The sequence below is a fragment of the Streptomyces sp. OR43 genome (assembly GCF_008042275.1).
GTDB lineage: Bacteria > Actinomycetota > Actinomycetes > Streptomycetales > Streptomycetaceae > Streptomyces.
On record NZ_RDBK01000040.1, the window covers coordinates 14,401 to 54,938 of the forward strand.

At 70.1% G+C, this 40,538-nt stretch carries 32 protein-coding genes and 4 pseudogenes; 23 read left to right on the plus strand and 13 right to left on the minus strand.

What is annotated here, in order from left to right; translation table 11 throughout:
• The coding region (locus EAO72_RS17765; RefSeq protein WP_222724103.1) for an alpha-L-rhamnosidase at positions 1-1,695 on the plus strand (1,695 nt) is incomplete at its 5' end.
• Positions 1,696-1,751: 56 nt separating this feature from the next.
• Positions 1,752-4,763 carry a glycoside hydrolase family 2 TIM barrel-domain containing protein gene (locus tag EAO72_RS17770; protein ID WP_187285111.1) on the plus strand — a complete coding sequence of 1,004 codons (3,012 nt, stop codon included), beginning with the start codon at positions 1,752-1,754 and terminating at the stop codon, positions 4,761-4,763.
• On the opposite strand, the gene EAO72_RS17775 is transcribed toward EAO72_RS17770, so the two are convergent.
• On the minus strand, positions 4,706-6,958 hold the full coding sequence (locus EAO72_RS17775) for a beta-galactosidase (protein WP_148018320.1): 2,253 nt from the start codon (positions 6,956-6,958) through the stop codon (positions 4,706-4,708). The genes EAO72_RS17770 and EAO72_RS17775 overlap by 58 nt on opposite strands.
• Positions 6,959-7,008: 50 nt before the next feature.
• Between EAO72_RS17775 and EAO72_RS17780 the strand changes: the two genes are divergently transcribed.
• Positions 7,009-8,535 carry an alpha-L-fucosidase gene (locus tag EAO72_RS17780; protein WP_187285112.1) on the plus strand — a complete coding sequence of 509 codons (1,527 nt, stop codon included), beginning with the start codon at positions 7,009-7,011 and terminating at the stop codon, positions 8,533-8,535.
• An 11-nt stretch (positions 8,536-8,546) separates the two neighbouring features.
• Positions 8,547-11,285, plus strand: coding sequence for an alpha-L-rhamnosidase (locus EAO72_RS17785; protein ID WP_261991538.1), 2,739 nt, complete (start codon positions 8,547-8,549; stop codon positions 11,283-11,285).
• Between the two features lie 332 nt (positions 11,286-11,617).
• Here EAO72_RS17785 and EAO72_RS17790 read toward each other — a convergent pair whose 3' ends face one another.
• Positions 11,618-12,700 carry an aldo/keto reductase gene (locus EAO72_RS17790; protein ID WP_261991539.1) on the minus strand — a complete coding sequence of 361 codons (1,083 nt, stop codon included), beginning with the start codon at positions 12,698-12,700 and terminating at the stop codon, positions 11,618-11,620.
• A gap of 174 nt (positions 12,701-12,874) precedes the next feature.
• Here EAO72_RS17790 and EAO72_RS17795 point away from each other — a divergent pair, with 174 nt between their 5' ends.
• The 5 genes and pseudogenes from EAO72_RS17795 to EAO72_RS17815 form a co-directional block, all read left to right on the plus strand.
• Complete coding sequence (locus EAO72_RS17795; RefSeq protein ID WP_261991540.1) at positions 12,875-14,275, plus strand: four-carbon acid sugar kinase family protein; 1,401 nt, start codon at positions 12,875-12,877, stop codon at positions 14,273-14,275.
• Positions 14,272-15,324 (plus strand): 4-hydroxythreonine-4-phosphate dehydrogenase PdxA, encoded by a 1,053-nt coding sequence (pdxA, locus tag EAO72_RS17800; protein ID WP_148018322.1) that lies wholly within the window; start codon positions 14,272-14,274, stop codon positions 15,322-15,324. Before EAO72_RS17795 ends, pdxA begins: the two co-directional genes overlap by 4 nt.
• The gene (locus EAO72_RS17805; protein WP_148018323.1) at positions 15,321-16,106 is read left to right on the plus strand and encodes a DeoR/GlpR family DNA-binding transcription regulator; all 786 of its coding nucleotides are present in this window, start codon (positions 15,321-15,323) and stop codon (positions 16,104-16,106) included. Before pdxA ends, EAO72_RS17805 begins: the two co-directional genes overlap by 4 nt.
• 50 nt (positions 16,107-16,156) lie before the next feature.
• Entirely contained in the window at positions 16,157-16,483 is a 327-nt protein-coding gene (locus tag EAO72_RS17810) for a hypothetical protein (protein ID WP_148018324.1), read from the plus strand.
• A pseudogene (locus EAO72_RS17815) lies at positions 16,482-17,258 on the plus strand (MFS transporter); the annotation flags it as partial. The gene EAO72_RS17810 and the pseudogene EAO72_RS17815, both read left to right, overlap by 2 nt.
• A 3-nt stretch (positions 17,259-17,261) precedes the next feature.
• Here EAO72_RS17815 and EAO72_RS17820 read toward each other — a convergent pair.
• The gene (locus EAO72_RS17820; RefSeq protein WP_148018326.1) at positions 17,262-17,477 is read right to left on the minus strand and encodes a hypothetical protein; all 216 of its coding nucleotides are present in this window, start codon (positions 17,475-17,477) and stop codon (positions 17,262-17,264) included.
• A 125-nt stretch (positions 17,478-17,602) separates the two neighbouring features.
• Positions 17,603-18,013 carry a MerR family transcriptional regulator gene (locus EAO72_RS17825; protein WP_148018327.1) on the minus strand — a complete coding sequence of 137 codons (411 nt, stop codon included), beginning with the start codon at positions 18,011-18,013 and terminating at the stop codon, positions 17,603-17,605.
• 87 nt (positions 18,014-18,100) lie between these two features.
• On the opposite strand from EAO72_RS17825, the gene EAO72_RS17830 reads away from it, so the two are divergent.
• The 4 genes and pseudogenes from EAO72_RS17830 to EAO72_RS17850 all read left to right on the plus strand — a co-directional run.
• Complete coding sequence (locus EAO72_RS17830) at positions 18,101-18,820, plus strand: SDR family NAD(P)-dependent oxidoreductase (protein WP_148018328.1); 720 nt, start codon at positions 18,101-18,103, stop codon at positions 18,818-18,820.
• 537 nt (positions 18,821-19,357) lie between these two features.
• Positions 19,358-19,864: a transposase gene (locus EAO72_RS17840; protein WP_261991541.1), complete on the plus strand. Its 507-nt coding sequence runs from the start codon at positions 19,358-19,360 to the stop codon at positions 19,862-19,864.
• 202 nt (positions 19,865-20,066) lie between these two features.
• Entirely contained in the window at positions 20,067-20,903 is an 837-nt protein-coding gene (locus EAO72_RS17845) for an alpha/beta fold hydrolase (RefSeq protein ID WP_148018329.1), read from the plus strand.
• Position 20,904: 1 nt separating this feature from the next.
• Positions 20,905-22,002, plus strand: a pseudogene (locus tag EAO72_RS17850) (transposase); the annotation flags it as partial.
• 212 nt (positions 22,003-22,214) lie between these two features.
• Here the strand turns inward: EAO72_RS17850 and EAO72_RS17855 are convergent.
• Positions 22,215-23,600 (minus strand): aminotransferase class III-fold pyridoxal phosphate-dependent enzyme, encoded by a 1,386-nt coding sequence (locus EAO72_RS17855; RefSeq protein ID WP_148018331.1) that lies wholly within the window; start codon positions 23,598-23,600, stop codon positions 22,215-22,217.
• 98 nt (positions 23,601-23,698) lie between these two features.
• On the opposite strand from EAO72_RS17855, the gene EAO72_RS17860 reads away from it, so the two are divergent.
• Complete coding sequence (locus EAO72_RS17860) at positions 23,699-24,664, plus strand: LysR substrate-binding domain-containing protein (protein WP_148018332.1); 966 nt, start codon at positions 23,699-23,701, stop codon at positions 24,662-24,664.
• 716 nt (positions 24,665-25,380) lie between these two features.
• Here EAO72_RS17860 and EAO72_RS17865 read toward each other — a convergent pair.
• Positions 25,381-25,743, minus strand: a complete 363-nt coding sequence (locus EAO72_RS17865; RefSeq protein ID WP_187285114.1) for a hypothetical protein — start codon at positions 25,741-25,743, stop codon at positions 25,381-25,383.
• 722 nt (positions 25,744-26,465) lie between these two features.
• Here EAO72_RS17865 and EAO72_RS17870 point away from each other — a divergent pair.
• Positions 26,466-27,365, plus strand: coding sequence for a hypothetical protein (locus tag EAO72_RS17870; RefSeq protein ID WP_148018333.1), 900 nt, complete (start codon positions 26,466-26,468; stop codon positions 27,363-27,365).
• A gap of 425 nt (positions 27,366-27,790) precedes the next feature.
• Here the strand turns inward: EAO72_RS17870 and EAO72_RS17875 are convergent, their stop codons facing one another.
• Entirely contained in the window at positions 27,791-29,374 is a 1,584-nt protein-coding gene (locus tag EAO72_RS17875) for a serine/threonine-protein kinase (protein ID WP_261991542.1), read from the minus strand.
• An 817-nt stretch (positions 29,375-30,191) separates the two neighbouring features.
• Positions 30,192-31,229: an FAD-dependent oxidoreductase gene (locus tag EAO72_RS17880; RefSeq protein WP_261991543.1), complete on the minus strand. Its 1,038-nt coding sequence runs from the start codon at positions 31,227-31,229 to the stop codon at positions 30,192-30,194.
• On the opposite strand from EAO72_RS17880, the pseudogene EAO72_RS43140 reads away from it, so the two are divergent.
• Positions 31,185-31,443, plus strand: a pseudogene (locus EAO72_RS43140) (TetR/AcrR family transcriptional regulator C-terminal domain-containing protein); the annotation flags it as partial. The gene EAO72_RS17880 and the pseudogene EAO72_RS43140 sit on opposite strands and share 45 nt — an antisense overlap.
• A 42-nt stretch (positions 31,444-31,485) precedes the next feature.
• Positions 31,486-31,605: pseudogene (locus EAO72_RS43145) on the plus strand (IS5/IS1182 family transposase); the annotation flags it as partial.
• A gap of 30 nt (positions 31,606-31,635) precedes the next feature.
• Here EAO72_RS43145 and EAO72_RS43150 read toward each other — a convergent pair.
• Positions 31,636-31,815 (minus strand): LysE family transporter, encoded by a 180-nt coding sequence (locus EAO72_RS43150; RefSeq protein ID WP_261991544.1) that lies wholly within the window; start codon positions 31,813-31,815, stop codon positions 31,636-31,638.
• A 69-nt stretch (positions 31,816-31,884) separates the two neighbouring features.
• Entirely contained in the window at positions 31,885-32,271 is a 387-nt protein-coding gene (locus EAO72_RS43155) for a LysE family translocator (RefSeq protein WP_261991545.1), read from the minus strand.
• 201 nt (positions 32,272-32,472) lie between these two features.
• On the opposite strand from EAO72_RS43155, the gene EAO72_RS17890 reads away from it, so the two are divergent.
• From EAO72_RS17890 to EAO72_RS17910, 5 genes are all read left to right on the plus strand, one after another.
• Complete coding sequence (locus EAO72_RS17890) at positions 32,473-32,922, plus strand: universal stress protein (RefSeq protein WP_148018335.1); 450 nt, start codon at positions 32,473-32,475, stop codon at positions 32,920-32,922.
• A gap of 26 nt (positions 32,923-32,948) precedes the next feature.
• Entirely contained in the window at positions 32,949-34,040 is a 1,092-nt protein-coding gene (locus EAO72_RS17895) for an adenylate/guanylate cyclase domain-containing protein (protein ID WP_148018336.1), read from the plus strand.
• A 497-nt stretch (positions 34,041-34,537) separates the two neighbouring features.
• Entirely contained in the window at positions 34,538-35,146 is a 609-nt protein-coding gene (locus EAO72_RS17900; RefSeq protein WP_148018337.1) for a dihydrofolate reductase family protein, read from the plus strand.
• Between the two features lie 566 nt (positions 35,147-35,712).
• Positions 35,713-35,925 (plus strand): DUF6233 domain-containing protein, encoded by a 213-nt coding sequence (locus EAO72_RS17905; protein WP_148018338.1) that lies wholly within the window; start codon positions 35,713-35,715, stop codon positions 35,923-35,925.
• Positions 35,926-36,226: 301 nt separating this feature from the next.
• Positions 36,227-36,739, plus strand: coding sequence for a GFA family protein (locus EAO72_RS17910; protein ID WP_148018339.1), 513 nt, complete (start codon positions 36,227-36,229; stop codon positions 36,737-36,739).
• Between the two features lie 123 nt (positions 36,740-36,862).
• On the opposite strand, the gene EAO72_RS17915 is transcribed toward EAO72_RS17910, so the two are convergent.
• The 3 genes from EAO72_RS17915 to EAO72_RS17925 all read right to left on the minus strand — a co-directional run bounded on the left by EAO72_RS17915 (position 36,863) and on the right by EAO72_RS17925 (position 40,211).
• Positions 36,863-37,222 (minus strand): hypothetical protein, encoded by a 360-nt coding sequence (locus tag EAO72_RS17915; RefSeq protein WP_261991546.1) that lies wholly within the window; start codon positions 37,220-37,222, stop codon positions 36,863-36,865.
• A gap of 379 nt (positions 37,223-37,601) precedes the next feature.
• Complete coding sequence (locus EAO72_RS17920; protein WP_187285116.1) at positions 37,602-38,417, minus strand: class I SAM-dependent methyltransferase; 816 nt, start codon at positions 38,415-38,417, stop codon at positions 37,602-37,604.
• A 363-nt stretch (positions 38,418-38,780) separates the two neighbouring features.
• Entirely contained in the window at positions 38,781-40,211 is a 1,431-nt protein-coding gene (locus EAO72_RS17925; RefSeq protein ID WP_222724105.1) for an MFS transporter, read from the minus strand.
• A 100-nt stretch (positions 40,212-40,311) separates the two neighbouring features.
• Between EAO72_RS17925 and EAO72_RS17930 the strand changes: the two genes are divergently transcribed.
• Positions 40,312-40,538: transposase (locus EAO72_RS17930; RefSeq protein ID WP_148018343.1), on the plus strand; the 227-nt coding region annotated here is incomplete at its 3' end.

Sequence of the window (40,538 nt, forward strand, 5' to 3'; positions counted from 1 at the left end):
GTCGTTGCGGCCGCGGCGCAGCGCGGGTCCGGCGTCGAACTCCGAGGGCAGCCGGCTGCCCTTCGAAGTGCCGAGTTCGACACCGTCGCGCCGGTGTCGGTCGCCGAACCGAGGCCCGGCATCCAGGTCTTCGACCTCGGCGTCAACATCGCGGGCCGCCCGCGCCTCACGGTCACCGGACCCGCAGGGGCCTCCGTCGTGATCCGCCCCGCCGAACTGCTCGCCGATGACGGCACGGTGAACCAGCGCTTCACCGGCGCCCCCTGCTACGACCGCTACACCCTGCGCGGGGACCCGGGAGGCGAGGTATGGGCCCCGGCGACGGTGTACCACGGATTCCGCTACCTCCAGGTGGAGGGACTGCCCGGCGACCCCGCGCCGGACACCGTACGCGGCGAGGTCATGCGGACCGCCAATGCGCGTGCCGGCGGCTTCAGCTGCTCGTCGGATCTGTTGAACGGCATCCACCGCATCATCGACCGGGCCGTTCAGGGCAACATGTTCAGCGTTCTCACCGACTGCCCGCACCGCGAGAAGCTCGGCTGGCTGGAGCAGGCCCACCTCGTCTTCCCCGTCGTGGCCGGCGGCTACGACGTCGCCGCGTACTACCGCAAGCTGGTGCGCGACATGGCCGACGCGCAGACCGGCGAAGGCCTCGTGCCGGGCATCGCCCCCGAGTACACCGTGTTCGAGGACAAGTTCCGCGACGACGCCAACTGGGGCGGCGCCCTCGTCCTCGCCCCTTGGCACCTGTACCGCACCTACGGCGACACCACGACACTGCGCACCCACTACCCGGACATGCTGCGCTACCTCGGCCACCTGCACTCCCGCTCGGACGACGGCCTGCTGCTGCACCACGGACTGGCCGACTGGATCGCGTTCGACAACTCCACCCCCAGGGCGGTCACCGCGACCTACGCCCACCAGCGGATCGCCGCCGCGCTGGGCGACATCGCCGAGGCGATCGGCCGGTCCGACGCCGCCGCCGCCCACCGCCGGCTCGCGGACCGTGTCGCCCGGGCCTTCCACACGGAGTTCTTCGACCCGGTCCGCCACACCTACGGCAGCGGCAGCCAGGCCTGCGACGCGCTCGCCCTGGAGATGGGCGCCGTCCCCGCCGAAGAGGTCACGGCCGTGCTGGACCACCTGGTCGACACGGTTCGGGCAGCCGACAGCCACATCACCGTCGGCGAGGTCGCCCTGCCCGCGCTGCTGCGGGTCCTGTCCGCGCACGAACGCGACGACGTCGTCGCGGACCTGCTGAGCCGCACCGACGGCCCCAGTTACGGCTACCAACTCGCCCACGGCGCGACCGCGCTGACCGAACGCTGGGACGGCCCCACCCGCGGCTCCTCCCAGAACCACTTCATGCTCGGCGCTGCCTCCGAATGGCTCACCGGCTCCCTGGCGGGACTCAGGCAGGCGGCAGACTCCGTCGCCTACGAGCGCATCGTCGTCCGGCCCGCCCCGGTGGGCGGCCTCACCTGGGCGAGCGCCTGGTACGAGACACCGCGGGGACGCGCGTCCGTGGCCTGGCACCGAAAGCCGGACGCATTCCGGCTGACCGTCACGCTGCCACCCGGCGCGCCCTCCCGGGTGGAAATGCCACTGCCCGGCGGCGGCCGGGACGTACGGGAAGTGGAGCCCGGCACCTGGGAGTTCACGGCCCCCGGCGACTGGACGGTGCGATGAGCGAGCGGCCGATTCCAGACGGGCGACAGCGTCCGCCGGCCGAAGGGCAGGGACCGATGACGGAGACGGACCGCCGGGCGGCGACCGCACCGCACCACGGCGACCCGACGGCCACCACCGCCCCCATGGCCTACTGGGCCGATCTGAACCCGGGGAGCGGCCGTCTCGCGCCGCGCGCCCATTTCCCCCTCGGGGGCCGACGGCTCGACCTCGGCGGCACCTGGTCCTTCCGCCTGTCGCCGGTCGCCGACGCACCCCTCGACTTCCTCGCGCCCGGCGGCCCTGCCGAGGACGCCTCCTCCTGGTCACCGCTTACCGTCCCCGGCCACTGGGTGCTCCAGGGCCACGACGTGCCGCGCTACACGAACACCGCCTACCCGTTCCCCATCGACCCGCCGCACGTCCCCGACGCCAACCCGACCGGCGACCACCACCGCACCTTCGAGCTGCCCGGCGACTGGCCGGTCACGGGCAAGGGCTCCACCGTGCTGCGCTTCGAGGGTGTCGACTCCTGCTTCAAGGTGTGGCTCAACGGTGTCGAACTCGGCACTTCGAAGGGCAGCCGGCTGCCCTCGGAGTTCGACGCCGGACCCGCGCTGCGCCGCGGCCGCAACGACCTCGCCGTACGCGTCCACCGCTGGTCCTCCGGCAGCTACCTGGAGGACCAGGACATGTGGTGGCTGCCCGGCATCTTCCGCGACGTGACGCTGCTGGAGGTCCCGCCGGGATCGATCGGCGACTACTTCGTGTACGCCTCCTACGACCACGAACGGGGCAGCGGGACCCTGCGCATCGAGTCAGACGTCCCCGCTCTCGTGTCGCTGCCCGGCCTCGGCGTCCACGACCACCCCGCCGACCGGCCGATCCAATTGCCCGGCATCGAACCGTGGAGCGCCGAGTTGCCGCGCCTGTACGACGCCGACCTCGCCCCCCTCTCCGGCGCAGCACCCGTCCCCCTGCGCATCGGCTTCCGCACCGTGGCGATCCGCGACGGCCGCTTCACCGTCAACGGCGTCCCCGTGCTGCTGCGCGGCGTCAACCGGCACGAGCACGACCCCGACCGGGGCCGCGCCATCGGGCGCGGCGCCATGCGCGAGGACCTGCTTCTGATGAAGCGGCACAACATCAACGCGGTGCGTACGGCGCACTACCCCCCGCACCCCGCCTTCCTCGACCTCTGCGACGAACTCGGCATGTGGGTCATGGACGAGTGCGACCTGGAGACCCACGGCTTCATCCACGCGGACTGGGTGGGCAACCCCGCCGACGACCTCCGGTGGCGCCCGATGATCCTGGACCGGATGCGACGCACCGTCGAGCGCGACAAGAACCACCCCAGCGTCGTCATCTGGTCCCTGGGCAACGAGAGCCACCACGGAACCAACCTGGGAGCCCTCGCCGACTGGACCCGGGAGCGCGACCCGTCGCGGCCGCTGCACTACGAGCGGGACCGCACCTACCGCCACTCCGACTTCTACAGTCTGATGTACGCCCCCGTGGACGAGGTGGACCGCATCGGCCGCCATGAGGAGGAGACGCCCCCCGAGACGGCCGACGCCCCCGAGGCGGAGGCCCGTCGACGACAACTGCCCTTCCTTCTGTGTGAGTTCGCGCACGCCATGGGCAACGGTCCCGGCTCGCTCGCCGAGTACCAGCGCACCCTGGAATCCCACCCCCGCTGTGCCGGGGCCTTCGTCTGGGAGTGGATCGATCACGGCCTGCGCCGCACCGGCGAGGACGGGAGGACGTACTTCGCCTACGGCGGCGACTTCGGGGACAGCCCCCACGGCGGTACCTTCTGCATCGACGGGCTGCTCTTCCCCGACCGCACCCCCTCGCCCGGCCTCGCGGCGTACAAGAAGGCCATCGAGCCGGTCGGGATCGGCCTCGACCCCGCGGCCGGCCGGATCGCACTGCGCAACCGGTACGACACACGGGACCTGGCGCACCTGCTGTTCCGCTGGACCCTGGAAACGGACGGGATCCCGGTCGCGGACGGCGAGCTGAAGACGCCACCGGTGCCCGCGCGCCACGACGCGGACATGCCCTTCCCGGCACTGCCCTGCCTGCCGGAACCGCCCGGCTGTGCTGCCGGGCCCACGGGGGAGACCTGGCTGACGGTTCGGGCCGTGCTGGCGGCCGGCGAACCGTGGGCGCCGGCCGGTCACGAGGTCGCCTGGGCGCAGGCCCGAGTCGGCGGACCCGTCCCCCACCCGGCGGCCACCGGACCCGGGCGGACCCCGGCGCCCCGCACCTTCGACGAGGGCACCGGGCTGCCGACAGACCTGGCCGGCCTGCAACTGGAGGGCCCGTACCTCGACGTGTGGCGGGCGCCAACCGACAACGACCGGGGCATGGGCGCGAACTCGGCCCTGCGCCTCTGGCGCAGGGCCGGACTGGACCGCCTGGTGCTGCGCACCGAGAGCGTCGAGCGGCGCCCGCACGAGTTGCAGGTGCGCTCCAGGTCGGCGCCGGACGGACTGCCGCACGGTCTGCGTGTCCGCCATATCTGGGCCCCGGACGGCGAGGCGCTGCGGCTGACCGTCGAGGTCACCCCGGACGGCCCCTGGGACGGTCTGACCTTGCCGCGCGTGGGTGTGCGCTTCACTCTGCCCGCTCGCCACGACCGGGTCCGCTGGTACGGAAAGGGCCCGGGTGAGGCGTACCCGGACAGTGCACAGGCCGCCCGCGTCGGTGTGTTCGCCGCGGACGTCGCCGCCCTCCAGACCCCTTATGTCGTCCCGCAGGAGAACGGAAGGCGAGCCGACGTCCGCTGGGCTGAACTGACCGATCCCGCCACCGGCCGCGGACTCCGCGTGGAGGCGGCCGGCGGGATGGGAGTGTTCGGCCTCACCGTCCGCCCCTGGTCCGTCGAGCAGCTCGAAGCGTCCGCTCATCCGCACGATCTGGTGCCGGGCGAGCGCCTCCACCTCCATCTGGACGTCGCCCAGCACGGACTCGGCAGCGCCTCCTGCGGGCCGGCCCCCCTGGACCGCCACCAACTGCGGCCTCAGCCCTGGCGGATGGAGTTCCTGCTGCGTCCGCTCGCGCCCGGCGGTCCGGCGTGACGCGCGTCGCGGCCGCCCTCCGCGCGGAGTACCCGGACGTCCCACGCGCCCAGCCGCAGCTCCTCATGCGGGGCGAGGCGCTCCTCGCCGAGCAGGTCCCGCACCGCCTCGGGTACAGCGACCCGCACCGGCTCCCACGCCCAGTTGTGGACGAACCACAGACGCTCGCCGAACCCGTTGCGGGCCGAGGTCACGTGCACCGTCGCGGGCAGCGGCCCCCAGCACGCCGCCGCGGTCGTGCAGCCCGCCACCTGCCGGGCCAGCCCCTCGGCGAAGGCGCTGTCCGGCAGCGTCCCGACGTAGGTCACCCGGCCACGCCCGTGGTCCCGGACGGTCGCGGCCGGCCACCTTCCGAAGTGCGGGTGGACGTAGTGGGCGAGCGGCAGGGCACCGTCCGGCTCCAGGCCGTCGGCCCACTCCAGGGCCCGCGCGCCGGATGCGAGCCGCAGCCCGGACCCCTCGGCCGCCGTGACGGTCAGCGGGCCGGTCAGATTCGAGTACTCCGCGCAACGCACCCCCGCTGCCGCCCGCAGCACCGCACCGGGGGCGGTCTCGGCGCGGGCTCGCGCCTCCTCGTCGGCGTAACCGGTCCGGAACGTCAGCACGAGATGGCCGCCGGAGCGCGCGTACCCGTCGAGAAGATCCGGCAGTTCGTCGTCGCACAGGTACAGACCGGGCACCACCAGGATGCCCGGGAGCGTGCCGGGGGAGCGGCGCAGGGAGGCGGCGAGCTGCCGGGGCGACATGATCCGGGCCTGCGCGCCCGCGTCGAAGAACCCCTTGAAGAACGCGCCGAATATGCGCTCGTACGACCGGGGATCGGGGGTGTAGGTCCCCGGGAGCGACAGCGGCGGCTGGCACCGCATCGCCCAGTCGCTCTCCACGGACCGGACGAAGACGGCGTCCGAGTCCGGGATCAGCCCGGTCAGGGAATCCCCGGCCGCCTCGAACTCCCGGGCCACCCGGGCGACCTCGCGCTGAGTACGACCGGGTTCGAGGTCGTGCCCGAGGATGCCGCCCCAGTAGGTCTCCGCCCCGTACGGCAGCGTGTGCCAGTGCCAGTACTGCAGCAGGCGCGCGCCCCGCGCGGCCAGCGTCCAGGCGGCCTGCCGCAACTGCCCTTCGTAGCCGGGATGGCTGGCGTGCGACGCGTTGATGGAGGAGGCGTTCGTCTCGGTGACCAGGAAGGGCTCCTGGCGGGCGCCCCACAGCCGGTCCGCCGACAGGTGGATCTGCCACACTCCCTGGCCGAACCAGCCGCCCTCGTACCGTCGGCCCTCGTCGGGCAGCGCCACTTCGTCCTGCGCCACGTAGTAGACATTGCCGGCCGTCACATCCAGTGCCTCCGTGACCGCCTCCTCGTCCACCGCCGGGCGGGTCACCGCCAGGCAGGTCGTGACGTACTGCCCCGGCCGGGCGTACTCGCGCACGATGTCCGCCTGCCAGGCGATGAACTCGGACGTCAGATCCGCCTGAAAGCGGCGCCAGGCCAGGTCGTAGGACGGGGTGGTGTTGCCGCCGGGCCTCCACAGCTCGGCCCAGGAGGACAGCCGGTGGGACCAGTAGGTCAGCCCCCACGCGGAGTTGAGCCTCTCGACGCTCCCGTACCGCGCGCGCAGCCGGGACACGAACTCCTCGAACACCCCGTCGTTGTGCAGCAGGAGCAGACCCGGCTCGTTGTCCACCTGGAACCCGGCCACCGCGGGGTGGTCCGCGTGCGCCGCGACGACACGGCGCACCACCCGCTCCGCATACCTGCGGAACACCGGGTGGGTGAAGTCGACTTCCTGCCGGGCTCCCCACGGCACCCGGCCGCCGTCCGCCCGGACCGCCGCGATCTCCGGGTGGGCGCGCTGCAGCCACGGCGGCACCGCGTAGGTCGGGGTGCCGAGCAGTACGCGGATGCCGCGGGCGTGCGCCCCGTCCAGGACCGGTACCGCCCAGTCCATGTCGAAGACCCCGTCCTCGGGCTCCCAAGTGGACCACACCGACTCGCCGACCCGGATCAGCGAGAGCCCCGTCGAGGCCATCAGATCGAGGTCCGTCTCCAGGCGGTCGGTGGGCTGGTACTCGTGGTAGAAGGCGGCCCCCACCCGGACCCGGTCGGTGTTCGCAGCTGCTCGCCCGCGTTGTTCCGTGCGTTCCAGTCGTTCCAGTCGTTCCAGTCGTTCCAGTCGTTCCAGGAAGTCAGACATGGCCAGAAGGTGGCATGCCACTTGAATGCCGTCAAGGGAAAGGGAGTTGGATGTCCGCCGACCATGACCCGAGGAACACGTACCGGCCCGACTGGGAATCGCTGCGCGGCCACCGGGTGCCGGACTGGTTCCGTGACGCGAAGCTCGGTATCTGGGCGCACTGGGGCCCGCAGTCCGTGGCCCGCAGGGGTGACTGGTACGCCCGCCACCTCTACGGCCCCTACGAAGGCACCGAAGGGTTCGAGAGGGAGCGGGCAGCACGTCAGACGGGCCACCACCGCGCACACTTCGGCCACCCCTCCGTCTTCGGCCACAAGGATCTGTGCCACTCCTGGAAGGCCGAACGGTTCGACCCTGAGGAACTGATGGACCGCTTCCGCAGGACCGGTGCCCGCTACTTCGTCTCCCTTGCGACGCACTGCGACAACTTCGACCTGTGGGACTCCTCCCATCAGCCGTGGAACTCCGTCAACGTCGGGCCGCGCACCGACATCGTCGCCCGCTGGGCCGATGCTGCCCGCGCCGCCGGACTGCGCTTCGGCGTCAGCATGCACGCCGGCTCCTGGACGTGGCGCTGGCTCGATTCGGCGTTCGGCCGGGACGCCGACGGTCCCCACGCGGGCGTTCCGTACGACGGACACCTCACCGCGGCGGACGGGACCGGCACGTGGTGGGAAGGGCTCGACCCGCGGGCCCTGTACGGCCGTCCCCGACGCCCCGGCGACAAGCCGGACGCGGCTTTCGTCGACGACTTCTATGCGCGGCTGCGGGAGGTCACCTTCCGCCACGACGCCGACCTCGTCTACCTGGACGACTCCAGGATGCCGTTCGACGAGGGGAGTGTCTGCCAGGCTGCCCCGCCCAGCCGCCGCGGTCTGGAGTTCCTCGCCGACTACTACGCCCGCAGGCCGGAGGGGACCGTCTCCATCAAGACCATTCCCGAGGAGGACCGCGGTGCCGTACTCCTCGACGTCGAACGCGGGCAGCTCGGGGGTCTCGACCCGCGCCCCTGGCAGTACGACACCAGCATCGGCGACTGGTTCTACGCCGACGGCGAGCGCTACAAGACCGCCCCAGAGATCGTTCACCTGCTGGTCGACACCGTTTCCAAGAACGGCTGCCTGCTCCTCAACGTCCCCCAGCTCCCGGACGGCACCATCGACGAGGCGACCGGCGCCGTCCTCGACTCGCTCGGTGCCTGGACCGACAGATGCGGCGAAGCCGTCTTCGGCAGCCGCCCCTGGAAGGTCTACGGAGAAGGCCCCACCAACGTCACCGGCGACCGCGCGAGGGAGAAGGCGCTCGTCTACACCCCGCACGATCTCCGCTTCACCGTCGGAGCCGACCGCCGCACCCTCTACGTCTTCCTGATGGTCTGGCCCGACGACCGCACCGTTCGCATCGAGAGCCTCGCTCCTTCCCGGGGCCTGGTCAGTACCCCGCCCCGCCGCATCACCCTGCTCGGCGCCGACACCCCGGTGAGCTGGACCGAGGGCCCGGACAGCCTCGATGTCCACCTGCCCGCCGGGCGGCCCCCCACCCCGTACGCGCAGGTCCTGCGCGTCGAACTGGACTGAGAGGACCCACCGTGCAGTACCCGACGACGGTGACGGCCCCCACCTTCGAACACCACCGCCACGCACTCGGCATCGGCGAACCGGCCCCGCGCCTGAGCTGGCGGACCCTGACCGACGAACCCGACTGGACGCAGCGCGCCTACCGCGTACGGATCGAAGGAGCCGACGGCGCGATACTCGCCGATACCGGGCGCACCCCCGGCGCCGAGTCCGTGCTGGTTCCCTGGCCCGGCCCCCTGCTCGCCTCGCGCGAACGCGCCACCGTACGGATCCGGGTGTGGGGCGGCGCCGACGACACTCCCAGCCCCTGGTCCGAGCCCGCCGACGTCGAGACGGGGCTGCTGGACCCCGCCGACTGGAGCGCCTCGTTCGTCACCCCCGATACCGGCGACGACGAGGGCGCACTGCCGGCGGCCCTGCTCCGCCGGGACTTCCGCATCCACGGAGACGTCGCCTCAGCCCGCCTCTACACCACCGGCCTGGGCGTCTACGAGACCGAGATCAACGGAGTCCCCGTCGGTGACGAGGTGCTCGAACCCGGCTGGTCCTCCTACCACCACCGGTTGCGCCACCGTACCCACGACGTCACCGCCCTGCTGCGGCCCGGCCCCAACACGATCGGCGCCCTCCTTGGCGAGGGCTGGTACACGGGACGCCTCGGCTGGGACGGCGGCAGCCGCCACCACTACGGGCGGCAGCGGGCCTTCCTCGCCCAGCTGGAGCTGCACCACACCGACGGCACCGTCCGGACCGTCGCCACCGATTCCGCTTGGCACGGGGCCACCGGCCCCGTGCTGCGCTCCGAACTGTACGACGGCGAGCACTACGACGCCCGCCTGGAGCGGGACGGCTGGTCCCGGCCGGGCCACGACACCCGTGGCTGGTCCCGGGTGCGCGAACTCCCGCCGCCCACCGCCCGGATCACCGCACCCACCGGCCCACCGGTCCGCCGTACTCGCACGGTCCCCGTTCGCGAGGTACTCACCACGCCCTCCGGTCGCACCGTGGCCGACTTCGGTCAGAACCTCGTGGGACGGCTCCGGATACGCGTCACAGGTTCCGCCGGACACACCGTCACCCTGCGCCACGCCGAAGTCCTTGAGCACGGCGAAATCGCCGTACGACCTCTGCGCCGGGCCGCTGCCACCGATACCTACGTGCTGCGTGGCGCGGGGGGGCCCGAGACATGGGAGCCCCGCTTCACCTTTCACGGGTTCCGGTACGCGGAGTTCGACGGCTGGCCCGGCCCCTTCGACGAGGCCGCGGTCGAAGCCGTCGTCCTCCACACCGACCTGGAGCGCACCGGATGGTTCGACAGTTCGGACGCGACGCTGAACCGGTTCCACGAGAACGTCGTCCACTCGCTGCTCGGCAACTTCGTCGACCTGCCCACCGACTGCCCGCAGCGCGACGAACGAATGGGCTGGACCGGCGACATCGCCGTGTTCGCACCCACCGCCGCCTTTCTGTACGGCTGCACCGGCATGCTGTCCGGCTGGCTGCGCGACCTCGCCGCCGAACAACTGGCCCGCCCCGACAGCTCGGTGCCCCTGGTGGTCCCCGACATACTCGACCCGTCGATGGGCGGACAGCCGCACGCACTGTGGGGTGACGCCGCCGTCCTGGTCCCGTGGGCGCTGTACGGGGAGACCGGTGATCTGGAGCTCTTGCGCACCCAGTACCCCTCCATGACCGCATGGATCGCGTGCGCGTCCGGCCACGGAGCCGAGGGCGGCGGGCTGTGGCGGGACCCGGACCAGCTCGGCGACTGGCTCGACCCGGGGGCGCCGCCCGATGACCCCGCCGCCGCCCGCACCGATGCCGGGCTCGTCGCCCTGGCCCACCTCGTCCACTCCACCGACCTGCTGGCCGACATCGGGGAACTGCTCGACGAGAAGGACGACGCCGCCCGCCATCGTGCCCTCGCCGCCCGCCTTCGCGGCGCGTTCGCCGACGAGTTCGTCACCCCGGCCGGACGTCTCTCGTCCGACTCCCAGACCGCCTACGCGCTGGCGCTGTGCTTCGGTCTGTTCCCCGAGGAGGCACAGCGGCGGCACGCCGGGGAACGTCTCGCGCACCTCGTGCGCCGAGCCGGGTTCCGTATCGCCACCGGATTCGCCGGAACCCCGCTGATTTGCGAGGCGCTCTGCCTGGCCGGCCACGCCCCGCTCGCCCACCGCATGATCGCCGAACGGCACTGCCCGTCCTGGCTCTATCCCGTCACCATGGGGGCGACCACGATCTGGGAGCGCTGGGACTCGATGCTGCCCGACGGCAGCGTCAACCCGGGGCAGATGACGTCCTTCAATCACTACGCGCTCGGCTCGGTGGCCGACTGGCTCCACCGCACCGTGGCAGGTCTCGCCGCCGCCGCACCCGGCTGGCGCCGCATCCGGGTGGCACCGAGGCCCGGGGGCACGCTGACCCGTGCGTGGGCTGCCCACCTCACGCCCTACGGGAGGGCCGAGGCCGGCTGGCGCATCGAGGGGGCGACCCTGGTCGTGGAGGTCCTGGTGCCGCCCGGGGCGCGGGCCGACATCCATCTCCCGGGCGGCGGAGCGCCACTGACCCGAGGCGCGGGACGCCATGTGTTCGAAGTCCCGCACGTCGCCGAGGGCCGGACGGCGAAGGGGACGGGCCACCCGTTCGTCGCGGGCAGCGACGAGGACTGCGGCTGCGGTTCGCTGGGGCCGGGGCCGGCGGCACCGCCCTGTGATTCCCGCGCCGGGGTCGCCGGCACCGCCCTGTGATTCCTGTGCCGGGGTCGGCGACACCCGACCGCGTCCTGGCAATGCCCGGCCGGGCGGACGGGGAGGGTCCGCCCGGCCGGGCGGATCGCGGAGAAGAGACGGGAGGAGCACGGCCGCCGCAATCGGTTTCGACAGGTGATCTCCAGGATCCCGACCGGGAACCTGAAGGCCCGTTCGATACGACCGCAACGAACAGGAAAGGGTCCAGGATTCACTCCCGCTCACTGATGAGGAATGGTTCCAGCAGTGGCGCGGCAGGCGATGCCTGCTCCGTCGAGGGGCGGTGCCAGGTGCGGCGAGAGTGTCTGCGGCGCGTTGTGACGGGACAGCCCTCAGCGGTGGTAGGGCGGCATGGGGCCGCGCAGCCCGTTGCTCGCCTGTTCGCAGGCTTCGAGCACGTCCTCGGGCAACGGGCCCGCCGCTGCTGCCTCCAGGTTGCTGCGCAGCTGGGCGGTGTCGGACGAGCCGATCAGGACCGCGTGGGTGGACTCCCGGTGCAGCAGCCAGCGCAGCGCCAGGGCGGCGAGCGGTATCCCGGCCAGCTCGGCCACCTCCGTCAGCCGGGCCACGGCCGCGAGCAACTCGTCGTTCCAGTAGCGGTCGTGGTAGGCATCGGCGAGACGGGAGGTGGTGAACCGGCCCGCGCCAGGCTTCTCCCGCCCGGAGTATCGCCCCGTCAGCAAGCCGCCTGCCAGGGCGTTGAAGGCCATCAGCCGTATCCCGCGTGCCGTCGGGTGCGCGGCGTACTCGATGAACTCCTCCTCGATGCGGCGGGCCAGCAGATTGTGCAGTTGCTGGGCTACCACGGGCCGCGGCGCGTTCATCTCGTCGGCGAGCCGCATGAGTTCGGCCACCCGCCAGGAGGGGAAGTTGGAGACACCCAGTGCGCGTATGCGGCCCTCGGATGCCAGCTCCGCCACCGCCTCCATCGTCTCGGCCGCCGGTGTCGCGTGGTCGGGCTGGTGCAGATAGAAGAGGTCGACGTACTCCGTGCCGAGCCGTTTCAGGCTGCCTTCCAGCGCTGCCCGCAGCCCCGCACGCGACAGCGGGGCGTGGCCCTCCTGGTCCGGGTGCGGGATGCCGGCCTTGGTGGCCAGCACCATCCGGTCGCGTCGTGACGGCAGCAGCCCGGCGAGAATGCGCTCCGTCTCACCGCCGGCGTAGACGTTCGCCGTGTCCACCCCCGTGATGCCCGCGTCGAGTGCCGTGTCGAGCAGGTCGGCGGCGCCCGCCCGGTCGACGGTGTCGCCGAACGTCATGGTGCCGAGCACCAGGGGGGACAACGGGACGACCACGCCCGGGAGATGGACGTCGCGGGCGGTGGCCATGGGGATTCCTTCCACGAAGGCGGCGATGGTGCCGAGCCGCGCCCGGCACTCCGGGCCGCGGGGCGTGCAGTCGACGGTGACAGTCATGCGCACTTCACGCAAGAGGTCTCGCGCGAAGTGCGCATGACTGTCATGCTGGGCCGCGAAGGCCCGGACCGCCGTGGGGCTGCGGCAGGCCGCCCCGTGCGTGGCCCCGGCGGTCGTTCGCCTCGCCCGCGGGCGAGGAAGCCGCGGACGACGGGGGAGGGAAGGAGGCCGCTCGTGCCACTCGTGCCGTTCGAAGGGATCGACGACGAAGTGGGTTCGTCGCTCGTGGTGCTCGCGGACGACCTGTCCGGTGCGGCGGAGTGCGCGGCCCTGCTGCCCTGCTGCCGCGCGATCGATCTCGACCCGGCCGCCTCGGGTCCGCCCGGGCGGACCCGGGTCATCGACCTCGACTCGCGGCGGAGCAGTGCTGCTGGGGCGGCGCTGCTCGTGGCATACGCGGTGCGCCGCCACGAACCGGAGGGCGGACGGCTGGTGAAGAAGGCCGACTCGCTGCTCCGGGGCCATTTCGCCCCGGAGGCCCGGGCGTTCGGGGAGGGGGCGGAAGGTCTCCTGGTGATCACCGCTGTCCCCGCCGCCGGCCGGACCGTCCGCGACGGGGTCGTCCGGCTGCACGGAGTCCCGCTGCACCGCACCGACGCCTGGCAGGCGGAACCCGGACCGCCGCCCCGGTCGGTGGCCGAGGCACTCGGCGCTGCCCGCACCGTCGCCGTACGCCTGGACGACGTACGGGCCGGAGCACGGAGCCTGGAACACCGGCTGCGCTCCGGTCTTGCTGCCGGCACGTCCCTGGTGTGCGACGCGGAGACGGACGCCGATCTGGACGCCCTCGCAGAAGCCCTGCTCAGGCTGCCGCGGACTGTACGGACAATAGGCGCCGGCGGGATCGTCGCCGCCCTGGGGCGCCGGTGCGCCGGCGGGGTGCAGAGCACCGGCCCCGGGGGACGGCGCATCGGCCCCGGCCGGCCGGCACCGGAGACCCTCCGTCCGGTCGTGGTGGTCGTCGGTACCGCACACCGCGGCGCGGCTGCGCAGATCGCGCAGCTTTCTGCGCGTGGTGCCCAGCACACGGCCCTTCCTGCCGCTTCCCTCCTTGCCGCTTCCCTGGCCGCCGACCCCCGGAGCGGCCGGCCGGGCGCACCGGACACCGAGCGCTGCGCCCCCGGCACCGCCGTCGGCCACGGCCGCGCCCCGTACACGAGTCCCGGGCCCGTCCAACTGCCCGCCCCGGTCACGGTGTTCAGCATCGCCCGCACCGGCACGGTCGATCCCTCGGCGGCGCCCCGCCTCGTGCACGGCCTGTGCCGGGCCGTCGCCGGACGGCTGCCGCCGAACGCCGATCTCGTCCTCACCGGCGGCGAGACCGCCCGGACCCTCCTGGACGCGCTCGCGGTCACCTCGCTGCTGCCTGTCGGGCAGGTACACCACGGCGCGGTGCTCTGCCGCACCCCGCAAGGACGCGGTGTCGTCATCCGTCCGGGAAGCCACGGCGGCCAGGATTCGCTGGTGCGCATGGTCGAGGCACTGCTCCCGGATCACAAGCGCCCGGCCCGCCCCGGAACAACGCCCCGAACTCCCGCAGGCACGAACACCCCATTCGATGGAGGACCGCGATGAACGCCCCCTTGCACAGCCCCGACCGGCCCCGGACGGCCACGCCTGCCGACGACCACCGCCCCGTGGTCGCGGTCACCATGGGGGACGGCGCGGGTGTCGGCCCTGAGGTCGTCATGGCGGCGCTCGMCCACCCCGACATCGTCAACGGCTGCCGGCCCCTGGTCATCGGTGACGCCCGCAGGCTTCGGGAGGCCGCCGCCCTCGTCGGCAGCGGCGACACCGTGGTCACGGTGTCCGGACCCGGGGACGCCGACTGGACTCCCGGCCGCGTCAACGTCGTCGACCTGGACCTGCTCCCCGCCGGCCTGCCGTGGGGACAGCTCGCCCCGGAGGCGGGCGAGGCCGCCTTCCGCTACGTGGAGGAGGCCGCGCGGCTGGCGCTGGGCGGCGACGTCGACGCCATCTGCACGGCTCCCCTCAACAAGGAGGCCCTGCGGCTCGCCGGTCACGAGTACGCCGGACACACCGAACTGCTCGCGCGGCTGACGGGGGTGGACGAGGTGTCGATGATGCTGACCACCCCTGCGCTGAACGTCATCCATGTCACCACCCACCTCGGCCTCATCGACGCGGTGAACCGCATCGATCCGCCCCTGGTCGAGCGCACCGTGCGCCGCGGTCACCAGGCCCTGGTGCGGGCGGGGACCGCCGAGCCCGTCATCGGCGTCTGCGGCATCAACCCGCACGCGGGCGAGAACGGCCTCTTCGGCAACGGCGAGGAGGAGGCGAAGATCGCTCCCGCCCTCGCGGCGCTGCGCGCCGACGGCATCGACGCCCAAGGCCCGCTTCCCGCGGACACGGCGTTCTTCCTGGCCGCCCGGGGGGACTACGATCTGATCGTGGCGATGTACCACGACCAGGGCCATGCCCCGGTCAAGGTCCTCGGCATCGAGAACGGCGTCAACGTCACCGTCGGACTCCCCGTCATCCGCACTTCCGTCGACCACGGCACCGCCTTCGACATCGCCGGGACCGGCACCGCCCGGGGCGGCAGCATGGTCGAGGCGCTTCGCCAAGCGGTCGCCCTTGCCACCGAAAGGCTCCGATGACCAGTGCGGAAGCCCGCGCCAGGCGCGAAAGCATCGTGGAGCTGGCCCAGGACGCCGGTCCGACGGGGGTGGACGATCTCAGTGTGCGCTTCGCGGTGAGCCCGTCCACGATCCGCCGTGACCTCGCCCGCCTCACCGCCGACGGACGCCTCGCACGCACGTACGGCGGAGCCATGGCGTTGACCGCTTCCGCCGAGACGTCCCTGCAGCGGCGCACGGACGAGGCGGCCGAGGCCAAGCGGGCCATCGCGGCGCTCGCGTTGACCCGTATCGCAGCAGGCGCCACGGTGCTCTTCGACGCCGGTTCCACGGTGGCCGCACTGGCCCGGGCCCTGCGCGGGGTGGCGGACGGGGTCTCCGTCGCGACTCCCAGTCTGTCCGCGGTGTTCGAACTCGGCGGGGCCGAAGGCGTGCACCTCACCTGCCTGGGTGGCCACTACCGGCCGCTCAGTCACGCGTTCGTCGGCCCGCTCGCCGAAGCGGCGCTGGAACGCATGACTTTCGACGCGGTGTTCCTTGGCACGGACGGCGTCTCTCCCGCACTCGGGATCTGCGAGGCCGACGCGGAGCAGATCAGGCTCAAGGAACTGATGGCGCGCCGGTCGCACCGGGTGTATGTCCTCGCCCACGCGGCGAAGCTGGGAGCCTCCCCCTTCCACGCCTGGGCCCCCTGGCAGCCCGGCTGGACCCTCGTCACCGACACCTCGGCTGACCCGGCCCTCCTCGACGCGCTGCGCGCCCGCGACGTCGAGGTGCTGCTCGCGCCACCGACGTCCGACTGACCGGGCGACAGCGGAGTCCAACTCCTGCCCGGATCGACTGGGACGTGTCGGTGGACTTCACCGTGGTGCGGGCTCGCCAGCGCGCTGCCGATGCGAGGCGAGGGACGAACCAGGTCGATCCGGTGCTGCGGAATCTGCTCGTCCGGCTGGAGGAGGCGGTCAAATCGGCGAATGCCTGGGACGGGCCCGAGACGGCTTCACCACCAAGACCCACCTCGCGGCCGAAGGGCGATGCGCCCCTCGCCATCGTCCTGACGCCCGGGCGTTACGGGGGCGGTCCGCAGTCCGAGTGTCTGCTGGAGCTGATTTCCGTCCCCACCAGGCTGCCGCCCCAGTCCGGCGAGAAGGCGATCTCCACCTCGGCGTCCTCCGCGTAGAGCGCCCGTACTGCTGCCCGCCCTTGTATTCGCCCTCATCGCATGCCTGATCTTCGCGACCGCCACCAGTGTGGCCGCGTTGATCGTGGCCCGGCTGCTCACCGGAATGGCGGTCGGTGCTGTGGTCTCGGCGGGCATGGCTGCGGTGACCGACGTGGGCGGCCCCGAACGCAGGAGAACCGCCGCCCTGCTCGCTTCGTGCGCGATGGTCTTCGGCGCCGGTCTCGGCCCCTTCCTGGCCGGGGTCCTCTCGGAAACCATGCCCGCACCTACCGTCACCGTCTTCGTCGTCGAGGCCACGCTGCTCGTCACCGCGGTGTTTGCCGTACTGCGCATGCCGATCCGGAGCCCCTTGTCGCCACCCAAGGGCGCCTGGGTGCGTGTACCCGCCGTCCCGCAAGGGGGAGGTCGTGAACTCACCCTGGAGATAGCCGTGTTCGCACCCGGCATTGCCGCCACATCGTTTGTGCTCTCGCTCGGTCCCTCGCTCCTCTCGGGTCTGCTGGGCAGTACCAGCCGGATCATCGCCGGCGCCATGGCCTTCGCCATGTTTCTCTCCAGCGTTCCTCCGCAGCGCCTCGCGGAGGCCAACGCCGCTCTCAACGTGGGCGGGTATGTCTTCGCCGGCGCTCTTCCTGTCTCTGCCGGATACCTGAGTGATGCGGTGGGACTGACCAACGGTGCCACGGTGTTCGGCGTAGCCCTCATGGTCCTCGCGGCCATCGGAGGCCTGGTGGTTCTTGCCGGTTGGCGCCAAGTGGCGGAGCGGGCCTGACGGTCACGACGGGCGGTGCGTGCTCTCGCAAGGGACGCGCCGCTCCCGGGCCCCGTGGCCGGTGTGCATGACCGATCCGGTGAGGCTGCGGCGAGTTCGGCTCGCCGCGGCCAGGGCGCCGGTCACGAGGTCCACGCACATGTGGCCGGCGATCGTCCGGCCGGCCGGACGGTGCGAGGCGAGACCGATGACATCCACTGCGACTGCGGCGACGGCCACGTTGAGAACCCGCCGTCCGGCCAACGGGAATGTTGCCCGGCCTCGCCCCTGCCATTACGGCCCCACCCGGAGCTTGGCCCAGCCCCGTGCGTGGACGGTCACTGGAGTCGGGGCGCTTCCTGACGTCAGGCCGACTCCGCTGGACCGTCCTGTTCACGCCGGCCGGGGCCGCCGCCGGGTTGTCGTAGGGCGGCGGTGAGCATGGTGCCGAGCACCTGCTGAGAGGATTGGAGCTCTGTGATCGTCTCGGTGATGCGGCGGTGCTCTCGCTGCAGGTCAGCGACCATTCCGGGACAGGTCGACGGAATGAGGCGTTCACCGTCGTCATGGACGCAGTGCAGCAGGCGGGCGATGACCGCGGTGGGCAGGCCTGCGGCCAGCAGGGCTCGGACATGGCGCACAGCGGTGACGTCAGCCTCGGAGTACTCACGATAGCCGTTTGTCAGCCGTAGCGGCCGGAGCAGCCCCTGCTCCTCGTAGTAGCGCAGCAACCGCCGACTGACGCCTGCCGTCCGGGCCAAGGCACCGATCCGCATGGACACCCCGCTCCAAGGTTGACCTTCACACCGATGTGACACCTTAACGTCCCGGTTGTCAGCCATCATCCAGCGAAGGAGCCAGAAATGCCGGGAGCAGTGGTCATAGGAGCCGGTCCAGGGATCGGCCGGTCGGTCGCCCGCCGATTCGCACGGCAGGGACTGCCGATTGCGCTCATCGCACGGACCGCTCGAACACTTGCCGACGTGACCGAAGCGGTTTCCCCCTTCGGTGTGCCAGTCATCGCCCTGACAGCGAACAGCACCGACGAGACGGCGCTGCGCGCCGCCCTCGACACTGCGACCGCGGAGTTCGGCCTCCCCGACGTCGTTGTCTACAACGCGGCGATCATCCAGCCGGACAGACCCGGACAACTGTCCGCGCACGCCCAGTTGGATGCCTGGGCGGTCAACGTGGTCGGAGCGATCACCGCCGCCTCCCACCTCGCCCCCGAAATGGCGCGGCGGGGGAGTGGTTCATTCATCATCACAGGCGGAATGCCCGAGCCGAAGCCCCAGTACGTGAGCCTTTCGCTCGGCAAGGCCGGAGTGCGCACCCTGGTCACTCTGCTCGACCAGGAATATGGACCCTCCGGCGTCCACGTGGCCGGCGTCACCGTGGACGGTCCCGTCGTTGCGGGTACGGCGTTCGACCCCGACGACATCGCCGAACACTACTGGCGCCTGCATACCCAGCCGCGACGCCAATGGCAACGGGAGGTCCTCCACAGCGGCCTCGCTGGAGAAGCCGTCACAGGCGGCACGACGCCGGACGCTGAAGGCGACTCTGGCGCTGGGTGGGGGTGACGGCCTGCCCAGGGCTGCGAGCAGGCCGTTGTTGCGGGCCGCCACGTCCACGATGCCGTCGAGGAACGCGAGGAGGCGCGACCGGGGATCGGCGTTGGGGGCCCAGCGGAGGCGGGCCGCAGATGCTGAGTCTCACGCCGATGTCCTGGCCGAATCTCATCCGAGCGTCTTTGCTCAGACTTGCAAACCGATGGGCGTCTCTGGGGGTCGGGGTCCCCGTGACCGGCCATTGGCTGGAACCATTGACGCGCGCCAATGGGAATTCCCTGTTCACTCAAATGAGAATCGCAATACGGAGTGGCTGTGACCACGAGCCATCTGACAAGCCGTTTCTCGACCGGTGTTGGAACGTGGTGGTCGGATCCGCTACCTGGTCCTGGGCGGGATCTCCTGGCGTGCGATGCCCGCGGACTACCCTGCCTGGGCCGGGTTCATGCCTTCTTCCGGCGGTGGCGGGAGCACGGACTGGTCGCGCAGTTCCATGACCGGCTGCGTGGGAAGGTTCGTGAGCGCGAGGGCCGGGAGGCGGAGCTTTTGGTGGGGATCATCGACGCGCGGTCGGTGCGGGCCTCGGCCTCGGTGACGCTTTCCTCGAGCGGGTACGACGGCGGGAGGAAGGTGCCGGGCCGCAAACGGCATACTGTGACCGACAGGCTCGGCCTGCTGCTGGTCGTCGTGGTGACCGCCGCGACCGTCGGCGACCGGGATGCGGCCGTGCCCCTGCTTCAGCGGCTGCACACCCTGCGCCGTGAGATCACCCTGGTCTGGGCCGATGGCGGTTGCACCGGCGGCCTGATCGGATGGGCGAGAGAGAAACGCGCGCTCGCCCTCCAGGCCGTCGAGCGCACCGACACCATGGAAGGGTTTGTGGTGTTGCCCCGCAGGTGGGTGGTGGAGCGCACGTCCGCATGGCTGATGCATTCTCGCTGTCTGGCCCGCGACTACGAAACCCTGACCGTCACCAGCGAGGCGATCATCCAGTGGTCGATGATCACGAGGATGGGCCGCCGCCTGGCCCGGCCACGGACCCGCGGCGAGCGTTGAACATCTCCGACGCCTCCAGGACCAGCCACCCGCGCTCAGCCAGTCGCCTGGGTGCGGACGGACCACCACGATGACGGAGGCCACGGCCGCTAGCGCACGAGGTTCAAAAATCGATGCTGCGGGACCGATGATTTTTTCGCCGAGCCGCTGTCCCATCTGCATCAGAAGTAACGGCACCTCCACGTGGAGCGGACGGAAGAGCATGCCAGCAACTCCCCAGCCGGCGGGCACCGTGAAGTCGACGGTTGTCTCGAGTGACGGCACCCCCATCGCGTTTGAGCAGTCCGGCAGCGGGCCTACGGCAATCCTGGTGGCCTCGGCGCTGGCCGACCGCTCCGACACCAAGAAGCTCGCCGGCCTCCTCGCCCCGCACTTCACCGTCGTCAACTATGACCGCCGCGGCCGGGGCGCCAGCGGCAACAACGCCGACTACACGGTGCGGCGCGAGATCGACGACGTCGCGGCGCTGATAGAGCACGCAGGCGGTGTTGCCTCGGTGTTCGGCAGTTCGTCCGGTGCGGTACTCGCTCTGCGCGCCGCCGCGGCTGGCCTGAACATCAAGCGGCTCGCGCTCTACGAGCCGCCCTTCGCCGTCACACCCAGCGACTTCGGACCACCGAAAGACTTCGCACGGCACATCGACAGCCTGATCGCCCAGGACCGGCGCAGCGAGGCGGTCAAGACCTTCATGACCAAGGCCCAGGGCATGCCCGCGTTCATGGTCGGATCGATGCGGCTGATGCCCAAAGTGTGGTCGAACCTCAAGGCGATGGCCCATACCCTGCCCTACGACATCGCGGTCATGGGCGATACCCAGCAGGGCAAACCCCTCACCGCCGAGATGTGGTCGCCCGCGACTGCTCCGACCCTCGTCATGACCGGCTCCAAGAGCCCAGACGGCTTCCAGAGCGCCGCGCGAGCGGTCACGGAGGTGCTGCCCGACGCCGACCATCACATGCTCCAGGGCCTCAATCACGGAGCGGTGGTCATGGCGCCCAAGAAGCTCGCGCCGAAGCTCATCGAGTTCCTTCAAGGCTGAGTCCCCGGTGGACTTGACCCTGTTGCCCGAGCATCGGCGTGGGCACGGCGCGATGAACGGCGGCCTGAACCACGGCCGGATGGATATGGGCCGGCTGCGGAAAGTGCTGGCCGGGCTGCCGCTGCCGCGTTTCGATGGTGGGCGCCTGGTGCTGGCGGTTGATGGGTCGCCGTGGCTTCGCTCGGACGCTCCGTGCTCGGCGGATCGGCTGTTCTGGGCAGACTGGGGTGACCCGCATATCGCGATCGTGAGCGATGCCGGCTACGACGTCACCCGCCTGGCCTGGGTCCTGCGCGACCTGCCGGCCGAGATGGTCGGCCGGGTCCGCGCCGACCGAGTGATGCATCTGCCGAAGCCACCGCGAACGCACGGTGTCAGCGGTCGGCCGCCCAAGCATGGCCCGGAGTTCCGCTTCACCAAACCGGAGACCTGGCCCGAGCCCGTGATCACCACGGTCACCGACACCACCAACTACGGCAAGGCAGAAACTCAGGCATGGGACCGGGTCCACCCCCGGCTCACCCACCGCTGCTCCTGGCCCGCCCATGATGGTGAACTGCCCTTGGTGGAGTGTACGTTGATCCGGTTGAAGGTCGAGCATCTGTCGAAGGACCGGGATGCCCCGCCGGTGTGGTTATGGTCCTCGAAGACCGGTGCTACCCCGGACGACGTGGACCGCTTCTGGCAGGCGTTTCTCCGCCGCTTCGACCTGGAGCACACCTTCCGCTTCGCGAAGCAGACCCTCGGATGGACCACCCCGAAACTCCGCACTCCCGAGGCAGCGGACCGTTGGACCTGGATCCTGATCGTCGCTCACACCCAGCTCCGGCTCGCCCGTCCCCTCGCCAAAGACCTTCGCCGGCCCTGGGAACAACCGTCCACCTCCGACCGCCTCACCCCCGCCCGGGTCCGCCGAGGGTTCAGGAACATCCGCGCCCACCTCGCCTGCCCGGCCCGTGTTCCCAAGCCCCGCGGCGCTGGCCCCGGACGGCCACCAGGCACTAAGAACAAACACCGGGCACTCCGCTACGACGTCGGCAAAACGGTCAAGCGCCCCGAGACCCTCAAAGCCATCGGCAAGCCCGGAAGCGCTTGGTAGATAAAGAACAAGCTGACCTTGCGGTATGGAGAAGGGAACCGACCGCTGGGAGGATAACCCGGGCGCGTACCCGCTATCGGTGCTCGGCCACTTGACGGTGGGCAGCCATCTTCGATGACCCGTCGACCGGTTGAACAGGTCGGTCGATTCGCACGACGTCTTTCCCCTCCGCGCACTGGGAAGTTCGACCGTCCCCTGATCATTGCCCGGGTTCATGTACCGACGGCCGGCTTGGGACCATGTACGAGCACTTTGCCGTCCTCGAGAGCTGCCTCCAGTTCGGTGAGCGCGCTGTCGAGGGCGTCGAACGCGTGCTGCAGTTCGCGGTCGGAGATCGTGAGCGGAGGTGTGACGGCGACGATGTTGTAGCGCCCGTACGTGTGAACGCCGCGTCGGCGAAGGGCGCCGAAGAAGGCGTCCATCGGTGTGGAGCTCGACGGGTCGTGCCACTCCACGAGGGGCTGGCGGGTGTCCCGATCGCGTACGAGTTCGAGGGCGAAGTGCGCCCCGAGTCCCCTGACGTCTCCGATGACCGGATGCCGCTCCTGAAGCCCTTCCAGACCGTCGCGGAGCTGCTTCTCGAGCTCTCGGGCCCTCTCGAAGAGATTCTCTTCCGTGTAGACCTCGAGTGCGGCGATGCCCGCTGCGACGGCGAGGACGTGGCCGGAGTAGGTGTGCCCGACGTCGAAGAACTCGGCGTCGAAGTACCGGGCCAGCGACTCCCGGACCAGTACACCACCGAGCGGGACGTAGGCCGAGCTCGCGCCCTTCGCGAACGTGATGATGTCGGGCTCCACCCCGAGACGGTTCGCGGCGAACGGCGCCCCGACGCGTCCGAATCCCGTCATCACCTCGTCGAAGATCAGCACGATTCCGTGCCGGGTGCACAGGTCACGCACCCCGTCGAGATATCCGGGCGGGTACTGCACGAATCCGCTGCTTCCCGTCACGGGCTCGATCAGCAGGGCGGCGACATTGTGCGCTCCCTCGTGCGAGAGGATCCGCTCCAGATGATGCAGCGCTTGCACGGTCTCGTCCGCGGCAGAGACGTCTCCGAACGGGCTTCGGTACGGGTATGGGGCGAAGAACTTCACAATCCCGGGAAGCGACGGGTACGGATCGCGCCAGCGGTCGACGCCGGACAACGCGTTTCCCCCGAGGGTGCTCCCGTGGTACGACCGATATGCCGTGAGGATCTTCGAGCGTCCCGTGACCATCCGCGTGGTCTTGACGGCGTCGTCGTTGGCCTCCGCTCCTCCGGACGTGAAGTGGACGCGCAGGCCCTCGTCCCACGGTGAGATCTCGTTCAGCATCTGCGCGTAGCGGTGGCGTTTGTCGTTCCGGAAGCTCGACGGAACCCAGCACAACGTGGCGGCCTGCTGCTGGATGGCTTCCACCACCGCCGGATGCCCGTGCCCCAGGTTCAGCGCCACCTGCCCACTGCTGAGGTCCAGGAGCGCGTTGCCGTCCTCGTCGTAGAGGTGGCTCCCTTGCGCTCGCACGATCGCAGGGGACCCGTGCCCCTCCTGCCTCGACCAGGGGATGAGGACTCGCCCCCTTGCAGACTGCGTCGTGTGTGGCCCATGCCCGAATGTCATTGGCTCTCCAACCGTTGGCGGTTCAGATTAAGGTGGCAAATCTGGTGCTACAAGCGAGAGAAAGGCACATCATGACCCAAGGAAATTGGGGCTAGGCGGTGGCCCGCGAACTTCCGCCGATGCTGGCGATACGCGCCTTCGAGGCAGCGGCGCGGTACGAGGGCTTCTCCGCCGCAGCACCCGAGTTGCACGTCACCGCCGGCGCCGTCGCCCATCAGGTGCGCCAACTGGAGAAGTGGCTCGGCGTCGAGCTGTTTCATCGCCGCCCCAAGGGCGTTGAGCTCACGAACGCCGGTCAGCTCTACCTCAGTCGGCTCCAGCCCCTCCTCGAGGACCTGGAACAGATCTCCCGGGAGGTCCGACGCGACCAGCTCCGGACGGAAGTCACCATCGTCGCCATGCCGTCGGTCGTAAGTCGGTGGCTCATGCCTTGCCTGGGCCCGTTCCTGCAGGCGCACGAGCAGACGGACGTCCGGGTGGTGGCATCCGTGCCGCCCGTCCACTTCGTCCGCGACCGGGTGGACGTGGCGATTCGCCCTGGTAACGAGAACTACCCCGGCCTGCGGAAACGGCATCTGTTGCAGGACCGTTTCGTGGCCGTGGCAAGTCCCCGGTACCTCGCTGAATCGGCCCCGCTCCAACGACCCGGCGATCTTCTGCGGCACACTCTGCTCCACGACGAGTTCGAGTCCCTCATCCCCGACCAGGTCGACTGGAAGCGATGGGTGAGGCGACACGGCACCATCGAACTGTCGCAGGCCGCGGGCGCGGGCCCCACCTACTCGCACTCCTACCTCACCATCGAGGCGGCACTGCGGGGACACGGTGTCGCTCTTCAGTCCCGTGTCCTCGTCCAGAACCAAATCGACACCGGAGAACTGGCGATCGTGCTGCCGGACACCGAGACGCCCGGCCCCTATGGTCTGAGTCTCTTCACAGGTGTCTCCCCGCAACCCACCCCGAGCGTGCTCGACTTGGTGGCCTGGCTGGTCGCGGAAGCCCAGTCCTTCGAGGAGAACTGGAACGCGAGCCCGCCACCCGGTGTATCGGGACAAACCGGGTGAGGCCCTCGATCGCCGGCGTGGACAGACCGCGACCTGGGAGAGTTCTCGAACCCACCGGCCGTTGCCGTCTACTGGCGCTGGACTCCGACCGTATGGTTGCGCTTCTTCACATTGCCGGTCTCGTCGATTGAATGGGACATCGGCTACCACTGCTCCGGCTGCGGTGACACTTTGTACGAGTGTGGGCCAGGAGCAAGCTCCGTACCGCACGACCTGCGCAGGCGACTTCTGGCCAAGCACGGCGAAGCACGGCCTGTGGTTGAACGCGAGGTGCGGACGGGCCGTCGTACGTGATCGCTCGGACTGGTAACTGACTTACAAGCAGGCGGCCTTCGGCTGAGCGTGTGGTCCGGCCAGAGCACACACCGATCAGCACGACGGGTGCGGGGGTGTGAGCCCGGGGTGGTAGCGGTCTGGCCGCCGCGTATTGTCCCGGATGCGCTCCGAGTCCCGTGGGACGGGTGCAAGGCCGCGGTGGTCTGAGCTGCTCACCGCACATGAGACAAGCGTGTGAACATGGGACGTGATTCACGTCGTAGCTATGCGTCTCCGGCCTCGTGGGCCGGGCGCGCAGGCGGTCGCTCGATGGTGAATGCGAGGGGTGGCCGGATTGACCCGGGCGGGCAGCACCGTCCCCTGTGTGGCGCTGCCGAACCGGTACTTCGGGACTTCGCTGCCGCTCTCGAAGGGCTCGAAACCATGGCCGCTGACACGTATCAGGAGCCGGACCTGGTCGTAGTTGTCGTTGGTCGGTGGGGAGGAGCGACCGCCAGAACCAGGGCGGTCGCGTCGACGCCGAAGGCGGCGAGCTGGAGCGTGGCTCGCCGCTCCGCACGGGCGGAGGAGATCGTGGACAACCCGACCACGGCGATGAATGCCGCGGCCAGGGCGAGGCCGACGCCAGCCCACACCCACCCGCTGCCGGTGTCGTGGAAGTCGGCAACGGTGTGGACGGCGACATAGACAAAGGCCCCTCCCGCGCCGAGGAACAGGACCGCGCCGACGGTGCACGCGATCGCTGTCATCACCGGGCCTTTGGGGTCCAGCAGGGCGGGGTCGTGGGCGCGGACGGTAGCCATGGTCGCACCCTAGCCAAGTACGAACGCCGTGCTCTGTCGAGGTGCGGAGGCGGCGACCACGAGCACAGCCGGCGATGCGCACCAGGAGACGGTCCGAGGCTGGGTGTCACTCACTGTGGCCACGCCTGCACCCAGACCCCCCGTGGGCGCCCCTCCGGTGTCTCTCCTGTGGTAAGCACTTGCCTGGCCAGACGGACCAACTGTACTTATTTGTCCCAGGTGTTGTGCATGAGTACTGGCTCTGCCCAATGAGCTCGAGCGTTGTCGTGCTGAGTTTGCCGCATAGCCCTGCGGGGTGGCGCCTGCGTGGGCCGAGCTGGCGTGTTCGCCCTTCGTCCCTCTTGCGAGAAGGGAGCGTAGTCAGAGGGGGCTGGCAGGGTGCGCGCATGACCGATGGCGAGGGTGCGCGCATGACGCGGATCCTGAGCGGGCTGCCGGGCCACGATGCACGTCACCGCGATCCTCCCGATCGCCTTGGTCCCGGCCGGAGCACTCGCCTGCCTGCTGGTACGCAACCACACCAGGGCCGAGCCCGCAGACCTCGTACCGGCTGCGGCCACCCGGGAGACAGCGCCCGGTCGCTGACCGCACGGCCCGCTGCTGGGCCGCCGGCCCCACTGGGGAGCCTGGGAAGGATTATCGCGTTCGGATCATTTGACGCATCGACAAATGACACGATCGAGGACCTGTCCGGCGCAGGAGACGAATGGAGCCCACAATCAATGCCGAAGAAGCGCAAGAAGAACCGCACGGCGTCCCGGCAGCGCAGCACCGTGCAGACCGCCCCCGGACGGCAGGCCGTCTCGCAGCCCGCCGGTTGGGAAGCACCTGACTGGGACGAGCTTCCAGATGAAGACGATGATCCGCGCATCGCCCTGGCCAACCGATATCCGACTCCGGCTGATGGGGCGAAGGCCGTCCGGGCCGGCGAGTCCGTGGAGTGGACCGGCGACATCGAGGGCGCCAGGATGCGCCACCGCGTTGTCCTCGCGGACAACGGTGAAGCCGTAGTCGAGCAGGCCGTCTTCCTCGACGGCGCCCTGGAGCAGATGGTGCTGTGCGCGGCGCATCAGGCAGGCGAGCGCGGCCGGAACCAACTCGAAACCGGTGTGCTTTCCGCCCTCGACGCCCTGCATACCGTGATCCGGCCGATCCTGGAAACCGACATCCGTACGGTTCGTCCTGGCTACACCGCTCCGGTGCTCGAGTCCTTCTGCGAGTCTCCCGAAAAGAATGGCCCAGGTACACCCGTATTCGGATGGCGGACCTTTCACGGCGTCGGCCCGGACACCACCTGGGCCGACACGTTCGACGCGGCCACCTGGAACAGCTCCACCATGATGTCCGGCCACACCGGGGACTCAGACGGCGTCCCCGAGCTCCAGCCGAGCCAACTGACCCGGCTGCTGGGCGATCACGGCGTCCCAGTCGTCCGCTGCGGCAGTTGCGGCTATCCCATCACAGACCGGCACCCACGATGGCGCGGCGTATGGGTCTCGCCCGGCAGCGACGGCGGCCCATTGTGCGAAGCCCCCACACGCCAGCATGCCGATCCCCAATACGGGTGGCTTACGGATGCGGACTTCGGCCACCCGCACCACCCTGCACCCACGAGCGGCTGACCATGGCTATCGGCGGGGTCCGGTCCCGGGGTGGTGTGGTGTGGCGGCGGAGGCGGCGAAGAAGTAGGGGTGTGGATCGCGGTGACGCCGAACGAATCGGGGTGGTACAGCTCGCTCGGCGTGAAGGGAAAGTCCACCGCCTGGATCGGCGGCACCACTTCACCGCCCGTTAGCGGCGCGGTGGCCGTCCTCCAGCCCGGGGCGGCCGACGACCAGCCCTCGGAGCTGCGGGACGCGATCAGCGGGGCTGACACGACCTCCGAGGCGATGACCGTAGGCACCCGGCCCGCTGCCCACGAGATCCTTGGCGAGAACGTGAGGTTTCGTCCTTGCGCCGAGACGAACGGCACCTACGACGAGGTGCTGCGGCGTGCTCGGTGGCCATTGAGCGGGTGGCTGGGGCCCTTGTGGCCGCCTGCGGGGATTCAGGACGGGGCCCCCAACACGTTGGCGAGGAAGAGCGCCTCGTTGCGTCCGAGTCTGGTCGCGATCACGGCCTCGCCGCCCGTGATGCGGCCGATCACCGTGACCTTGGCGAGCAGCCGGCCCTCGCCCTGGACGATCGCCAGGGAATCCGTGGGGGCGATCCGGCCCGTCACCCTGCCGGTCAGGGCAGTGAACGCCTTGGCGTCCTTACTCTCGAACGCCACCCGCACCGACCATCCGCCCGGCCCTCCGTCCTCCGTGTCCTCGAACGCTGAGACCTGCCTGAACCTGGTAACAGTCATGCCGGGAGCGGTGGAGACGGTCACGCACTGTTGCCGGTCGTCCGAGGTGAAGCCGCGACCCGAGGGCACCCCGGGCTGCGATGTCGCCAAGGGGGCGGCTTCGGACGTCCCGCTGCCGGGACAGGCTCCAGGCTGTTCGCGCTCCACTTCGAGGAAGCGCACAGGCCGGTCCGGGGCTCCCGCGGCGCTTGTGCCACCCCCGTCGCCGGACCCGTCCCAGGGACTCAGCACCAGCAGTGTGCCGGCCAACACGCCCGCCGCGGCCAGCCCGCTGACGGTCAGCCGCACACGCCGGCTCCGTGCGGACGCGGCGGTGGCCGGCGGGCCGGGCAGGTGTGCCGTCCCGGCCGGCTCTGCCACGGCCTGCGTCGGCTCGTCCGCTTCGGTGCGCCTGGGCCGGGCGGTCCGGCCGGTGGTGCCAACGTGCCGCAGCGCGTCACGCAGGGCATCGGTCCGCTCGGCACGGTGTCGCTCGATGGCTGCGGTCCACCGGGCGTCCAGCACGCTCCCGTCGCTGCGGGCCGCCGGACCGTCACCGAGACGGTCGGCGCAGTGAGCGATCAGCTCGGCCGGCGTGGGCCGCGCCCGCGGATTCAGATCGAGACAGGGCAGAACGAGGGCGTTCAATACGGACGGGAGGCCGGAGACATCGGTCTCGCCGGTGGCCGCGCGCATCAGCAGCTCCAGAGCCGAGATCTCCTCGATGTCCAGGTAGGGCGGCCTCCCCACCGCCAGGTAGTACAGGGTCGCCCCCAGGGAGAAGACGTCGGACGCCTCAGTGGTCGGCTCCCCCCGGGCCTGTTCCGGCGAGGCGTATGCCACGGTGCCGAGCGCCGACTGGGTCCGGGTCAGGTCGTGCGCCTGCGAGATACCGAAGTCGATCACGCGCGGCCCCTCCACCGGCAGCAGCACATTCGACGGCTTGATGTCCCGGTGCACCAGCCCTGCTGAGTGCAGGGAGGCCAGGGCCTCCGCCATGCCGGCAGCCACCCAGTGCAGCGCGTCCGGTCCCAGCGTGCCGCAATCCTCCACCAGCTCCTTCAGTGAAGGCGCCGGAATGTACTCCTGCGCCATCCACGGCACCTGCGCCGTGGGGTCGGCGTCAACGACACTAGCCGTGTAGACACCGCGTACCCGCTGCGCGCACGCGACCTCGCGGGCGAACCGGCGCCGGTCGTCCGCGTTGTTCGTGATCAGCGTCTTCAGTGCGACCGTACGTCCCGCCGGTGACCGCGCCAGGTACACCCGCCCCATTCCGCCGCTCGCAAGTTCGGCCAGCACTGTGAACCGTCCGACCCGCTGCCCCGGACGTACCGTTTCCGTCCCACCCCACCGCATGCCCCCGTGCCCACCTGTCTCCCCGTTGCGGGGAAGTCGTAGCCCTGGCGGTCGCGCCGCACTCGACTCGACCGCTCTGCATCGTCACGTACGGGACTGGAACTGTGCATGCTTTTGGCCGAGTTCACCGGCGGAGCAGCGGACATCGGGCCACCGTGTGCGGGAGTCGGCCCATCTGGGGGTGCTCGTACTCGACCGGCGGCTTGATGTTCTCGGCAGGAGGCGGCGCGTGGCCCGATTGCGGTGATGCCGGGGCGCGGGCCACTTCCCGACCCGATCGGTCACCTGGTGCCCCGCCCGGTCCGGAGGCCTTCACGCACCGGGGCAGCTGGGCTCCGCGGCGGGCTTGCCCGGTCACGAGGGCTTGCCCACCCCAACCGGAGGCTTGTCCAATAGGTCACCTGGGGCCTGCCCAACGCACGGGGAAGCCTGAAGTTGTCAGATTCTCACAGCTTCTCGTTCGTGCTGGCGGACTGTCACTGCGTCGCGCGCTGGGCGATAGTCCATTCCCTGTCCATCTGCGGTTTCCTGCCGAGTCTGCGGTGTGAGTGAACGGGTCCCGGACGACCTGCGCGGCGAGTTGCATCACCGGCCCGCAAGGAGGATCGGACCAGTGGCGGTAGCGGGTTGAGGGTTGCGTTCGGTGCAGGCGTCCGTGCGTTCGTCCGACGGTGGATTTGCCGGAAGGGACTGCGGCGGTGCCGTGCTGTCTCGTGAAGCCGTGGCGAGCTGCTGGTGCTGGTGCTCTCACGCTTGGCAGTCAGGATGGCTGGACTTGGTCGAAGAGGGCGAGGGCGTCGGCGGGGTCCGGGCTCACGAGGCGTTCCAGACCGGCCGTCGTGATCTTTGCCCACCTGCCGGCCCGTGCCCACATCTGTTCCTCGAAGGCGCGGACGGTCTCGTCCAGATCCGCAGGGCCGGCGGCGATGGACTCGGCGAGTTCGGCGCCTTCCAGCATCGCGAGGTTCGCGCCCGCCCCCAAGAGGGGCATCAGGTGGGCGGCGTCGCCCAGGAGCGTCACCCCGGAAACGCGGGTCCAGGTGTGGGACACGGGCAGGACGTGGAGGGGGCGGTGGACGAAGGCAGTGCCGTGGCGAAGGAGGTCGAGGACAGGAGCGGCCCAGCCGTCGAACAGAGCCAGCAGCCTCGATCGCACGGCTTCGACGTCGGCCAGATCCAGGTTCTCGTGCCAGTCCAGAGGGGCACGGAGCTGGGCGTACACCTTGACGTGGCCGCCGCTGTTGCGCTGGGCGACGAGAGCCCGGTTCACGCCGTACACCGCCACGGAACCGTCGCCGACCAGCCGGGCGAGGTGGGAAAGGCGGGTGTCGACGTCGTCGAGGGAGGTCTCGACAGAGGTGACGCCGGTGTAGTGCGGCGTCGCCGACGAGACCGCCGGGCGGACCCGGGACCAGGCACCGTCCGCGCCGATCACCAGGTCGAACGTCTCCTGCCGCCCGTCCGCGCAATGGACCAGCACGCCGTTCCGGGTCCCTGGCACCACCTGCTTCACGCCACGGCCCCACCGGACGTCGAGAGGGCCGAGCAGCAGATCGCGGAGTTGACCCCGGTCGATCTCGGGATGGGCCCGGTCGTCCGGACGGGGGCGCCAGTCACGCAGGACGGCCCCGTCCGTGCCCAGGATGCGCATGGCCTGCCCCTCGGGACGGGACAGCGCCTGGAACTCCGCCAGTAGCCCCGCCTTTTCCAGAGCGAGTTGGCCGAGCCCTTCGCGCAGGTCCAGGGTGCCGCGGTCAGTGCCTACTTCATCGGCGCGATCAAGCGCGACACCGCGCATCTGCGGGCCGAGCACGCCACGGGCCTGTCCAAGCACGACTGGCAGCGCGCCCACGGCCCCCCACATGACGAGCATGCTGGCCACCGGCCGCTTCCCGGCGTTGGCCAAGGCCGTGTACGACGGCACGGACGTGGACGCCGAGACGTCCTTCGCCACCGGCCTGGACTGGGTCCTCGACGCCGTGGCCACCAGACTCGCCCGGCCGCCGGCGTGACGCTCAGCTGTTGCCGATGCGAGCGAGGCCGGGGCCCAAGCTCGGCGCATCGCCCGGCTCAAGCAGTGGCGCGGCCTGGCCCTGCGGACGGACGAACCGGCCATCACCTCCCAGGCGGCCGCGCTCCACGTCGAGTCCATCTTGATCTGGGTCCGGTGCTGAGCAGGTCGCTGAACCCTGACATTCGGGTCGTCAGTTGCTGAGGGCAAGCCTGATACCGAAGACGCCGATGACGGTGCCGGTGATGCGGCCGAGCGCACGGCGAGCGTGGGGCTTGCGGAGCCACCCCTGCAGAACGCGGGCGAAGCCGATGAGGACGGCAGACCAGAGCAGGCCGATCAAGATGTGCACCGTGGTGAGCAGGAGGCCCATGGTGAAGTGGTCGGTACCTGGGGGATGAACTGAGGCAGGACGCGACGTAGAAGGCGCCCATCTTCGGGTTCAGGAGGTTGGTGAGCGTCCCCTGCCGCCAACCTCCGCTGACCGAGTCCGGGCCGGCAGCCAGAACACAGTCCTCCTGGTCTGCCGAGGCAGCCCCCGGAAGGTGCCCCGGAGCATGCGGAACCCCATCCAGACCAGGTATGCAGCGCCGATCCAGCGCAACGCGGCGTGAGCGAGATGGGAGGCCGTGAGCACTGCAGCCACTCCGAGGGAGGTGAACGCACCCCGCATCAGGGTGCCGGTCTGGATTCCGAGGACGACACCCATGGCGCTCCCGCGCCGGCCGAGAGCCGACGTGCGCAAGATCAGCGCCGTGTCGAGTCCGGGAGTCAGAGTGAGAAGCCCTACAACCAGGGCGAAGGACCACAGGGTGGAGCCTATTCCCATGGAAGGCCGGCTTACCCCGCCAGATCGCCTGCTTTGTTAGCGGGTCTGGTGGATCTTGAGCCACCGCGTGCGCAGTGGCGCCTCGAGAACGGGTGACCGCGTGACAGCGCGCTCGTGTCGTGCGCCCACCCCCTTGTCCGGCGCCGGGGCTGCACCCTATTTTACTCTTGAGTAAGTTGACTTTGGAGTAAGGAGTGAATCTTGACTGCCTATCGGACGGTCATGGTCGGCACCGACGGTTCGGACTCGTCGTTAGCAGCGGTCGAGGCGGCTGCCCGCCTGGCCGCCGCCTGCGGGGCGGAGTTGGTGATCGCCTGCGCTTATCTGCCGATGCGAGGGCCCGAGTTGGACCTGGCACGGGACCAACTGGGAGCGGAGGCGTATCAGGTGGTGGGCTCGGCGCCCGCTGAGAGCACTCTGCGTACCGCCGGTGACCGGGCACGTGCGCAGGGCGCGGTGAACATGCGGGCAGTCGCAGTGCAGGGCGAACCGGTGCCCGCGCTGGTACAGGTCGCCCGGGAGTCCGCCGTCGATCTCGTGGTTGTCGGCAACCGGGGGCTGCGCTCACTCGCCGGGCGCATCCTCGGCTCCGTACCCGCGGATATCGCCAGGAAGGCAGACCTCGACGTGCTGATCGTCCACACCACGTGAACGCGGCCGAGCCTGAACGGGAACCGGTGGCCCCGCCCAGCGGTGACCGACTGCGCCGAACCGTCGAGGAGGTGCTGCTCGGTACCGGGCGCCTCTGGACACGACGGGAGACGGCCGAGCGCTCCGGGGTGCGGCCCGAGCGCACGGAGCGGATCTGGCGTGCGCTCGGCTTCCCGACAGTCGACGGCGACGCGCGGGTGTTCACGGATGCCGACGTCGACGCGTTGCGCGCAGGGGAGCGGCTCATCGAGGCCGGACTGATCACCGAAGAGAGCGAGACGATGATGGTACGGGCCCTGGGGCACCATCTGTCCCGGCTCGCCGAATGGCAGGTGCACACGCTCTGGACCTGGATGAACCACGGCTCGGCCAATCCCGGCGCGGGGGAGCTGATGGGGCACGCTGCGACGCTCCTGCCGGAGATCGAGCTTTTGCAGGGGCATGTGTGGCGTCGGCATCTCGCTGCGTATGCAGACCGGTTGATCGCCGAAGCGGAGGAGCAGCCCGTCTCGCCGCTGGAGGGGGCGGCGGCGCGGAAGGCCGAGCCGGTGGGTTCGACGGCGGGTGGAGGGCTCCGGACCGCGGGCGGTGGCGATGTCCGCAACCGGGCAGTGGGGTTCACCGACATGGTGGGCTACACGCGGATGACCCGAGGGCTGGACAGCATCGAACTAGCCGGGGTGCTCGACCGGTTCGAGAGCCTGACCGGCGATGTGGTCGCGGAAGGGCGGGGGCGGGTGGTCAAGACCATCGGTGACGAGGTGCTCTTCGTCTGCGAGTCGGCGTCCGCGGCCGCCGACATAGGCCTGGAGCTCACCGCGCGTACCGAAGCGGAATCAAGGCTCCCGCAGGTACGAACCGGGCTGGCACACGGCCCTGTACTCAGCCGCTACGGCGACGTCTACGGCGCAGCGGTCAACATCGCTGCCCGGCTCACCGCGGTGGCCCGCCCAGACAGCGTACTGGTCGACACTGAATGCGCCACCGAGCTGGCTGGCATGCCTGCCTACGAACTCACGACTCTCCGCCCGGTGTCGGTACGCGGGTATAGCAGGCTGCGTCCCGTACTGCTGCGACGCCCGACTACCCGTCAGCGCGGGAACTCGGAGCCCTACTGACGAGTTCGGGCACAGTTTGGCCCTGTCCGGTGGATCGTGGATGGTCGCTACCTACAGAGGCAGCCGGTCAGACCCCCGCATCTGGGCGCATGACCCTCTCATGGCGTTTCGTCCTGCCGGGCCAGGTCCGGGCCGTGGCCACGGTGGACCCCATCCGGACCATTGACCGTGACCGGCTACGGTGCGAATCACATAGTGATCGTGATCATGAGGGTCGACCTTTGAGGCAGGGCGGCGTGGCAGCGGCCTACCCGCGGACGGGCAGGCCGCAATCCCGTTCGTCCACGCAGGGCACGCTGTGGGTCGCCTACCCGGATGGCGACGGCCGGCTGCAGAAAGGTGTGCTGCCGGGCCGGCCGACTGGGCCCACGGCCCGTCCGGAGTGACGACCCGATTGGCGGTTGGCCGGTCCGTTTCTCGTTGCTCCGCAGCGCGGCCGATGAGTTTGTGGCTCCCGGCCGGTCCAAGCTTGTGAGAACGCAGGAAAGGACACTGCCATGTCGGAGCTTCTCGTTGGCTTCATCACCTCCCTCGACGGCTACGCATCGGGTGAGGGGTGGCCCGGGTTCTGGGGCCTTGAGGGCCCGGAGTACCTTGCATGGCTCGGTGAGCAGCCCGAGGTCACCTACCTGATGGGAGCGAACACCTACCGTCTGATGTCGGGCTTCGCCGCAGGCGAGGTCCCGACTGGTCAGGACGAGTTCCGCCCCGAGGAGGAGGCGTCCGTCGACGAGCTCACGCAAGCGTCCAAGGTGGTGTTCTCCTCCTCGCTGAAGGAGCAGCCCCTGACGTGGGCCAACTCCACGCTCGTCCGCGACGACGCCGTCGAGGCGGTCCGCGCCATGAAGTCGAGTGGCTCGGGGTTCCTCAGCACGATCGGCAGCCTCAGCCTGTGCCGGTCCCTGCTGCGTGCCGGACTCGTCGACCGGTTCCGGGTCGTGATGTTCCCGGTGATCACCGGGGCCACGGGTGAAGAACGCATCTACGACGGCTATCCGGACGTCGCCCTGGAGATGATCGAGCACCGCACGTTCGACGGCCGCATCCAGATGGTCGAGTACAAGCCCCGCGTGCTCGAGCACCCGCCGCTCTGCGTCTCTGCGTAGTGTCGCCCCGTCCCCGTCCCCGGCCTGGATGGGGCGCCAGGCCGACGTCGGCGGGCGGCCAACGGTAGGGCGCCCGATCCACCTGGCCCCGAGCCGCCGCCGATCCTCCGGGGCGCGCCCGTCGGTCCGAGCCGCAGGGCCCAGCGATTTGTCGAGATAGCGATCTAGTGCTGTGGCCGGGAGGTTCGCCGGAGTGTTGGTTGGAAGGGTCGGATGAGGCCGATGCCCTCCACGGCACCCCTGGCCTGACGGCCGGCACCGGCGCCGGCTGCTCGGCGGGCGCCCGAACGCCGGCCGGACGCCTGTCTGTCGGGCCCGCCCGCTCAGCTCCGCCAGGTGGGCACGTCCGGTAGCGGGCCGGGCGGCGGCAGATCCAGCTCCTCGACGACTACCTGGGAGCGCTGACCGCACAGGATCACTCCAACGAAGCGAGCTATGAGTGATCCTGACGGCCGAGGAGGATCGGTATCACAGCTCCGGATTCATGACCGGAGGCGTGATCTTGACCTCCTGGCGAATGTGCATGGTCTGGTAGACGGTGGCAGCCCGGCAGGGGGGCGGGGGAGATGTCCAGGCGGGACGCTGGCGCGCAAGGGCTCCGTGGTAGCCGGGAACTGATCGGCCGCTCCTCGGCGGCGGCCCTGCTGCACCGTGGAGGGTGCGCCATCTCCCCGGGCCGGATCGGAGAGATCTCCCGGGAGGACGCCATGGTGGCCCTGGCCGAGCCGGACATCGATCCGTGCGAGGTCTGCCGGCCGGAGACCGGGCTGCAAGACTGAACTGCCTGCACCCGCGACACCCCCCTGCGCACTGCTGGCCCGCCCACCGCCGACCATCCCCGCAGCCGGCCAGGTCATCATGCTCGCTGCCGTACACCCTCGGAGCCTGTGACATCTGGCCAGTCTGATGGGACGCTGCGCGACCAGGACGAAATTGGCGCGACTTCACAGGAAACCGGGCCCGGGGCCATGCTGCCGTCCAAAACGGGCGGCGGCGACGCGGCCTGTTGCTGCCCGCCGTGATGGGAAGGCTGTCAGACTGATGGGCTCAACTTGCCTACTTTGTCGCGGAGGCCACTGGATGAATGCCACCCCCGAGGGAGCCGAAGTGCGCACTGGTGGATGTCTGTGTGGTCGGATCCGCTTCACCGTCACGGGCCCTGCGGTATACCCGCACACATGCCACTGCGGGCACTGTGTGAAGCTCGGTGGGGCCCCGGTGATGTGGTGGGTCGGCTTCGAGCGGGTCACGTGGACGGGCGAGGGAGGTGAGCCGACCTGGTTCGAGACGTTCCCGGGCAAGGCCAAGCGCGGCTTCTGTGCCAACTGCGGCAGTCGAGTCGCGGCGGTCGATTGCGACATTCCGGAGATCGGCATCAACGTCCCGGCTCTCGACGACACCAGCGGTGTGGACCTCGCGCCGGTCAACGCATCCTTCCGCGAGAGCGCCGTTCACTGGATGCCCCCGGTGCCCGATACCAGCACAGCCCCATCGGCTAGCACCCAGTCCACTCGGGCGACCAATACGGTCCCGGCCTCGCAGAGCTTCGCCCAGCCTGGCGTCGCCGACTGCAACACCAGTCCGTGGTGCTGAAACACGACCGGTGAAACGCCAAGGCCGCGTAGTTGTGCCTTGGCGGTATCCGTCAAGCGATTCGGCTGACGAGATGGGCTCAGCTTCGATGTCTTACATCCACTGGTCCGAAGCTCGGGCCGGTCACCAGAGGGAGATGGACCATACGTCCCCTACCTGGTGTCCGTCCGGATCGGTGGGGCCTGCACCGTATGGATCAGGATCGAGGATGACGTCGATGCGGGCGGCAGACTTGGATACGCAGTAGCGGTGCATGTCGCGCGAGGTTTCTTCGAGCTCCACCGAGTGTCCCAGGGACAGGATGGCGGCCCGAAGTTCCTCCAACGGCAGTCGGGGCGCGAACTTCCCGTACTTCCGCGAAAGCGGAAGCGGCACGGTGCTCGGGGACAGGTCGTACAGCAGCCGTTGGGGCTTGACGCCGAAGCCGAAGCAGGACATCTGTCCCCGGAGCCCATGCTGGTCCGGTGAGAAGTTGATCTCCACGAGTCCGTAGTCCCTCCGTAGGAGGCTGCCACCGGGAACATCGAGGAAATCCGGCCCCACAGCAGCTTCCCAGCCCCCGGGACCGGTGCCGATTCCAGCTCCAAGTACGTCGCCACTGGTGGCGGCGTGGGCGTATAAGTCTAGAGCTGACACCTGCTGACCTGCCTTGTTCGTTCGAGGGAACCGTCTCGAACGGTAACAACCCACTGCCAATTCCGTGGTTCGGCCTCCCGTCGGTGTATGCACTCAAGATTCGGTCCGACGGGACGATGGCCGTTTTGTGTGTCGGCGAGGCGGCACGGCCCACCTGGTGGACACGGTTCTTCGGCCTCTGGTGACCGATGCTGTGGGCTGGCTGCCCGCCGCTAGCCAGGAGTTCTTACGGTCGGGCCGCCGAGATCAGTCCGCCGGGCCACTCCTCGCGCTGCGGCGGGGTGCTGATCGGGCGGCCGTAGGCGGCAGCGCGCTCGCGCAGGGTGTGGCTGTCGGCCTCCCAGCCGTGCCCGGCCAGCCAGCCCACCGGGTCGTCGGGCATCTCCGAGACCCACATGGACGCCGCCGATCCCGGCACGGCCTCCGCGCCGAAGCGCTCGATCACGCCGCGCGATCCCAATGTCAGCCCCATCCGACTGCCTGCCGCCGACTGCGTGCTGATCCGGGCCAGCAGGAGCTCCACCGCGTCCTCGGGCAGATAGATCAGCAGTCCTTCGGCGATCCACGCGGTCGGCGCGGCCGGATCGTGCCCTGCGGCGGCCAGAGCGCTTGGCCAGTCCTCACGCAGATCCACCGCGACGGTGATCCGCTCGCAGCGTGCGACGGCCCGCTCCTGGCGCAGTACCGAAGTCTTGAAGTCCAGTGGTGCAGCGGTGTCGACCTCGAACAGCCGGGTGCCCTCGGGCCAGTCCATCCGGAAGGCCCGGCTGTCCATGCCGGCGCCGAGCAGCACGACCTGCCGGACCCCGGACGCGGAGGCCTGCTGCAGCAGGTCGTCGAGGAACTTCGTCCTGATGACGATGGAGAGCGACACGGCCAGCCGACGGCGTCGCGCGGCCTCGTCATCGGGCAGCGGCGGCGAGGAGGGCCACAGGCCGCCGGCGGTGGCGAAGGCCTGTGCCAGTGGGTCGCAGAACAGCGCGTTGTCCCGCTCGGTCTCCAGCGCCCGCACCCTGGCCACTCCCACCGCCGTGGCCCACACTCCCGAAGGTTGCACCTGCTCCTGCTCATTAGCCACTGCGCCAGCCTAGACGACGGATTCCAAGGGGCCTGATGAGGGAAGCCAGGCTCATTCGCGGCCAGTGTCAGTCTTGCGCGCGCTGACCGCCTACGACCAGCACAACCACCATGAGGCGAGGATCAACGGTCACCCAGTGGACGCGACCACACGAAGTGGACCAGAGCCGGTTGTCGTGTACAGAGCCAGGGGAGGGAAGTCGCCACGGAGCGCCGCGTGGTCGATGCCGTGGTTGATGTCGGGCCCGAACCCGCGGTACGGCAGGTGCACAATCACGGGTAGGACCTTGGCGCGTTCTTGTGGAGCACGTTCCCCCTTGGATGGTGGTCAAGTGCGTTCGGGCAGGTTGGCGGCGGCGTCATGGGCCGAGGTTGCGTATGGTCCTTGGATACTCGGCCTGCCTGGGGGTGCGGCAACGGCGGCCCGTCGTGTAAGCGCGGTGAGGAGCAGGGCGACCGCGGTGGCGCCTGCGCCGACGACCACGCAGGTGATGAACCCCTCTCTGAGGTTGTGCGTGGGCCCGAGGAGTGGGCCGAAGGCGGCGATGCCGATGGCTGCGCCGATCTGGCGGGAGGTGTTGAAGACTGCGGACGCGGCCCCGTGCAGGGCAGGTTCGACGGCGGCGATGGACCGCGAGGTCATGGTGGGCACGAGTAGTCCCGAGCTGAACCCGGCGGGAACAAGGGCAAGCACCAGTAGCCAGAGCGCCGATGACGTGCTGGCCCACGCCACCGCGAGGAACGTGGTGGTCAGCCCGGCCTGGCCTATGCCCAGGACTGCGGTAGTTCCGATCCGTCGCGCGAGTGGGGCGGCGCAGATGCTGCCGATCGAGATGAGGCCGGTCAGAGGCAGGAACAGCAAACCGCTGACGAGCGCGCTGAGCCCGCGGCCTTGCTGGAGCATCAGGCTCATCGCGAACAGCAGCCCGTAGAAGGCGAAGTTGAACAATGCGCCTTGTGCGGCTGTGGCGACGAACCTGCGGTCAGAGTAGACGACTGTCGGCAGGAGAGGTGCCGGGGTGGACCGTTCGACCCAGACGAAGCCGACGAGCCCGGTGACCGTCAGCGCGGCGGCGATGATGACTGCGGGGCTCAGCCAGCCCTGCGCGGGGGCTTGGACGAGCGCGAAGACCAGACCGCCGATCAGTGCGGTCGCACAGCCCATGCCGACGATGTCGGGGCGCCGACCGCCCCGCGCGGTGGTGGGCATCGAACGGATGCTCCAGAGGGCGGCGGGGATCCCGATGACCACGTTGACGGCGAACACGGCACGCCAGTTCGCGAGCGCGACGAGCGCCCCGCCCAGCAGCGGACCTGAGGCCATTCCGACGCCCCCGGCGGCGGCCCACCAGCCAACGAGTCGGTTCCGCGCTTGCTCATCGGTTGCGGATGCCGTGGCCAGGACGAGCGCGCTCGGCAGCAATAGAGCAGAGCCCGCGCCCTGGACCAACCGGGCGAAGTTGAGCACCAGCATCGAGTTGGCGGACGCGCAGACTGCAGAGGACGCGGTGAAGACCAGCAGGCCGGCCGCGAAGGTCCACTTCGCACCGAGGGCGTCCGTGATCGCGCCGGCACCGAGCATCACCGCGGCGAAGGAGAGGGTGTAGGCGTTGACCGCCCATTCGAGCTCGGAGCGGGAGGCGTGCAGGTGCGAGGTGAGTTGGGCGAGGGTGAGGTTCACGATCGTGCCGTCGACGAAGACCATGAAGGCCGCGATCAGCGCGAGCACCACGACACCCCGACGGTGTTCGATGGTCACGGAAGCACTCATGTCGTTGCAGGCCGCGGGAGCCTCCCCCTGAGTGGTGGACACGCTGATACTGGATCTGCTTGATCCGGAGGAAGCGAGAAGACCGCCGATGGCGATGAAGGACTACTCGGACGAGTTCAAGACCGATGCCGTGGACCTGTTCGAGTCCACACCTGGGGCGACCTACAAGAGCATCGCCGCCGACCTGGGCATCAACAGGAACACCCTGCGGAACTGGGTGCTGCGGGCCCGCGAAGTCCGGGGCGTCGGCCCGGACGCTGCCCGGAACACCGGGACAGTGTCCCGGGCAGCGCAGGTGACAGCGGCCGCGGATGC

Coding starts and splice junctions, on each gene's coding strand:
- EAO72_RS17900 (WP_148018337.1), top strand. CDS start 34,538: ATGTCGGAGCTTCTCGTTGGCTTCATCACCTCCCTCGACGGCTACGCA.
- EAO72_RS17775 (WP_148018320.1), bottom strand. CDS start 6,958: ATGTCTGACTTCCTGGAACGACTGGAACGACTGGAACGACTGGAACGA.
- EAO72_RS17790 (WP_261991539.1), bottom strand. CDS start 12,700: ATGACTGTCACCGTCGACTGCACGCCCCGCGGCCCGGAGTGCCGGGCG.
- EAO72_RS17845 (WP_148018329.1), top strand. CDS start 20,067: ATGCCAGCAACTCCCCAGCCGGCGGGCACCGTGAAGTCGACGGTTGTC.
- EAO72_RS17905 (WP_148018338.1), top strand. CDS start 35,713: ATGTCCAGGCGGGACGCTGGCGCGCAAGGGCTCCGTGGTAGCCGGGAA.
- EAO72_RS17825 (WP_148018327.1), bottom strand. CDS start 18,013: ATGCGGATCGGTGCCTTGGCCCGGACGGCAGGCGTCAGTCGGCGGTTG.
- EAO72_RS17910 (WP_148018339.1), top strand. CDS start 36,227: ATGAATGCCACCCCCGAGGGAGCCGAAGTGCGCACTGGTGGATGTCTG.
- EAO72_RS17865 (WP_187285114.1), bottom strand. CDS start 25,743: ATGGCTACCGTCCGCGCCCACGACCCCGCCCTGCTGGACCCCAAAGGC.
- EAO72_RS17870 (WP_148018333.1), top strand. CDS start 26,466: ATGCCGAAGAAGCGCAAGAAGAACCGCACGGCGTCCCGGCAGCGCAGC.
- EAO72_RS43150 (WP_261991544.1), bottom strand. CDS start 31,815: ATGGGCCTCCTGCTCACCACGGTGCACATCTTGATCGGCCTGCTCTGG.
- EAO72_RS17880 (WP_261991543.1), bottom strand. CDS start 31,229: ATGCGCGGTGTCGCGCTTGATCGCGCCGATGAAGTAGGCACTGACCGC.
- EAO72_RS17805 (WP_148018323.1), top strand. CDS start 15,321: ATGACCAGTGCGGAAGCCCGCGCCAGGCGCGAAAGCATCGTGGAGCTG.
- EAO72_RS17830 (WP_148018328.1), top strand. CDS start 18,101: ATGCCGGGAGCAGTGGTCATAGGAGCCGGTCCAGGGATCGGCCGGTCG.
- EAO72_RS17770 (WP_187285111.1), top strand. CDS start 1,752: ATGACGGAGACGGACCGCCGGGCGGCGACCGCACCGCACCACGGCGAC.
- EAO72_RS17855 (WP_148018331.1), bottom strand. CDS start 23,600: ATGACATTCGGGCATGGGCCACACACGACGCAGTCTGCAAGGGGGCGA.
- EAO72_RS17780 (WP_187285112.1), top strand. CDS start 7,009: ATGTCCGCCGACCATGACCCGAGGAACACGTACCGGCCCGACTGGGAA.
- EAO72_RS43155 (WP_261991545.1), bottom strand. CDS start 32,271: ATGGGAATAGGCTCCACCCTGTGGTCCTTCGCCCTGGTTGTAGGGCTT.